Source organism: Bradyrhizobium jicamae (assembly GCF_001440395.1).
GTDB lineage: Bacteria > Pseudomonadota > Alphaproteobacteria > Rhizobiales > Xanthobacteraceae > Bradyrhizobium > Bradyrhizobium jicamae.
Map to the genome: position 1 here is coordinate 129,424 of NZ_LLXZ01000205.1, position 56,025 is coordinate 185,448.

The following is a 56,025-nucleotide window of genomic DNA, read 5'->3' on the forward strand; positions in this document are numbered from 1 at the left end:
CCATGAAGGAGTACGGCGGGAAATAAGACCGCTTGTACGGCACCACGGCGCTGGCATAAGCCCGCTGCGAGTCGTGCACCTTCTTGAAGAACGGGTTCTTGGCGCCCTCCGCCGCCGCGATCTCGTCCCACTTCTTGATGAAGGCGAGCAGGATCTCGGTCGGCGTGCGCAGGATCTGCACGCCGTGCTTCTGCTGCATTTCAATCAGCGCATCGGCGTTCTGGCGTTGCCACTTGGTCCACCAGACGAGAAATGTCTCATTGGCCGCCGACTTGATGATTTCCTGATGCTGAGCGCTGAGCTCCTTCCACACATCGCCGTTGATCACGATTTCGCCGACCGTCACGTTCTCATGCAAGCCAGGCGAATAGTGATATTTCCAGACGTTGTGGAAGCCGAGCTGCAGGTCCTCGATGCCGCCGACCCATTCCGCGCAATCGATCACGCCGCGCTGCGCCGAGGGAATGATTTCGCCGCCCGGCATGTTGACCACTGTAAAGCCGAGCGCCTGCCATACCTCGCCGGCCATGCCGGTCTGGCGGCATTTCATGCCTTTCATGTCCTCGACGGTCTGGATCGGCTTCTTGAACCAGCCGAACGCCTGCGGCCCTGCCGGCAGGATGGGAAACACGACGACGTTGAGCTTGAGTTCCTTCTGATAGAACTCGTTGTAAAGCTCGTTGCCACCGCCGTGATAGAGCCAGCCCATCACGTCCATGAAGTCCATGCCGAACGTGCCGCCGGGACCGCCGGTGAAAAGGATCGCGGTCTTGTTCTTGCCGGTCCAGTAGCCGGCCCACGCATGCGCTCCGTCGAGCACCTTCTTGTGGGTCGCGTCCAGCACTTCGAACGCCGGCACCACCTGGCCGGCAGGCATCGCGTCGATCTTCAGGGCGCCGGCCGACAGCTTGTTCACCCGCTCGGCGAAATAGGTGAAGTTGTCATAGAGCGTGAGCGACGCCGGCCACGTGGCCTGCATCTTCAGCACCTTTGTCTGCGCCATGACTGCAGTAGTAGATCCGACAAACGCCGAAGCGAACAGGGCAACGGCGATCAACCCCAGAAACAAACGTTTCATGAGCCATCTCCTCCCTTGGACGACGTGAGCTCGGCGATCCTTTTCTTCGTTTCTTCTTGGTCGCCCAGTCTTCAAACCACGTCTGTCACCATTCTGCCACCATCGGTGCACGTTGTCATCTTGCATTCTGGCCGCAGCAAGCGCCGGCAGCCTGTTTGCTGCGTGCGCGCCGTTGTGCGGGATCGACGTCAGCACGTAGAAGATGTGGCGAAAAGCAAGGTCCGCACTCGGCGAAGAGATATTGCGCTACAGCCCCCGCACGAACGCTTCGAGCGCCGCGTTAGTCTCCCGTGGCGCTTCCTGCTGCACCCAATGTCCGATACCGGGGATGATGGTCGAGCCGCGAAAATCGGAGCAGGCGATGCCGGGCTCGGCGTAAAGGTCGACGCCCGGGACGAAGGCGCGCACGGGGTCGCGTTCGCCGGCGATGAAGACCGACGGCTGCGCAATGTTGCGTCCGCTCAATTCGGCCAGCTCGGCGAAGTCGATTGTTTGCGCGCGGTATCGGTTGAGCGGGCCGCGGAAACCGCCGGCCCTGAAGGCATCGACATAGACAGCCAGATCGGCCTCGTCCATCCAGCCCGGAAACGGCTTCGGATCGACAAGCCCATCGAGCAGCCTTGCCTCGGGAGACTTCGTCTCGAGCCACTTGTTGTGGGGCGCCGCCCCGGACAGCGCGAAATACATCTTGCGCAAGGCGGCAGCGATGTCGCTCTCCAATTCGGCCTCCGCAACGCCCTCTTGCTGGAAGTAGATCTGATAGAAGAAGCGCCCCTTGTAGAGAGTTCGCGCGAGTTCGATGAAGGGTACGGGTCCGCGCGGCCGGTACGGCACGCTGAGGCCGGCCACCGCCCTGATCTTGTCCGGGTGAAGCAGTGCGGCGTGCCACACGATGGGGGCGCCCCAATCGTGGCCGAACAGAACGGCCGGACCATCTCCTATGTGCTCGATCACGGCAACGACGTCGGATGCGAGATGACGCATCGTATAGGCCGTGACTTCTCCAGGCTTCGAGCTTCGCCCGTAGCCGCGCACGTCGAGCGCGGCTACCCGAAACCCCCGTGCCGCGAAATGCGCGATCTGGTGCCGCCAGGAGTACCAGAGTTCCGGGAAGCCGTGGACGCAGACGATCAGCGGGCCCGAGCCGGCGACCGCCACATTGAGTTCGATCGCTCCGTTTCGGACGGTCACAAAATCCACCGCAGCCTCCCCGCCTTATCAATTACACCAGCGACATCACGCGCGCCACGAGCGCCGGCTCGCGTAGCGCGGCCTGCGGCTGCAGCAGTTGCGAGACTTCCGTCGTCAGCCGGTGCACCTCGGGATCCTCAGCGGCGAGCCTAGTCAGAGCCATACCGTATTGCAGGCGCTGCGCAAGGTCGGCGGGCCGAACGCCGCGCGTGGCGGGATAGACGAAATCGGAGATGGCAACGCCCCACGGCGTCGCGATGGTGCCTTGAATGGCAGCGAAGAAGTCACGCGCCAGGCGCTCCATGGGGACATCCTCCGCCAGCAACCGGTCAAGGATCACAGCTTCCTGCGCGGCCACGCTCATGCCCTGACCGAACACCGGATTGAAGCGGCAGACGGCATCGCCGATCGCCAGCAGCCCAGCCGGGAAAGACTCCAGGCGCTCGAAATGTCGCCGTGTACTGCAAGGCAACTGGTAGCGGACGATATCCGTCAGCGGACGCGCGTCCTTGACCGCGTCGTAAATCGTCGACGTGCGCAAGCTCCTGACGAAATCCATAAATCCCGCGCGGTCGTCCGGAGGCGCATCGCCATGATTGCCTCCGACAGAAAGCAGCCATCGCCGGTTCTCGATCGGAAACAGGAATGCCCCGCGGCTGCTCGCGGGTGCGGACGGCAGGACGATATTGCCGAGCCAGCCGGCGTTGTGATCGGGCCTCTCGACGATGGTGCTCGCATATGCCTGATCGATGCCGATCTCGGTTTCTTCGGGCCCCTGCAACGCAAGCTCTTCGAGCAGTTGCAGCGTCAGGCCGCAGCGGCCGGAGGCTTCAACCACCAGGTCGGCTTCAACAGTCACAGCAGGACCATCTCCGCTGTCATAACGGACCGCCTCGATCCGCGTCGCATCGCGCGAGGCGACAAGTCCGGTCACGCGGGAGCGCATGCAAATGCCGATGTTCGGGGCCTGCAGGACGCGTCGTCGCGTAACGGCTTCGAGCAGCGGGCGCGACATGCTGAAAATATCGAAGCCGAGATCGCGAATGGGGAATGGATCGAAGCCGGGGCGCTCGAACCGGAGGTCCTTCCCGGCTCGGATCCTCACCGCGCCAGCTTCCGCCAGATCGTGCTCAAACCCCGGAAACAGCGCCTGCAGCGCCTTCAGCCCACCCGCGAGCAGCATGTGGGCGTGCTGGCATTGCGGCGTCCCCCTCCGCGGCGCGGCCTCCGCAGGAAGCGTATCCCGCTCGATGACCGTGACCTTTCCGAAATGCCCTGAGATCGCCTGAGCGGCCGTAAGCCCGGCCATGCCGGCGCCAATCACCACGGCATGAGTTCTTGCAGGATCTGGCACGATTTCCTCCCGGAGCGGAGTGCAATGGGACCCAAGATGGATCAACGAACGCGTGCGCCCGGCGCAGCCGGGCAATCCGAGCCTATCCGATCTTTTTTGCGGCGATGGTGAAACGCATCACAAGTCGGGTGGGAACCCACCGCCAAAATGTCATTTCCACGTTGCAAACTGCGCCTAGGTTACAGTGGCTCCTGCTTGTCCGGGCTCAACTTTCGTTACAGACGGCTTTCCAAGCGCCGCGCCCTTCACCAGCGCGTAGATCGCGGGGATCACGATCAGCGTCAGCAGCGTCGACGAAATCATGCCGCCGATCATCGGCACGGCGATGCGCTGCATGATTTCCGAACCGGTGCCGGTGCTCCACATGATCGGCAACAGACCGGCCATGATCGCGACCACCGTCATCATCTTCGGGCGCACGCGCTCCACCGCGCCCTCCATGATGGCGTCGTAGAGATCGGCGCGCGTCAGTGCGCCGCCTTCGGCCGTCCTGCGTGCCCGACGCTCGTCGAGCGCCTGGTTGAGATAGATCAGCATCACCACGCCGGTCTCGGCGGCGACGCCCGCCAGCGCGATGAAGCCGACCACGACCGCCACCGAGAGGTTGAAGCCGAGCCACCACATCAGCCAGAGGCCGCCGACCAGCGCGAACGGCAACGACAGCATGACGATCAGCGTTTCCGTCAGCGAACGGAAGTTGAGATAGAGCAGCAGAAAGATGATCGCAAGCGTCACCGGCACCACGATCTTGAGCCGCGCCGTCGCCCGCTCCAGATACTCATACTGCCCGCTCCACATGACGTAGGCGCCCGGCGGAAACTGGATGCTGGCCTTCACCGCGGCCTGCGCGTCGGCGACATAGCCGCCGATGTCGCGATCCCTGATATCGACATAGACGTAAGTCGCGAGCTGACCATTCTCGGTCCGGATCGTGGTCGGCCCGCGCGCCGGCGATACCTTGGCGACCTCGCCGAGCGGGACCGCCCCGCCGGCCGGCATCGGCACCAGCACGTCGCGCGCGATCGCGGTCGGATCGCTGCGCAGGTCTCTGGGGTAGCGCATGTTGACGGAGAAGCGTTGGCGGCCCTCCACCGTGGTCGTCACCGTCTGGCCGCCGAGTGCGGTGGCGATGACGTCCTGCACGTCCTGCACCATGATGCCATAACGCGCCAGCGCCGCCCGGTCCGGCACGATGTCGAGATAGTAGCCGCCGATGCCGCGCTCGGCATAGGCCGAGGATGTACCCGGCACGGTGCGCAGCACCTGCTCGACCTGTTTGGCCAGCCGGTCGATCTCGACCAGGTCGGTACCGATCACCTTGACGCCGATCGGGGTCCGGATGCCCGTCGAGAGCATGTCGATGCGCGCCTTGATCGGCTGGGTCCAGGCGTTGGAGACGCCGGGAAACTGCAGCGCCTTGTCCATCTCCGCCGTCAGGCTCTCCAGCGTCAGCCCGACCCGCCATTCGGATTTCGGCTTCAGATTGATGATCGTTTCGAACATCTCGGTCGGCGCCGGATCGGTCGCGGTCGCGGCGCGGCCGGCCTTGCCGTACACCGACGCCACCTCGGGAAAGCTGCGGATGATCCTGTCCTGCACCTGCAGCAATTCGCTGGCCTTGGTCACGGAAAGCCCGGGCAGTGTGGTCGGCATATAGAGCAGCGTGCCCTCGTTCAGGTTCGGCATGAATTCGGTGCCGAGCTGCCGCGCCGGCCATACCGTTGCAGCCAGAATGCCGATCGCGATCAGGATCACGAGGATCTTCGCGCGCATCACGCCCTTGATGACCGGGCGATAGATCCAGATCAGGAAGCGGTTGATCGGATTCCTGTGCTCCGGAATGATCCTTCCGCGCACGAACAGCACCATCAGCGCCGGCACCAGCGTCACCGACAACAGCGCCGCCGCCGCCATCGCAAAGGTCTTGGTGAAAGCCAGCGGACTGAACAACCGGCCCTCCTGCGACTCCAGCGTGAAGATCGGCATGAACGAGACGGTGATGATCAGCAGGCTGAAGAACAGCGCCGGCCCGACCTGGGATGCCGCCTCGATCAGGATGGTCAGACGGGATTGCCCGGGCTCCGCCCGCTCGAGGTGCTTGTGCGCGTTCTCGATCATGACAATCGCCGCATCGACCATCGCGCCGATCGCGATCGCAATACCGCCAAGACTCATGATGTTGGAGCCGATGCCGAGCAGCTTCATCGCGCCGAACGCCATCAGCACGCCGACCGGCAACATCAGGATCGCAACCAGCGCGCTGCGGACGTGCAGCAGGAACACGATGCACACCAATGCAACGATGATGCACTCCTCCAGCAACGTGTTCTTGAGCGTGGCGATGGCGGCGTTGATCAGATTGGAGCGGTCGTAGACCGGCACGATCTCGACCGATTTCGGCAGGCTGGAAGCAATCTCCGCAAAGCGCTTCTTGACGTTCTGGATCACATCCAGCGCATTGACGCCGAAGCGCTGCAGCACGATGCCGCTTGCCGCCTCGCCCTCGCCGTTGAGTTCACCGATGCCGCGGCGCTCGTCCGGGCCGAGCTCGACGCGGGCGATATCCCTGAGCAGCACCGGCGTGCCGTTGCTGGCCTTCAGCACGATGTTGCCGAGATCGTTGATGCCTTTCAGATAGCCCTTGCCGCGGATCACATATTCGAATTCGGAGAGTTCGACGGTGCGGCCGCCGACATCGGCATTGCTGGCGCGGATCGCATCCCGCATCTTCGGCATGGTGATGCCGAGATCGCGCATCCGCTGCGGATCGAGCACGACGTTATATTGCCGCACAAAGCCGCCGACGCTGGCGACCTCGGCAACGCCTTCCGCCTTCGCCAGCGCGAATTTCAGGTTCCAGTCCTGAATGGCGCGGGTATCGGAGAGATTGAGCTCGTTCGACATCACGGCATATTGGTAGACCCAGCCGACACCGGTGGCGTCTGGACCGATGGTCGGCGTCACGCCGGCCGGCAGCCTTGAAGCCGCGCCGTTGAGGAATTCCAGCACGCGCGAACGCGCCCAGTAGATGTCGGTGCCGTCCTCGAAGATGACATAGACGAACGACACGCCGAAGAACGAGAACCCGCGCACCACCTTGGAACGCGGCACCGTGAGCATCGCCGTGGTCAAGGGATAGGTGACCTGGTCCTCGATCACCTGCGGCGCCTGCCCCGGATATTCGGTGTAGACGATCACCTGGGTGTCCGAGAGATCCGGAATCGCGTCGAGAGGCAGATGCGCGAGCGCGTAGAGGCCGGCGGCAGCGGCAAAGCCGGTGCCGAACAATACCAGCACAAGGTTGCGCGCCGACCATGCGATGAGGCGGGCGATCATGGCTGGCTCCCCTCGGCAAAGCCTTTCAATGCCGCTTTCAGATTGCTTTCGGCATCGATCAGGAAGTTGGCTGACGTCACCACCGGATCGTTGTCGGCAAGCCCCTCGCGTATCTCGACATAGCCTTCGCCGCGATGGCCAAGCTTGACCTCGCGCGGCTCAAATCGCCCTTCTCCCTTGTCGACCAGCACCGCCTGCCGGCTGCCGGTATCCATGACCGAGCTTTCCGGAACGGCGAGCACGGCCGTCCCACTGCCGGTCTCGATCTCGGCATCGACATACATATCGTGGATCAGCAGGAGATCCGGATTGGACAGTTCGACCCGCACCCGCGCGGTCCGCGTCTCCCTGGTGATCGCCGGATAGATCACGTTGATCTTGCCTGCGAACTCGCGCCCGGGGAAACCTCTCGCGCGCACGATCGCGCGCTGGCCCACCGCCATCGCCCCCAGATCGCGTTCGGCGACGTCGATCATGGCCCACATCACCGAATGGTCGGCGATCCTGAACAGGGTCTCGCCCGGTTGGGCACGCATGCCCTCGACGACGTTGCGTTCGAGAACGATGCCGTCGCGCGGCGAGGTCCATTCGATCCCGATCGGAACGTTGCGGCCTTTCTCGATGGCGACGATCGCCGCTTCCGGAACGTCGAGATTCATCAGCCGCTGGCGCGATCCCCTGCCATAGGATCCCTCGGCGCCGCCGGTGACTTTTGAGTTCAGTGTCGAGATGTATTCCGCCGCGGCCGACGAAACCGCCGGGCTATAGATTTCCATCAGGGGCTGGCCCTTGACGACATGCGCCCCCGTAGTGACATCGGCGACCTTCTGAACATAGCTTTCGGCGCGCATCGCGATCACGGAGACGCGGCGCTCGTCGAGCTGGATGGTGCCGGGCGCGCGCACCGTCGTGCGGATCACGCGCCGCGCGGCCAGCTCCGACTTGACGCCGGTGCGCTGGATCTTGCCCGGCGAGACCTTGACCGATCCGTCGTCGTTGTCCTCGCCCTCGTAGACGGGGATGTAGTCCATCCCCATCGAGTCCTTCTTCGGCGTCGGCGAGACATCCGGCAGGCCCATCGGGTTGCGGTAGTATTTGATCTTGCGGCCGGCGGGCGGCGCTGCGCTCTCCTCGGGATCGTCAAAACTGATGTCCGCGCCGCGCGGAACGGCGCGGTAGTCGCGGCCATCGGGCGTCTTCTTCGGCGTCAGCGAATAGAACGGCTTGCCGTCCGGATCCTGATAGTAGATCGGCGCGCCCGCCGGGGCGCTCGCCTGAGCGATGACATGCGCATGCTCGCCGCCCGGCAAGAGATAGGGACGCGCGAAGACGCCGGCGATCACGGCCGCCGTCACGGCAGCAGCAATCGCAACCTGAAAGGACCGCTTCATTTGTCGGCCTGAATCACGAGCTTGTTGTCGACGGTGCCGGTTTCGCCCTGCACCTTGGCGCCGAGCGACAATTGCCATCGGCCTTCCATGGTGAAATCGGCCTTGAAGCGGTAGGTGCCCGGCTCCGATCCCGGCAACGGCGTCAGCTCGCTCACCATCTCCTGCATGGCATCCGGCGCCATATCGAGACGCGTCGCAAAGATCACCGCGTCAGGCACGGTCTTTCCGGTCCGCGTGTCTTCCAGTCTGACCGCGATCGTCTGGCCGGGGCCGACCTTGACGGTCGGCTCGACCAGTTTGAATTCGTAATCCTTGATGTCGGCGAACGCGACGGTGGCGGCGCAGCTCAGGGCAGCGCCGGTCAGCGCAACCCGCAGGCCACGCGAAAACGGAATAGCTTTCATCCTGGTATCCTCGATCTCATGGTCAGCCGCGCCAGGGCGGCATGGGCGCGCACGCCGCGAGGCGCCGCGCGCGAATCGGCGTTACGCCGAAAGGACCAGGGACCGGGGAGGTTTTGGCGGAGGCGAATATCCAACGCCGTCCACTTCGGGATCGCTGCCGGGGAGCAGCGTGCGAAGCGTCACGGGTCGGATTTCGGTGACAGCGGCCGGCAGCGGCGCCTGCAACGTCGTCGACACGCACAGCGCCATCAACGGGCACTGGTCGCAATCGGCCGGCGCCGATTTATCCGGGCAGCACGGCATATCGTCGGACATGGCGGCGTCATCGGCCATCGACGTCATCGCCATCGATGCCATGGCAGTCGTATTCGCCCGCGCCGTGAGCGGGGCGATGACGAGGCCGACGATCACGAGGACCGCCAGCAGCCGGCAAAGGAGGATCGAACGTTTCACGAAACCAGTTTCGCACACCAAGGCCCATGATGGGAAGTGAAGTTCCATCACGAAGTCGCGGGTTTCCTTAACATAAGCAGACGGAGCAAGGTCGCATTTGCGATCAGTCAACCATCCGCGGACCCGAATTCGGGCCTGTCAGAACATTTTTGACTGCCGCGACTTGAAGGGATGACCGCCCCCGGTAGCGGTCCCGCCCCCAGCCAAGGAGCTTAAGCCATGCATGCCCGCGAAATGATCGGCACTCACCCGGCCGTCCAGGGCCAGGTCAGCGACGCCTTGATCCGCTGCATCGAGGAATGCTACTCCTGCGCCCAGATCTGCACTTCCTGTGCCGACGCCTGCCTGTCCGAGAAAATGGTGCAGGAGCTGACCCAGTGCATCCGGCTGGATCTCGATTGCGCCGACATCTGCAACATCACCGGCCGCATCATGACCCGCCGGACCGGCTCCGACGACGAAGTGATGCGCCGCATGCTCAGCGTCTGCGCCGCGGCCTGCCGGCTGTGCGCGGAGGAGTGCCAAAAGCACGCTGCCATGCATGAGCATTGCCGCATCTGCGCCGAAAGCTGCCGCCGCTGCATGGAGGCCTGCCAGGAAGTCGCCCGGGGCATGGCGCACTAAAACGGGCAGATCAGCCCTCGCGCCGGAATATGCTGAACTGGAAGGCCTGCCGCGCGCCCCAAGGCGTCGCATGCTCGTGCCGCTGCGTATCGATCAGTTGGAACGCGGCGCCGAGCGTCTGGCCAAGGCTCGCGTTGTCGTAGCGCGCGACCGGCAGGCCGCTGCATTTCTCCGGGCCGTCGGGCGCGAAGGTCGCGATGATGGCGTGACCGCCGATCCTGAGGCCACCCCTGAGGCTGGCGATGTAGGCTTCGCGATCGCTGGCGTCGGTGAGAAAGTGAAACGCCGCCCGGTCGTGCCAGATATCGTAGGCCCTCGCCGGCTTCCAGGTCGTCACATCAGCGACGATCCACCTGACCTTCTCCGCGCTGGCGCCGAGATGACTCTCAAGCCGGCTGCGCGCGACCGTCAAAGCCGCGGCGGACAGATCGAGCACCGTGACATCCTCAAAGCCCTGCTCGACGAGACTGTCGACCAGCCGCGACGCGCCGCCGCCGATGTCGATGATGGCGGACTCGTCAGTTGCGCCCGCCTGCACGATCAGGTCGAGCGAAGGTGCCGCGCTTTGCTGAAACCAGCTGACCTCGTTTTCGCCCTTCGTCGTGTAGACGTTGTCCCAATGGGCTTGGCGGCTGGTCGCTTCCATCGAAACTCTCCCGATCGGAGGTTCAATATATGAGCGTCCCGGTCCTCAACAACAGATCATCAGATTAAGGGATGCATAACCAGCGGGATATGCCCCACTAACCACGATGGGAACCTGCCAAAATCGCACTTTCGCAGCAGAAGAAGAAGCTCAGGCGCGTAACCGCATTTCCAGGCTTGACCGATCCATAGCTTGGCGGTTATGGATAACCGATAACCCGGAAGTTATCGATCTCCGATGCCCAACACCCACGACGTGCTCTTTCGAACTCTCGCTGATCCGACCCGCCGGGCGATCTTCGAGCGCCTGTGCCGCGAAGGCGAGCAGACCGTCGGGGCGCTGACGGCCCGCGCCGGCATCTCTCAGCCGGCGGTCTCAAAACATCTCGGCGTGCTGAAACAGGCCGGGCTGGTGCGCGACCGCCATGAAGGCCGGCAAACGCATTACAGCGCGCAACTCGGCGCCCTCGCCCCGCTGATCGACTGGACCAGCGAGATGGCGGGGTTCTGGCAACGAAGATTCGACGATCTCGAAGACCTGCTCAAACGGATGGACCAATGACCAACAGTGCTGCGACCGAAACGCGTTCCGTCGTCGTCGAACGCGAGATGCCTCATCCGCCGGAAAAGCTCTGGCGCGCGCTCACGCAACCGCATCTGATCGAGGAGTGGCTGATGAAGAACGACTTCAAGCCTGCCGTCGGCCACCGCTTCAATCTGCGCGGCGAATGGGGCGGCGTGCTCGACTGCGAGGTTCTCGCCATCGAGCCGAACAAGGCGCTGTCCTACACCTGGAATTTCAACCATGACGATGCGGCCTTCGCTTTGCAGAGCGTCGTGACCTTCACGCTGACGCCAACGCGCACCGGTACCCTCCTGCGCATGGAGCAGACCGGCTTCCGGCCGGACCAGAAGCAGGCCTATGGCGGCGCGCATGCCGGATGGAAGCAGTTCTTCGAAAAACTGGAAGAACTCGTAGCGCGGGCGGACTGAAACCGCGGCATCGCGCTCCGTCTCTTCTTCAAAAGGAGGTCTCATTGAACTGGAACAATCGGATCCGGCAGATCCACCGTTGGCTATCCATTGCCTTCACGGTAGCCGTCATCGTCAACATCGTCGCCATGATGCAGGGGCAACCAGCCGTCTGGGTCGGCCTGCTGGCGCTGCTCCCGCTCATCCTGCTGCTGCTTTCTGGGCTATACATGTTCGCATTGCCCTACGCCGCCAAATGGCGCAGCGGCTGAAGCTGCGCCGGACAGGAATGAACGCCATGGCACAAACGACGTCGAAGGCCGCAAAAAAGACCACCGCAAAGAAAACCGCGGCAAAGCAGCCCGCTGCAAAGCCTGTGCTGCTCTCGGGCGGCAATCCTCAGATCGCCAAGGGGTACGGCGACGCGCCGGTGCAGGCCTACATCGCGGCGATACCCGGCTGGAAACGCGATCTCGGGCGCCAACTCGACGCGCTGATCGTGCGCACCGTCCCCGGCGTGCACAAGGCGGTGAAATGGAATTCGCCGTTTTACGGTACCGAGGAACAGGGTCCCTGGTTCCTCAGCTTTCATTGCTTCACCAAATACATCAAGGTGACGTTCTTCCGCGGCACCTCGCTGTGCCCTGTCCCCTCAGGCGAATCCAAGCACAATGAAGTGCGCTATCTCGACATCCATGAGGGCGAGCTTGATGAGGTCCAATTCTGCGCCTGGGTGAAGCAGGCGAGCCAATTGCCCGGCGAACGGTTGTGAGCGGAATGACAACAGCCATGAAGAAAGCAACAAGCATGAAGAAGAGCGGCGCGAACGAGGCAAAAGGCGGCAGCTCTCCCGCTCAACACATCGATGCGCGTATCAAGGAGCTCAGCGACTGGCGCGGCGAGACGCTCGCGCGTGTCCGAAGCATCATCAAGCAGGCCGTCCCCGACGTGGTCGAGGAATGGAAGTGGCGCGGCGTGCCGGTGTGGGAGCACGAGGGCATCATTTGCACCGGCGAAACCTACAAGGCGGTCGTGAAGATGACCTTCGCCAAGGGCGCCGCGCTGGATGATCCTTCAGGCCTCTTCAATTCCAGCCTGGAAGGCAACGTCCGACGCGCCATCGATATCCACGAGGGCGACAAGATCAATGAAAAGGCGCTGAAGGCGCTCATTCGCGAGGCCGCGGCGCTGAATGCATCAGCGCGAGCGGCCACACGCGCGCGGAAGAAATCGAACAGCGCCTGAGGCGGCGGCTACCTGATTTCAGGACGATGACTGCGCGCGCAATTGCTCAAAGCTCACGATGCGGCCGGCGATCGCACTGGCCGCCACCGTGGACGGGCTTGCCAGCCACACCTGGCCTGGCCCGGAGCGTCCCGGAAAATTGCGGTTGATCGCGCTCACCGTCACCTGATCGGCGCGCTCGGAGACTCCAGGGCCGGCATTCACGCAGGCGCCGCAGCCCGGCTCGATCAGTTCGACGCCGGCGCGCTCGAACACGTCGATCATGCCGTGCTGCAGGCAATAGTCGCGAACATCCTGACTGCCGAACTGTAGGAAGAAGCGTGTTCCCGCGGCAACGCGCATGCCATGCCTTGCAGCCCATTCGAGCACAGCATGGTAATGCAGGATATCCTCGCGCTTGCCGCCGGTGCACGAGCCGCCATAGGCGATATCGATCCCCACTGTCTCAGCCAGCTCCGATATGGCGACGCCATGTCCGGGATCGGCGGGCCGCGCCAGCATCGGCTCGAGCCTCTCGCATTCGACCTCGATGATGTGCGCGAGCGCGGCGCCTTCGTCGCTGCGCATCCACGGCTCAAGCTGCAGGTCGATGCCGCGCCGCTCCCTGACAAACCGGCACGTCTCTTCGTCGGGAATCACAATCCCGCTGAAGCCGCCGATCTCCGCGACCATGTTGGTCAGGGTCGCGCGTTCGTCCGTGGAAAGACCCGATAGCGCTTCGCCGCAATACTCGATCACCTGGCCGATCGCGCTGCCCTCGCGAACGTAAGGCAAGCGCAGCAGATGCAGGACGATATCTTTTGCCTCGACGCCCGCCGGTATCCGGCCATTGAGCCGCACCCGGCAGGTCCGAGGCACTTCAACGCGCACCTCTCCCGTCACCCAGGCATTCGCCATCTCGGTCGTACCGATGCCGAACGCCAAAGCGCCCAAGGCCCCACAATGGGGCGTATGGGAGTCGGTGCCGACGACCAACTGGCCCGGCTTCACATAACGCTCGGCCATGATCGAGTGGCTGATGCCTTCCGAACCATCGCGGTCCGCAAGGTAACCGTGCAGGCGCAGCCCGTGCCTCTCGCAGAATTGCTGCTGGACCTTGGCCAATGCCTGCGCCGCCTCAAGCAACCCCCGCGCACGCCGTTCCGCCGACATGCTCCGATGAATGAACGGCAAGTGATCGCCGAAGCAGACAATGCTCGCGCGATCGTGCAACGTAATCTGATCGCCCATTTCCCGGCTCAGGAAGCTGGCGCACATCGGCGTCACGTATTCATGGGCGTAGCGCCAGTCGGCCGTCGCAAAGATCGCCTGACCGGGAAAGACCGCATCGCAGTTGCCGGTGGAAGCGCGCGCAACGATTTTTTCGGCATAGGTCATCGGCCGCGATGCGATGGTATGCGCCGTCGGCGACCATCCGTCTCTTCGCGCCCGTGTCAGCTTGAACAGCCCTCCCCGGCGAATGAGCTCCGCAGTGAGTTCATCCTCGCCCTGCGTAAACTCGCTGACGGGAATGCTCTCGCCGCGGCGGATGCGTTCGACCAGCCCGAAGTCGGTCGAGGTGTAGATGCCGAGGTTGCGGCAGTTCTGCCGATAGATGCGCTCAAAACTTTCCGCGATCACCAGCCGGATGCCGGCGCACCACTCGGCATAAGGGCTGGCCTCGCGCGAGGAGCCCTTGCCATAGCGGCGTCCGGCCACCGTCACGCCGAACCCGCCAGCCTTGACGCTGCCGACTGACACCGGCAGGCGCCGACCGCATTTCAGGCCGTGATAGGGATAGTCCCCGAGCTTTTCGTCATAGTAGTAACAGATGGCGGCCGGCGTGATTTCGTCGGTCGACACGTCGCTGCGCAACGGCAACGCGTCGGCCAGCGAAATGTCCGCTCCTCCCAATTGACGCTCAACCATATCGGCGTCATCAGAAAGAAACAGGATGCGGCCATCAAATCTGACCTGCTCGTTCGATGCGGTCGCCATGACGCCCCCTTCTCACTCGGCGGTAATGCCGAGAGCGCGGACGAGTTCACCGCGCGCCTGATAGTCGACCGCGATCTGGCGCTTGAAATCATCGGGCGTGCCGCCGACCGCGACCATGCCCTGCTTGTCCAGCCAGGCGCGCATCGTGTCGGTGCCAAGGATCTGGTTCACTTCCTTGTTCAACGCCGCGATCACGGACGCCGGCGCCTTCTTCGGCAGCATGAAGCCGATATAGCTGATGATCTTGAACCCCGGGAACGTCTCGCTGATGGCGGGCACGTTGGGCAGCAGCGGATAGCGCTTCTCCGAGGTGACGCCGAGCACCTTGAGCTTCCCCGCCGTCGCCAGCGGCTCTACCGCCGTCGGCGCGCCGAACAATAGCGGGATCTGTCCGCCCAGCAGGTCGTTCACCGAGGCCGCGGTTCCCTTGTAGGGAATGTGGGTCATGGTGAAGCCGCCGTACTTCTGGAGCATCTCGCCGGCGAGACGGTGCGGCGTCGAGCTGCCCGAACTGCCGAAACTCAGGTTCTGCGTCTTCTGCTTGCCGAGCGCGACCAGTTCGGCGACCGAATTCGCCGGCACATTGTTGGCGGCGGCCAGCAGCAGCGGCGACCATGAGACATTGACGACCGGCTCCATCGCCGTCGACAGGTCGAAATGGTTGCTGGTGGCGAGGTGCGGATCGATGGTGACCATCGCATCCGTCACCATCAGGACGGTGTATCCGTCAGGCTCGGACCGTGCCGCCGCCTGCGCCGCGATCATGCCGTTGGCGCCCGTCTTGTTCTCGATGACGACGGAGACCTTGAGGTTCTCGCCGAGTTGCTTGCCGATGATCCGCGCGAGCGCATCAGCCTGCCCGCCCGCGGAATAGCCGACCAGGATGGTGATCGACCGCGACGGGTACGGCTGTGCGCCAGCATTCGACGTCACGCCAGCCAGCACCATCGCGATGATGGCGACGCCGAGAACCAGCACCTTCCCTCGAAACAGCCTGTCGAAGATCATGTTCCGCTTCCTCCCTGACTATTTTTCTTTTGCGCAGACGGTTGAGACCGCTCTTTCTACTCGCTTGCTATGCGGGCACGCTCACCACCGCCGCCAGCACGCCGGCCGAACGCAAGTCCGCAATTTCACGCTCCGAATATCCGGCCGCTTGCAGGATTTCGTCGGCGTGCTCGCCGACCCGCGGCGGCTGCCGCGCAAGGCCCGGCCGTTCGCGCGCCTCGCCGAACTCCACCGGCAGCGCCGGGATTCCGACCAGCGGTCCGCCGCCGAATGCCGACACGGCGGTCGCAAGCAAGCCGCCATTGGCAAGCAGATGCGGATCGAGCGACAATTCGTCGGGCCGCCCCACCCGCGAATAGGCCACCCGCGCCGTCTCGCATTTTTCGAGGATTTCGTTCAGCGGCAGTTTGGTGATCCGCCGCTCCAGCTCCGGCCGCATCCACTCGCGCGCTTCGCAGCGATTGGCGTTGCCGATAAGCCTCGGATCGTCGCGCCATTCGTCGAAGCCGAACGCATCGCAAAAGCGCTGCCAGTGGCCATCAGAGGTGCAGCCGATGAAGACCTGACCGCCGTCGGAAGCGGTGAAAACGTCATACACACCCCAGGCATTTTTCCGCGCCGGCATCGGCGGCATCGGCCCGCCCGTGACCGCGCTGCCGACGACGACCGCACCAAGCATGAAGGTCGCGCTTTCGAAAAGCGAACTCGCAACCTTCTGTCCCACGCCGGTGACGTCGCGCTCGCGCAGCGCGGATAACGCTGCGACCACGCCGAACACGCCGCCGAGAATGTCGATCACGGGCGCGCCGGCGCGTAGCGGCCGGCCCGGCGGGCCGGTCATATAGGCGAGCCCGGACTGCATCTGCACGACTTCGTCGAGCGCGCCGCGGTTCTCGTACGGGCCCTTCAGAAAACCCTTCATCGAGAGATAGACGAGGCGCGGATTGATCTGGCGCAGATCCTCCCAACTGCATTTGAGCCGTTCGATGGTGCCCGGACCGAAATTTTCCAGCACGACATCGGCATCCCTGACCAACCGGTGCACGACCGCCTGCCCCTCTGATCGTTTCAGGTCGATCGCGATCGAACGCTTGTTGCGGTTGTAGGTCGCGAAGAAGCCGGCGGCAAAACCCGGCAGCCGCCGCGTCGGATCGCCGTCGGCCGGTTCGATCTTGACGACGTCGGCGCCGAGATCGGCAAACAGCACGCCGGCGCACGGCCCCATGATGGTGTGGCCGAAATCGAGTACTTTCATCCCGGCAAGCGGTTTGGAGGACGTCGTCATGCAGCCCGTCTCCTGAATGCGGCGAGCGTTCCCGATCGCAACGCGGCGCTCGGCAGCCGGTGTCCGACGATCCGCTCGGCAAGCCGTCCGGCCTCGATCAGCGCTTCGATGTCGAGGCCGGTCGAGATGCCCATCTCCTCGCAGAGCAATACGAGCTCTTCGGTGGCGATGTTGCCCGGCGCGCCCGGCTGCCCGGCAAACGGACAGCCGCCGAGTCCGGCCACGGCGGCGTCGAACGCGGTGACGCCGAGCCGCAGGCCTTCGTAAGCGCAGGCGATGCCCTGCCCGCGGGTGTCATGGAGGTGCAGCGCGATCCGCAAATCGTCCCAGCGCTCGCGAACGGCGCCGACGGCGGCTGCGACCCGCCGGGGCGTCGCCCAGCCCATGGAATCCGCGAGCGAAACGTCGCGCACTTCCACGCCGGCTTCGCGCGCAATCGCAAGCCCGTCCGCCACCGTCTCGACGACCTTCGCTGGCGAGACGTCGCCCGCAAAATTGCAGCCGAACGCGGCCATGACGATGATCTTGGCAATCGGTACGCCGGCTTGTCGGTGCACGCGAACATAGTCGCGCATGGCATCGAGTTGCCCGAGCCGTTCGCGATTCAGGTTCCTGATCGCGAACGGCTCGGATGCACTCAGTGAGATGAATCCGGCGAGCGTGAGTTTGTTCTCAAACGCGAGCGCCCGCTTCAGTCCGCCCTCGTTGAACCACAACGCGGAGTATTCGACGCCTTCGCGCGCAGTGAACCCTTCCATCACGGCTTCCGCATCGGCCCAACCCGGAACGTGCTTCGGATTGACGAAGGACCCGACCTGGATCCGGCGCAGGCCGCAGGCGGAGAGCGCGTCGATCAGCGCGATCTTGTCGGCGGTGGCGATCGGGCCCGGCTCGATCTGAAAGCCTTCGCGAGGCCCCTCCTCGGTGATGACGACGCTATCGGGCAGGTCCATGCGCCGGCGCTCCCTGGGATAATCCTTGGTGATTGCACGCCAGCTTGCCGCGCGCCCAGACATCTGGCAAATATAATATGAAGATCATTACGTTCTGATAATTAGATATCAGGAGCGAATTCGATGGCGCTTGGATTGCGGCAGCTTCGCTACTTCATCGCCATCGCCGATGCCGGCGTATTGTCGCGCGCGGCAGAGGCACTCAATGTCGCACAGTCGGCGCTGAGCCATCACGTTGCCGCGCTCGAAACCGAACTCGGCGTCAAGCTGCTGGAGCGACGGCCGCGTGGCATCGCGCTGACCGCGGCCGGCCGGCGGCTTTACGAGCACGCCAGCGCCGTGCTGTCGGCGCTCGGCAAGGCCGAAGAGGATGTGCGGACCTATAACGAGGCCGCAGCCGGTCCGGTCTGCATCGGCCTCAGCCACACCGCGATCTCCATGGTCGCGCTCGATGTCATGAAGGCGGTGCGAACGAAATCCCCGGGCGTGCACCTGACCGTGGTCGAGGCGCTGTCGCCGGCGCTGATCGAGCGCGTCTTCTCGGGCACCGTCGATCTCGCGCTCGCCTATAATCCGCCAAAGGATGCGCGGCTGGACGTCGAACTGCTCGGGGAAGAAGACCTCTATCTCGTCGGGCATCCGAGCCTGATCGGGCGGTCATCGGTTCCGGTCGCCTTCTCCGCCATTCCGCAGCGAAGCGTGCTCGGACTGGCGCCGATGCCGGCTTCACGCGCCATCATCCAGACCCAGGTTTTGCGCAATCAGATCATCCCGAGCGACACGCTTGAGGTCGATTCACTGTCGGCGCTGCGAATGGCGCTGGAGGCCGGATTGGGCTGCGCCATCCTCGCCCGCGCCAGCGTGCTCGCGGATCTCGCGGCGGGAAAATATCACGCGCGCCGAATTGTCGACCCGACGCTGACGCGCGCGCTCGCACTCGTGTCGCTCGCGGACCGACCACGAACAAAAGCTCTCCTCGAGGTGCGCAAGACCATGATCGAGGTGGTCCGTTCGGCCGTCAGCACAGGGCGATGGCCGGCGAAAGGAAACGGCCGGCAGACCAAGCGCGCAGCGATCTAGGTTCAGCATCCCTGCAGGAGGAGCCCTGCGCGGACTTGGCCGACATTGTCGGCAGTTTGATCTTGCTCCCGGCGGAATCTATCCGGGCGGCATTCGCTCGAATTTCTGCAACGAGGAATCCAGTGTGTCCCAGGCATGGCCGCGGATGCCGTAGGTGACCATCTGCGGATGGAATTGGCCGGGGTCGTCAAGGCTGGTGGCGTGAACCGCTATCAGCTCCGGCATGGCGACGAATGTCAGGTAGACCGGCGTTCCACAGGTCGGGCAGAAGGCGTGGAGCTTTTCGTTACCACTGTCGCCCGCTACCCGCCAGTTCTTCGCTTCGCCGACAATTGCCACGTCGGCCCGCCGGGGAAAGACCAGGTAGGATCCATGTCCCGTGCCGCTTCGTTGCTGGCAATCGCGGCATTGGCAGTGGCTTTCCGCAATGGGTTCGCTGCTCGTCTCATAACGGATCGCGCCGCACGCACATCCGCCGGCATAAAGCTTGGTCACTGTCATTCTCCCGTTCCTGTTTGATGCGGCAAGAAAATCAGGCCGATTTCGGCTTGGCGAAAACATCGAGGCCTTGGCCGGTTTCCAGCAAGGATTTCATGCTGGCGAGGACGACCGGCCAACCCTTCCTGATGCCGTTCGCCATCCCGCTGCCGGCTTCGAGTTCGTCATGGGTGACGGTCAGCCGAACCATCTCCTCGTATTCTTCGATCTCGAACGTCACCCGGCTGTAGGCAGAAGGATCGGAAGCCTGCGATGCATTCGCCCAGGTGATGACGAGACGGGCCGGCGGCGAGACCTCGACGACCTTGCCGACGAGTTCGACCGTCCTCGCATCATTGGCGCGGACGTGCTCCCATTTCGATCCGGGATTCCAGTCAGAGACGTTCTCGTGGCCCCAGTAGCGCCTTGCGATGTCCGGTTTCGTGATTGCCTCGAACACCTTCTGCGGCGTCGAGCGAATATAGGTCACGTAGACAAAGCTGGTCGTCTCTTTGCTCATCGTCACTCTCCTTCGAGCTCTTTCTTCAGATCGTGCAGCAGGCTGAGCCGCTGTCGTTCGAATTTCCGGACCCATCGTTCGTAGACCTCGTGCAGCGGCACAGGGTTGATGAAATGCAGCTTTTCCCGGCCACGCCTGACCGTGCTCACCAGATTGGCCGCCTCGAGGATTTCGAGGTGCTGCGTGGCGGATTGCCGGGCCATGTCGAGGTTTTCGCAAAGCTGGCCGAGCGTCTGTCCGTTCTTCTCGCAGAGAAGGTCAAGCAGCTTTCTGCGTGTCGGGTCGCCCAGCGCCTTGAAAACCTTGTCAGCCTGCATCGGTCTCACTCGTATCGAGGACACATATGCAGGTAAATACCTGCATGTCAACGACAGCGCCGTCAACTCATTCGTCACCTTGCTGTGATGAGGGACAGACGATTGGCGGGCTAACTAACGCGCTCGCCCGTCAGCGAAAGCGATGGTCGATAAAAGGAGACGCGCGGCGTGACCTAAGGCCTCGCCATTGATCAGGCTGCGGTACGCAGAGCCGTCCGCTTGAACGGCGCTAGCCTCGCGGCGGCTGCAAGCCCCGCGAGTTCAGCCACTCGGTCATGTGCGAGGCCGTTTCGTCCTGACGGGCTCTCCGCAACAGGCCGTCCCGAACGGGGCCAGGCGGCAGCAGTCCTGCTTCCGCGCGGAGCTGCTTGGCTTCTTCGGCCAGGCGCTCTTCGAGAGTGGTCGTATGCTTGATGCGACGCCGCTTCTGCATGATCTGCTCGCTTCCGTTTGGAGGACAGCGGGCGCCCCGAAATGCGCTCTCATCACCGATAGTCCTCAGGGATCGCGCGGCGATAACAAACGGTATTGCAGCCGGATCCGTGCGGTCTGTCCGGTGGATGACTTTGCCTTACACCTTTAATTGCGCGTAATGGCGCACCTTCGAGGAACGGATAACGATTGGCTCAAATGCAGCAAATATAGCCATTGGCGCAAAACAGAATCCGCGGCGTGTCAGTCCGCCACGGCCGCTCGTGCGGAGTCCGGCGAATGCGCCACCTGGATCGCCTGCCAGATGCGGGAGGGCGTCGCCGGCATGTCCAGGTGCCGCACGCCGAGCGGCGCCAGCGCGTTCATCACGGCGTTCATGATCGTGGCAGGCGCCGCAATGGCGCCGGCCTGGCCGCTTCCCTTGACGCCGAGCCGGTTGGCGCGGCTTGGAAAGTCGGGCGAGAGTTCGCCCTCGAACGCGGGCAGATCGCCGGCGCGCGGCAGCGCATAATCCATCAGCGAGCCCGACAGGATCTGCCCCGTCTCCGCATCGAACAGCGCCTGCTCGAACAACGCTTGGCCGATGCCCTGCACCACGCCGCCATGGACCTGCCCCAGCGTCTGCCGCGGATCGAGCAGACGGCCGTAATCATCAAAGATGACATAACGGTCGAGCCTGACCTCGCCGGTCGCCGGATCGATCTCGACTTCGGCGATGTGGCAGCCGTTGGGAAAGGTGTAGCGGTCGCATAGATGCGTCGCCTTGTGCGCCAGCCCGGGCGCGATGTCGTCGCCGGCCGACTGAAAGGAGGCGCGCGCCACCTCGTCGAGGCTGATCTCCTGCCCGGTCGTAGCCACCCGCAGCACGCCTGCCTCATACTGAATCGCATCCACGCCGGCCTGCAGCAGGCGGGCGGCCAGCCGCCGCGCATTGTCGATCAGGCCTTCCGCCGCCATCACCAGCGCGGTGCCGCCCTGGTGCATCGAGCGCGCCCCGCCATGGCCGCCGCCAGAATCGAGATCGTCGGTGTCGCCCTGCCGGAATCTGAAACGATCCAGCGGCAGGCCGAGCGCATCAGCCGCGATCTGGGCGTAGGTGGTCTCATGCCCCTGCCCGCTGGAATGCGTGCCGACCTTCAAATCGATCAGCCCATCCTGACCAAAACCCACCTCCGCCACCTCATTGGGCTGGCCACGCGCGGTTTCAAGAAAGCAGGCAAGCCCAAGCCCGCGCAGCCGCCCCTGCTTGCGCGAACTTCTCTCGCGCGCCTTGAAGCCGTCCACGGCAGTGGCCGCGTGATCGATCGCATGGGCAAAGCTGCCCTGCTCGACGGTGAGTCCCATCGCGCTCGCATAAGGGAAACGGCGCATGATGTTCTTGCGCCGCAGCTTCAGCGCATCCATCCCGAGTTGGCGGGCTGCGATATCGATGCAGCGCTCGATCAGATAATTCGCCTCCGGCTTGCCGGCGCCGCGATAGGCGTCAACCGGCGTCGTGTTGGTGAACACGCCCCTGGTCTCGAACGCGATCAGCGGAATGTCGTAGACGCCGCCCATCGCGCTTGCCATCGCCATGGTCGGCACGGCCGGCGCCACCGTCGAGACATAGGCGCCGAGATTGGCGAACACTTTGGTCTCGAGCGCCAGCAAGCGACCGTCGCGATCGAGCCCAAGGCGGACGCGGATCAGGCTGTCGCGGCCATGCGCGGAGCCGGTGAAATCCTCGCTGCGGTCGCCGATCCACCTGACGGGGCGGCGAAGCCGGCGCGCCGCCCACAGCACTAGCACCCATTCGGGATAGAGCACGTTCTTCATGCCGAAGCCGCCGCCGACGTCGGGAATGCTGACGCGGAGCATTTCTCGATCGATGCGAAAGACACCGGCGGCCAGCAGATCGCGGATCGCATGCGCGCCGGCGGCCGAGGCGGTCAGATGCAGCCGGCCGCTCGCGGCATCGAACTCCCCGATCGCGCCGCGCGTCTCCATCGGCGCGGCGACGACGCGGTTGTTGACCAGTTCGCATTCGACGACATGGGCGGCGTCGCGGAGCGCCGCTGCCACCGGGCCGATGTCGCCACGGTTGAACTGAAACGCGATGTTGCTTGTCGCTGCCGGCCAGATCGACGGCGCGCCCGGCGAGATGGCATCTGCGATCGCGACGACCGGCGGCAGCGGATCATAATCGACGACGACGGCCTCGGCGGCATCGCGCGCGGCCTCCGCGCTGGCCGCGACCACGAACGCGACCGGCTCGCCGACATAGCGAACCACGCCGTGCGCCAGCGCGTGATAGGGCGGCACCACCAGCGGCGTCGTCATCGGGATCGCGGTCACCGCGCACGGCATCGGGCCGAGCCCGTCGGCAGCCAGTTCGGCCCCCGTCAGCACGGCGGCAACGCCCGGCATCTTCCGCGCCGCCTCGGCGCTGATCGCGGCGATGCGTGCATGGGCGTGCGGCGAACGAACGACGACGCCATGCAGCGCATTTGCCGCCACGAGATCGGCGACATAGCGCCCGCGCCCCTGCACGAAGCGCGCGTCTTCAAGGCGATCGATGCTGCGCCCCAATAACGGTTCGGTCATATGAACTGTATGGAGCCGGGCGGCGGCAAAGGCAATCGGCAGCCCGCTGCCGGCACGCCGGGCATATATGAGCGGGCGGGTGCACTGAGCGCCCGCCCCCTCTAATGGGTTGCGTTACGCCGCGGCAGAATGCTCGGCCGCGCCCTGCAGCTTGCGCTTTCGCCAGATCGATCCCACCAGCAGCACCACGGCGATGCCGAGGAGTCCGAGGATCACCTCGCCGCCATGTCCGCCATTGGCGAACTGCGGCCCGATGCCTATCGATTTCAGCACGCCGTCGAGTCCGACGCCGACCGGGCCGTTGAAGAACGCGTGCAGCGACGGCTGGACGACAGGGTCGGTCGCCATCACCTCGCCGGCGATCCAGCCAAGCAAGGCTGCGCCGGCCCATACCAGAGCGGGCAGGCGCGTGAGCAGCGCCATGATCAGCGCAGCACCTGCGACGATCAGGGGAACGCTGATGGCAAGTCCGATGACCAGCAGCGGAATGCTGCCATTGGCGGCCGCGGCGACTGCGATGACGTTGTCGAGGCTCATCACGATATCGGCGATCGCCACGATCTGCACGGCCGCCCACAAATGCGAAGCCGCGTCTACATCGCCCTCGCCTTCATGTTCAGGCACCAGCAGTTTCGCCGCGATGAAGAGCAGCGCCAGACCGCCGACCAGCTTGAGGAACGGCAGCCCCATCAGCGTCACGACGATGCCGGTGAAGATGATGCGCAAGAAGACGGCGACGCCGGCGCCGAGGATCATGCCCCAGAACTTCTGGCGCGGCGGCAGGCTGCGGCACGCCATCGCGATGACGAGCGCGTTGTCGCCCGACAGCAGGATGTTGATCCACATGATCTTGCCGAGCGCAACCCAGAAGGCCGGCGTCTGCATCTCGGCATTGAACTGGGTGAAGAATGCCGAGATAACAGCAGGATCGAAGATTTGCCACAGCCAGTTCACAGCGTTTCCCCCTCGGCCTTCAGCCGTTGCTCGCGGCTATGGCCGCTGTCCGATAAAATTAACCGACGATTTCGTTGCCGGAAAAGAACTGCGCGATTTCGATCGCGGCCGTCTCCGGCGCGTCCGAACCGTGCACCGAATTTTCGCCGATCGATTTCGCATGCACCTTGCGGATCGTGCCGTCCGCCGCCTTCGACGGATCGGTGGCGCCCATCACGTCGCGGTATTTGGCGATGGCGCCCTCGCCTTCCAGCACCTGCACCACGACCGGGCCCGAGGTCATGAACTCGACCAGTTCGCCGAAGAACGGACGCGCCTTGTGAACGGCGTAGAAGGTTTCCGCCTGGTCGCGGCTCATGCGAATCCGCTTCTGGGCCACGATCCGCAAGCCGGCCTTCTCGATCAGCGCGTTGACCGCGCCGGTCAGATTGCGCGCCGTCGCGTCCGGTTTGATGATCGAGAAAGTGCGTTCAATCGCCATTGCTTACGTCCTTACAAAACGCTGGTTGGGTGAGTTGCGGGGCTTATATCGGCGCCACCTCACGACGGCAAGCGACCGTTGACGCGCCCGCCACCCCTTTTGGGCGCCTTTTCGTGCGGCACTTCGCCCCGTTACGGCGGAAATTACCGCAATTTCATCGAGGTGAACCCTGTCTGAAGCGGCCGTGGCGCCTCCATTCAGCTTCGCGGCCGTAGACTTACCGACGATCGAACGCAGGGCATGCGAATCCGCCGGCCCCGGGCGTCCTGGGACCCGATCTCACTGATGGTGCCAAGTGGCGCCGAAACTTTGAGGAGACGATCATGTTACGCAAACTCTCGCTGGTTGCAGCGGCCGCGGCATCGCTGGGTGCGGCCGCGCTGGCGCCGACAGCGGCCTCGGCCGGCGGCTGGCACCATGGCGGCTGGCATCACCATCACGGTTGGGGTGGCCCCCGCGTCTTCATCGGTGGCCCGGCCTATTACGCCGGCGGTTATGGCGGCTGCTACGTGCGGCGCCTGGTTCCAACCCCCTGGGGCCCGCGCTGGCGGCTCGTGAACCGCTGCTACTGACCTGATTTGAGCTCCCCCAGACTGACGCCCCGGCCGCCGCGCCGGGGCTTTTTTTGTGCGGAACCGAAGTGTCGCCTGCCGCCTACTTGCACGCGAACGCATGGCGCCCTGCACGGAAACTAATTTCGCCGCTGCGACTTGATCCATCAAATACAACTCAAGCCTTGCGAGCACTGCGAGGTGGAACTCGTCAGAGGCCGCCCATGGATACCCGAATCAATAACGATTTCGAGCAAATCGATCACAAGACCTGCGTGTCGATCTGTGACGCCATCGGCGAACGGCTACAGCAAAACATGCGTACCGAAACCGAATTGCCGCCACGTTTGCGAGAACTCGTCGACGAATTGTATCGCCGCGAGAACGAGCTGCATTGAGCCGTGCTGAACGTCTGATCTGTCGATAGACTTTTCAGATGTGTCGATAGGCTTTGCCGATACTCCGATAGATTTTGCCAATACAATAATCGGGTTGCGTTTGGCGCCGGCTCCGGTGACAACCCGGCATGCTTTCCATGTCAGATATTTCGATCCGGATCGCCGGGCGTCTGTTGATCGACGACAGCACGGTGCAGATCGTGCCCGGCGCCCGCGTCGGCTTCGTCGGGCGCAACGGCGTCGGCAAATCGACGCTGTTTCACGCGATCCGCGGCGATCTCCCAACCGAGTCCGGCAGCATTACGCTACCGCCGCGCTGGCGCATCGGCAGTCTGGCACAGGAAGCACCGGATGGCCCCGAGAGCCTCATCAATGTCGTGCTGAAGGCCGACCTGGAGCGCGACGCGCTGTTGCGTGAAGCCGAAACCGCCGATGATCCGCACCGGATCGCCGAAATCCAGACCCGGCTGGTGGACATCGACGCGCACTCGGCGCCGGCGCGCGCCGCGGCGATCCTGAGCGGCCTCGGATTTTCCGCCGCGGACCAGGGCCGGCCGTGTTCGGAATTCTCCGGCGGCTGGCGCATGCGGGTGGCGCTCGCGGCAACACTGTTTTCGGCGCCCGATCTGTTGCTGCTGGACGAGCCGACCAACTATCTCGACCTCGAAGGCACGCTGTGGCTGGAAGACCATCTGGCGAACTATCCACGCACCGTCATCGTCATCAGCCATGACCGCGACCTGCTCGACACGTCGGTCGACCGGATCCTGCACCTCGATCGCGGCAAGCTGACGCTCTACAAGGGAACCTATTCCTCGTTCGAGGAACAGCGCGCCATGCGTGAAATGCTGGACGCCAAGCATGCCAAGCGCCAGGCCGACGAGCGCAAGCGGTTGCAGGCCTTCGTCGACCGCTTCAAGGCAAAGGCTTCCAAAGCGCGTCAGGCACAGTCCCGCGTGAAGATGCTGGAACGGATGAAGCCGGTCACGGCGCTGGTGACCCAGGACGTGCGCGAAATCACCTTCCCGACGCCGGAGAAAATGCTGTCGCCGCCGATCATCGCCGTCGATGACGTCTCGGTCGGTTACGATCCGAAGAAACCGGTACTCAATCGCGTGACGCTGCGCGTCGACACCGACGACCGCATCGCCCTGCTCGGCTCCAACGGCAATGGCAAGTCGACGCTGGTCAAGCTGCTGGCGAACAAGCTGCAGCCTTTCTCCGGTCGGGTCACACGCGCGGACAAACTCTCGGTCGGTTATTTCGCGCAGCATCAGGTCGACGAACTCAACCTCGATGCCTCGCCCTACGATCACGTCCGCAGGCTGATGGCGGACGCGCCCGAAACCAAGATCCGCGGCCGCACCGGCGCGATCGGGTTTTCCGGCAAGGCCGGCGACACCCTGGTCAAGAGCCTGTCGGGCGGCGAGAAGGCGCGGCTGCTGCTCGGGCTCGCCACCTTCTTCGCCCCGAACATGATCATCCTCGACGAGCCGACCAACCATCTCGACATCGACAGCCGCGCGGCGCTGGCGGAAGCGATCAACGACTTTCCCGGCGCCGTCATCATGGTCTCGCACGACCGCTATCTGATCGAGGCCTGCGCTGATCAATTGTGGGTCGTCGCCAATCAGACCGTGACGAGCTACGACGGTGACCTCGACGATTACAGACGACTGGTGTTGTCGATCGGCGAGCCGCGCAACGGTTCGCGCGAACGCCCCAAAGAGACCGCAAAGCCCGAGCGCGTCAGAAACGAGAGACGAACGCCGCTGAAGCAGCGCATCGCCGAAGCCGAGGCCGAAATCGAGCGCATCAACGGCATCATCGCCAAGATCGACATCGCGCTTGCCTTGCCGGATATCTTTACGCGCGATCCCAAGCAGGCCGCTCAACTAAGCAAGGCCCGCGCCGGCGCCGAAAGCGCGCTGCGGCGCGCCGAGGAAGATTGGCTGGAAGCCAGTTCAGAATTCGACGAAGCGGCAGGTTGAAACCAGTCGACGCCGGCGAGCTACGCCGCCGGCTTCCTCTTCGGCCTGGCGCCCTTGGCCGGTGCCGCCGACTCCGGTGCGCGCTCGATCGAGGTCAGGCGCCCTGCGGTAAAGGTGTAGAGGCCGGCGCGCTGACCGCGCGAATAGGTGACGACCGCGACGCGATCGCCGCGCGGGTTGTTGGAAAGGCTGACATTGTCGGGCGCACCGATGCCGCGCACGACGTCGCATTCGGTATGACCGAGCGCCACCGTTCCCGTTGTCGAGGGCGGCGGGCTGCCGGCGGCCAGCGCGGTGGCATCTGTGCCCGGCGCTGCCATGCCTGGACAGCCGCCATCGGCCGCGACGAGTTCATCGGGCATGACGGACTTGGTCGGCGTGAGCGGCGGCGTTTCGATCGACACGTTGCGAATGAACACGCGTCCTGAGCGCGAAAACCAGTCCGCATCCTTCGACAGCAGATCTGCTCCGCCCGCACAACCCGCCAGCGCAGGCCCGAGCAGCAACAACGTCAGCAGTGGTTTTCGATCGATCATTCCGCGTCGCACGCTAAACCCACGCTCCCGCTTTCAACTGTAACAGCTTGTCGGACCATCACTTTGCGGCACGACCATGGCTGCCTGCAAGGTCCGGCGCAGAAACCGCAGATTATCATTAATTCCTATGGATTCGCTATTGCCGCCGTTGCCAGCGGCCCCGTTCATCGGCCTGCCAATACGTCACCTCGAAACCCCTCGCCTTGCAATCGGCCCAGGCGCCGCGCGCCGCGGTCAGTGCATCGGCATCGTCGCCGTTGAACACCAGCACCACCCGTTCGTAGCTGTCGCAATCGGTCGGCAACGCCGCATTGTCGATCAGGAACCTGACATTGGCCTGGTTGGGATTGCCGTCCTCGATCGAGAGGATGATCGGCTGGTCCTGCGCATCGCCGGCACGCCATGTGGCGTGCGGCAGGAACGAATCGTCGCTGTAGGTCCACAAGTGAGCGTCGAGCGCCTCGGTGCGTTCGGGCGAAGTCGACTGCACGACCACGCGCCAGCCGCGCTCGAGCGATTTCTCCAACAGCGGCGGCAATACGCTTTCGAGCGACATGCCCTGCAAATGATAGAACAGGACTTCCGTCATGCGGCTGCGACCGAATTACTTCGTGGCTTCGTAATATTCCGCGACCAGCCGGTCCAGCAGGCGAACGCCGTAGCCGGATCCCCAGGAGTGGTTGATGTCGGTTTTCGGTGCGCCCATCGCGGTTCCCGCGACGTCGAGATGCGCCCACGGCGTGCCATCGACGAACCGCTGCAGGAATTGCGCCGCGGTGATCGAACCGCCGTGGCGGCCGCCGGTGTTCTTCATGTCGGCAAACTGCGAATCGATCTGCTTGTCGTATTCGGGACCGAGCGGCATGCGCCAGACGCGTTCGCCGGTTTCGGTTCCGATCTTGCTCAGCCTGTCGGCCAGCTCGTCGTTGTTGGAAAACATGCCGGCATATTCGGTTCCGAGCGCGACCATGATCGCGCCGGTGAGCGTGGCCAGATCGACCATGAATTTGGGCTTGAACTTCTTTGCCACGTACCAGAGCACGTCGGCCAGCACGAGCCGGCCTTCGGCGTCGGTGTTGATGATCTCGATGGTCTGCCCCGACATCGAGGTGACGATATCGCCGGGGCGCTGAGCGTTGCCGTCGGGCATGTTCTCGACCAGGCCAATGGCGCCGATCGCGTTGACCTTCGCCTTGCGCGCGGCCAGCGCATGCATCAACCCGACCACGCAGGCCGCGCCACCCATATCGCCCTTCATGTCTTCCATGCTGGCGGCGCCCTTGATGGAGATTCCGCCGGTATCGAAGCAAACGCCCTTGCCGACGAAAGCCACCGGCTGATCGCCTTTCTTGCCGCCGTTCCAGCGCATGACCACGGTGCGACCGGGCTGGGTCGAGCCCTGCGCGACGCCGAGCAAGGCGCCCATGCCGAGCTTCTTCATCTCCTTGACGTCGAGCACCTCGACATCGACGCCGAGCTTCTTGAGCTGGCTCGCACGGCGCGCGAATTCCACGGGATACAGTACGTTCGGCGGCTCGTTGACGAGTTCGCGCGCGATGATCACGCCGTCCACGACATGGGACGCGGGGCTGAACGCCTTCCGCGCAGCCGCGACATCCTCGACTGCAATCGAAACGTCGGCGCGCAGCTCGCCGTTCTCACCGTCCTTCTTCTTGGTCTTGTAACGATCGAACTTGTACGCGCGCAGCCGGAGGCCGGACGCGATCGCGGCGGCAGAATCGGCCTGCATCGCCCCCTCAGGCAGTTCGGCGATCACGGTGACCGCTTCGCTGGCGGCGTTGAGTTTGCCCGCCGTCACCCCGCCAAATTTGAGAAAATCCTTCTCCTTGATATCGGCCGCCTTGCCGACGCCGACGACGATCAGGCGGTCCGCCTTGATTCCCTCCGGCGCCGGGATATCGAGCGTCGAGCCGCTCTTGCCCTTGAACTGGTTGGCCGCCGCCGCCCGTTTGACGGTATCGGATGCCTTCCCCAGCGCCTTCCGCGTCGCCTCGCCGAACTTCAATGCGTCGTCGCAAAACACCACAAGAACGCCGCGGGGGGCTGTGGAAAAGGCGACAAAGCCGACCTTGACGGCGTCGGACATGGGTAATCCTCCAGAATTTAAGGGCTGTCTTGGGTCCGGAATCGGCCCGGATTTATGGAATTGTTCTCTCGGTAACGGTCCAAATCGCTCCGGACCTGATGTTTTCGCCACTATGGCCTGCAAGCTGCCGCGCTGCCAAGCACTGCCGTGACCCGAACGCCACATGATGGTATTTATTAACCATACCGAGGGGGTGCCACGGCCCGGCCATTTTGTTGACGGATCAAAGGGATGGTAGTGAGAATGAGACGGCTGAGTAAAGGCGGCTCGACCAAAGGGGAACCCTCGACAAAGGGGTTGGTCGGAAGCTGCCCTCTGGGCGCACAAGGTGGGATCGTGCGGTAACGATGGGGTCGATCGACAGGTACATTTTTCGCACGACGCTTGCGTCGTTTGCGCTGGTCCTGGTCAGCCTCACCGGCGTGATCTGGATTACGCAGGCGTTGCGCGGCATCGACCTGATGACGAGCCAGGGCCAGACCATCATCACCTTTCTCGGCATCACCAGCCTGGTGATTCCGGCGCTGGTTTTGATCATCGCACCGATCGCACTGATGATTGCGATCTCGCATACACTGAACAAGCTCGCCACCGATTCCGAAATCATCGTGATGAACGCCGCCGGTTTTTCGCCGTACCGGCTGTTCCGCCCGTTTTTCTTCGCCACGTGCGTGGTGGCGCTGCTGGTCACGTTCATCGGTGCCTATCTCGCTCCCGACGGCCTCCGCCGGATCAAGCAATGGGACGCCGAGATTACAGCCGACGTGCTGACCAACATCCTGCAGCCCGGACGTTTCGCCCAGCTCGACCAGAACCTGACGATTCGCATTCGGGAACGGCAGCCCGGCGGCGTGCTCGCCGGCATCTTCGTCGACGACCGCCGCGATCCCAAGGAGCGCGTCACCATCATTGCCGACCACGGCACGGTGCTGAAAAACGAAAACGGTTCCTATCTGGTGCTGGAGGACGGCAACCTCGAGCGTTTCGAGGCGGGCAAGCGCGATCCGGCGCTGGTGGCCTTTGGCCGCTACGCCTTCGACATGTCGAAATTCTCCAATCGCGGCCGCGACGTCGCGCTCGGAATTCGCGAACGCTATCTCTGGGAGCTGGTTTCGCCTTCGGAGGACGATCCGGTTTTCAAGCAACTCTCCGGGCAGTTTCGCGCCGAGCTGCATGACCGCATACTTGCCCCGGTCTATCCGTTCGCCTTCGCCGTCCTGACTTTTGCCTTCCTCGGCACCCCGCGCACGACGCGGCAGAGCCGCAATTTTTCGATCGGCGGGTCCATCCTGGCGGTGTTCGGCCTGCGCATGGCGGGATTTGCCTGCTCGGTCATGGCCGTGAAGACGCCGATCATGGCGCTGGTCCAGTACTCGATGCTGTTCGCGGCCATCGCCGTCGGGATGTGGATGATCGTGGGTGGCGTCGTGGTGGAGCCGCCGGCCGCGCTGATGGAGGCCATCAACAGGTCGAACGCACGTCTTGCGCGGCTCTTTGGACGGCCGGCCACCGCATGAGCATGATGACAAACACGCTCGGGCGATATTTTGCCGGCCGCTTCCTGGTCTCGGCGGTGGGCGTGTTTGCGAGCATTTTCGTGCTGCTGGTGCTGGTCGACTACATCGAGATGGTCCGCAAGACCTCCGGGCTCGCGTCGGCATCCGCGATCACGGTGGCGCAGACCTCGTTGTACCGCGTGCCGCAACTGCTCGAAAAGCTGATGCCGTTCTGCGTCCTGATCGGCGCCATGACCTGCTATCTGGCGCTGTCGCGACGGCTCGAGCTGGTGGTCGCCCGCGCCGCGGGCGTCTCCGCCTGGCAGTTCGTCTCGCCCGCGCTGGCAAGCTCGATCATCCTCGGCACCCTCGCAACCGTCGCCTACAATCCGATGTCGGCGAACCTGCGCGAATTGTCCAAGCGGATGGAGGCCGAACTGTTCGGCTCGGCGCCCGGCGGCGGCATCCAGGATGCATCCGGTTTCTGGTTGAACCAGATCAACAGCGACGGCCAGTCGATCATCAATGCGGCCCGCAGCGAGCAGCAGGGCGTCCGGCTGACCGGACTTACCGTGTTCCGATTCCGCTGGAGCCAAGGCAATGACGATCGACGACCAAATGACTCCAAGCTCCAGTTCGAGGAGCGAATCGAGGCGCGGGAAGCCACCCTTGAGGAAGGGCGCTGGGCCTTCAAATCGGTACGCAGATACTCCCTTGATAAACCTCCGGTTGATCAGGAGAACTTTTACCTCACCACCACGCTAACTCCGGCCCAGGTCCGCAACAGTTTCTCCACCCCCGAAACCGTGTCCTTTTGGCAACTGCCCGGCTATATCCGCTCTTCCGAAAGCTCGGGCTTCGCGACCGCTGGCTACCGTCTGCAGTACCATAAGCTCATCGCACAGCCATTTTTGCTGGCTGCAATGGTGATGTTGGCCGCTTCTGTGAGCCTCCGCTTCTTCCGGATGGGCGGCGTGCAGAAGATGGTTTTAAGTGGCGTGGGCGCAGGCTTTCTGCTCTATGTTCTATCGAAAGTTACTGAGGATTTGAGCAAGGCTGAGTTGATGCATCCCATCGCTGCGGCGTGGTTGCCCGTATGTGTGGGTGGCCTCACCGGTTTCTTAGCCTTGCTGTACCAGGAGGACGGGTAGTGGCCGTTGTCGCCGCCCGCCAGTTGAGGTCGCCTGCGTTCAGGCGGAGCACAACCGTGCGCCGCTATCGAGCCCGTTTGGCCGCCGTTGGCGTACCTATGTTTGCCCTGCTCGCCGGATTGGCGTTTGCGGGTTCGCTTGAGCTTGCCCTGACGGTGCCGGCTCACGCGCAAAGCTTCACCTACAATCCACGCCCGCCCAAGCCGCCGCCGCGGCCGGTGAACAATGACGGCCGGATGCTCGTGCAAGCGGTCGAGGTGGACTACGACTACAACAACCAGCGCGTGTCGGCGGTCGGCAACGTGCAGATGTTCTACAACGGCACCAGCGTGGAGGCCGACAAGGTCATCTATGACCAGAAGACCAAGCGGCTGCATGCGGAAGGCAACATTCGCCTGACGGACGCGGAAGGCAAAGTCACCTACGCCAACATCATGGACCTGAGCGACGACTACCGTGATGGGTTCGTCGATTCGCTGCGCGTCGATACCGCAGACGCCACGCGGATGGCGGCGACGCGCGCCGACCGCTCGGCCGGCAATTACACCGTGTTCGAAAACGGCGTCTATACCGCCTGCGCGCCGTGTAAGGACAATCCGAAGAAGCCGCCGCTGTGGCAGGTCAAGGGTGCGCGCATCATCCACGACCAGACCGACAAGATGCTGTACTTCGAGAACGCGCAGCTCGAGTTCTTCGGCGTGCCGATGGCTTATCTGCCGTATTTCTCGACGCCCGATCCGACCGTGAAGCGCAAGACCGGCTTCCTGATGCCGGCCTACAGCAACAACTCAACCTACGGCTATGCGGTCGAAACTCCGTTCTACTGGGCGATCGCGCCGGATTACGACGCCACCTTCAATCCGCGCTTCACGACGCGGCAGGGCGTGCTGTTCCAGGGCGAATTCCGCCAGCGCCTGATCAACGGCTCGTATCAGATCCGCGCCTACGGTATCGACCAGCTCGACCAGAGTGCGTTCACCGGCCAGCCCGGCGACCGCCAGTTCCGCGGCGGCGTCGACACCAAGGGCCAGTTCGCGCTCAACGACAAATGGGTGTGGGGTTGGGACGGCGTCCTGCTGTCCGACTACTACTTCTTCTCGGACTACCGGCTGGCCCAGTACAAGGATCCGCTGGGCTCGTTCCTGAGCCTGCCGACGGAGGCGATCTCGCAGCTCTATCTGACCGGCGTTGGCAGCCGCAGCTTCTTCGATGCGCGCACGATCTATTACCTCTCCTACTCCGGCAGCCAGGACAAGGTGCCGGTGATCCATCCGGTGATCGACTACAACAACGTCATCAACCACCCGATCCTCGGTGGTGAGGTCAGCTACTTAACGAACTTCACCAGCCTGTCGCGCACCACCGCGGCCTTCGACCCGATCACGACGCTGGCCAACACCGCTGGCCTGTGCCTGAACGCATCGGCCGACCCGCTCGCCCGCACCCCCTCGCAATGCGTGCTGCGCGGCATGCCCGGCACCTATACGCGGCTCACCGCCCAGGCTCAGTGGCGCCGCTCGTACACCGATCCGATCGGCCAGATCTGGACGCCGTTTGCGATCATGCGCGCCGACGCCGTCAGCGCCTCGATCTCGAACCAGCCCGGCGTTTCGAACTTCCTTCCGGTCGGCGACACCGAGGCGGTCCGCCTGATGCCGGCGGTCGGCCTTGAGTATCGCTACCCCTTCATCAACGTTCAGCCGTGGGGCACGACCACGATCGAGCCGATCGCGCAGGTCATCGCACGTCCGAACGAGACCTACGCCGGCCGCCTGCCGAACGAAGACGCGCAGAGCATGGTGTTCGACGCCTCCAACCTGTTCTCGGTCGACAAATTCTCCGGCTACGACCGTATCGAAGGCGGCGGCCGCGCCAATGTCGGCGTTCAGTCGACCACGCAATTCGATCGCGGCGGCAGCGTCAATGTGCTGTTCGGACAATCCTACCAGTTGTTCGGCCTGAATTCGTATGCGGTGCGGGATGCGACTAACACCGGCCTCGATTCCGGCCTGCAGACCACCCGGTCCGACTACGTCGCCCGCGTCAATTATTCGCCGAACCGAACCTATACGTTCAGCGTGCGCTCGCGCATGGATGAGGCGACCTGGAACGTCAATCGCTTCGAAGCCGAAGGGCGCGCCTCGTTCGACCGCTGGTCGGTCAGCATGCTGTACGGCAACTATGCCGCCCAGCCGGAGCTCGGCTATCTGACCCGGCGCGAAGGCCTGCTCGGCACCGCGTCGATCAAGCTGGCGTCGAACTGGGTGGTGTCAGGCGGCGCGCGCTGGGATCTGGAAGCCAACAAGCTGAACCAGTACATCATCGGCGCCGGTTATGTGGACGATTGCTTCGTGCTGGCCGCCAACTATGTCACGTCCTATACCTACCAGGCCGGGACGACGCCGCCGGTGCTCAATCACGCCTTCATGCTGCAGATTGGCCTGCGGACCATTGCGAATTCGTCCACGACGTCCGGCAGCAACGGCATCCAGTAGCGTGAGGCCCTAACCCTTGCCGGACAGTACCCCACACAACGCGGTACGATTGGTTGATACGGCTGAATGATCACATGACGACCATGATGCTTTTCCATCGCCGGCTTCGGTCCCTGACCGCCGGTTGTGCCATCGCGCTCGCCATGCTGGCAGGGGGCATTTCGCCATTGCCCGCGCAGCAGGTGGCCTGCATGATCAACGGTGAGCCCATCACCAGCCTTGATATCGAGCAGCGCACCAAGCTCAACTTCCTGACCACGCGCAAGCAGATGCCGCGGCAGGAAGTGATCGACGAGCTGATCAGCGACAAGGTCAAGATCAAGGAAGCCAAGCGGTTCGGCGTCGACCCTTCCGGGAGCGACCTCGATCAGGCCTATGCGGGCATGAGCCAGCGGATGCGCCTGACGCCCGATCAGCTGACCAAATCGCTGGAGAGCCAGGGCGTCCGGCCGGAAACGCTCAAGGCCCGCCTCAAGGCCGAGATGGTCTGGGGCAGCCTGGTGCGCGGCCGCTTCAAGGAGAGCCTGCAAGTCGGCGAAAAGGACGTGAACGCTGCCGCCGAGCAAGGCGGCGAGTCCACCCAGGTGGACGCGTTCGAATACAAGCTGCAGCCGATCGTGCTGATCGTGCCGCGCGGCTCGGCGCAAGGCGCGATCGATCAGCGGCGCAAGGAAGCGGAATCGCTGCGCGAGCGCGTGCAGTCCTGCGAGCAGGCCAACTCCTACTTCAAGTCGATGCAGAACGCCGCGATCCGCGACATCATCACCAAGACCTCGGCCGACATTCCGGGCCCCTTGCGCGAGCTCCTGGACAAGACGCCGGTCGGCCGCCTGACCCCGCCCGAAATTACCAAGCAGGGCGTGGAAATGGTGGCGCTGTGCGAACGGAAGCCGACCAAGGTCGACACGCCGAAGAAGCGGGAGATCCGGGAAAAGATGTACGCCCAGAAATACGAGGCGAAGTCGAAATCCTATCTGAACGACCTGCGCAAGGCCGCAATGATCGAATGTCGTTGATTCATGGCAAAGCCTCTCGCGCTGACATCCGGCGAGCCCGCGGGCATCGGCCCCGACATCGCCCTTGAAGCGTGGCGGCGGCGCGGCGAGCTCGACCTGCCGCCGTTCTATCTACTCGGCGACCGCGCCTTCTTCGCGGAGCGTGCGAAGATCCTGGGACTAACCGTCGAACTCGCCGATGCCTCCCCCGAGGAAGCGGGCGCGACATTTGCGAGCGCCCTCCCCGTGGTCGCGACCGGCGAAACCGCAACCGCGCAGCCCGGACAACCCGACGACAGCAGCGCGAACGCGGCGCTCGCCTCCATTCGCCAGGCTGTCGACCATGTCCGGCAAGGTCGCGCCGGCGCCGTCGTCACCAACCCGATCGCCAAGAGCGTGCTGTACCGCGCCGGCTTCCGCCATCCCGGCCACACCGAGTTTCTCGCCGAGCTGGCCGCCGATGGCGGGAAGCTGCCGCAGCCGGTGATGATGCTGTGGTCGCCGGCGCTCGCCGTCGTTCCCGTCACCATCCATCTTTCGCTGCGCGAGGCGCTGGCCCAGCTTTCGACAGAGCTGATCGTGGCGACTGCCCGGATTGCGGTCGCGGATCTGAAAGCCCATTTCGGCCTTGGCTCTCCACGCTTGGCGCTATCGGGCCTCAACCCGCACGCCGGCGAAGACGGCTCGCTCGGCCGCGAGGACATCGACGTTGTCGCTCCCGCCGTCGACATCCTGCGCCAGGAAGGCATCGACGCGCGCGGGCCCCTGCCCGCGGACACCATGTTCCACGCCGCGGCGCGCAAGAGCTACGACTGCGCCATCTGCATGTATCACGACCAGGCGCTGATCCCGATCAAGACAATTGCGTTCGAGGACGCCGTCAACGTCACGCTGGGACTGCCGTTCATCCGGACATCACCGGACCACGGCACCGCTTTCGACATCGCCGGCACCGGCAAGGCCAATCCGTCCAGTCTCGCCGCAGCGCTGCGGCTCGCCGCGCGCATGGCGGCGACCAAGCCTCAATGAGCGCGATCGACGATCTGCCGCCGCTGCGCGAGGTCATCCGCGAACATTCCCTCTCGGCCCGCAAATCGCTCGGGCAGAATTTTCTGCTCGACCTCAACCTCACCGCGCGGATCGCGCGCGCCGCTGGTCCCCTCGAAGGCGCTGTTGTCATCGAGGTCGGCCCCGGCCCGGGCGGGCTGACGCGTGCGCTGCTCGCGCTCGGCGCCAAACGCGTCATCGCGGTCGAACGCGACGAGCGCGCGCTGGCGCCGCTCGACTACATCGCCAAACGCTATCCCGGCCGGCTCGAGATCGTGCACGCCGACGCGCAAGCCTTCGATCCGCGCCCGATGCTCGGTGGCGAACGCGCAAAGATCGTCGCCAACCTGCCCTACAACATCGCGACTGCACTTTTGGTGGACTGGCTCTCGATCGAGCCATGGCCGCCCTGGTACGACATGATGGTCTTGATGTTTCAGCGCGAGGTCGCCGAGCGCATCGTCGCCAAAGAGAACGACGAAGCCTATGGCCGGCTCGCCGTGCTCGCCAACTGGCGCAGCGAGACCAAGATCCTGTTCGACATTTCGCCCGCCGCCTTCGTGCCGCAGCCGAAGGTGACCTCCTCGGTGGTGCGCTTGGTGCCGCGCGCGGCGCCAGAACCCTGCGACCGCCGCATGCTCGAACAGGTGGCGGCGGCAGCCTTCGGCCAGCGCCGGAAAATGCTGCGGCAGAGCCTCAAATCGCTGTCGGTCGACCCGGCCAGGCTCGCCGCGGCCGCGCAGATCGATCCGACGCGGCGCGCCGAAACCATTCCGGTTTCCGGCTTTGTTGCCATGGCCCGTGAATTGGCCGATATACGAAACACAAAATAAAACGCCGTATAAGGAGTGAACGCCATGGCGCGAATGGTCCGTCAATCCCTCGTCAAGTTCGATGCGCCGTTGTGCGAAACCATCATCGACACGCCGAAACCACAGGGGCGCGAAGTCCTCGTCCGCATCGAGCGCTGCGGGCTCTGCCATTCCGATCTGCACATCCAGGACGGCTATGCTGATTTGGGCGGCGGCAAGCGGCTCGACACCACGCGCGGCATGACGCTGCCGTTCACGCTCGGCCACGAGATCGCCGGCGTCGTCGATGAGGTCGGCCCCGATGCGCCGAAGGAGCTGATCGGCAAGAAGCAGGCGGTCTTCCCCTGGATCGGCTGCGGCCAGTGCCGCGACTGCGCCGCGGGCGATGAAAATCTCTGCGTCAAGCAGCGCTTTCTCGGCGTCTCCATCGACGGCGGCTTTGCCACACACGTGCTGGTGCCCGACGCAAAGTACCTGCTCGACTACGATCCGCTGCCGGTCAACCAGGCGGCGACGCTGATGTGCTCGGGCGTCACGGCCTATGGCGCGCTGAAGCGGCTGGTCGACCGCCCACGCCAGCGCAATCTCCTCCTGATCGGCCTCGGCGGCGTCGGCATGATGGGGCTGTCGTTCGCGCAAGCGATGTTCAAGCAGAACATCACCGTCGCCGATCTCTCACCGGCCGCACGCGAGACCGCGCTCAAGAACGGCGCGGCAGTCGCCTACGATCCTGCCGAGCCCGAAATCATCAGGCGCATCCTGAAGGAAACCGAGGGCGGCTTTGACGGCGTCGTCGATTTCGCCGGCAACGAGAAATCGATGGCGTTTGCGGTCGCGACCGTCGCGCGCGGCGGCAAGGTCGTGGTGTCCGGCCTGATGGGCGGAAATTTCAGCCTGCCGATGGTGCAATGGGTCTACAAGCGCATGACCATCGAAGGCTTCATGGTCGGCACGCTGGCTGAGGCCAAGGAACTGATGGCGCTCGCCCGCGCCGGCAAGATCAAGCCGACGCCGATGAAGGAAGAGCCGATGGCCGACGTCCAGAAGTGGATCGACGAACTGCGCGCCGGCAAGGTGGTCGGGCGCATCGTGCTGAAGAACTGAGGCGGCGCGCAGCCACCAACTCTCGTCATGGCCGAGCATAGCCGTCCGAAGGACGGCGTCGCTTTCGCTTGCCTATGTCCCGGCCATCCACGTCTTTCTTGCTGATGACGTAAGCCCGCAAGCGCAACTTCAGCCGCGCCGCGCCGCAGTGATCGCGGCGACGTCGATCCTCCTCATCTCCATCATCGCATCGAATGCGCGCTTGGCCTCGGCGCCGCCGACCGCCAGCGCCTCGGTCAGCACGCGCGGCGTGATTTGCCAGGAAACGCCCCATTTGTCCTTGCACCAGCCGCACGCGCTTTCCTGCCCGCCATTGCCGACGATGGCGTTCCAGTAGCGGTCGGTCTCCTCCTGATCGTCGGTGGCGATCTGGAACGAGAAGGCTTCGTTATGTCTGAACATGGGACCGCCATTGAGGCCGAGGCAAGGGACGCCGGCGACCGTGAAATCGACCGTCAGCACATCCCCCGCCTTGCCGGACGGATAGTCGCTCGGTGCGCGATGCACGGCGTGCACGGCGCTGTCAGGGAAGGTCTCGGCGTAGAAGCGGGCCGCAGCCTCGGCGTCCTTGTCGTACCAGAGACAGATCGTGTTCTTTGCCGTGTTCTTGGCCATCGCAAGTCCTTTCGGTTGCACTCCACAATAACGCTCATCCCTCTTCCGTTAGGATAGGCAGCCGTGTCGATGTGAGCTAAGGTTGTCGTTGATTTGATCGACCAAGCAAGCGAGGATTTTGTGCGCAGGAAGCTTTTTTGCATGGCTCTATCAGCCGTGCTGACAGGAAGTCTGGCCAGTCCCGGTATCTCCCAAACGACCAATACGCCGAAGAATCGGATTCCGCCTCACTTTGCCAAGGAGTGCGCCGCCAACATTGCGAAGGAATATCCATCTATCAAGATCGTAGGACCGTTTTCCGAGGGCTCTTTTGCGAGCCCCCTTTCACAGTGGGTTGCCAAAGGAAGGGTCGTTGTGATCGCTGCCCCTACGATATCCACGGGACTGTTCGGAACCAGCAAGAGAGCTGCCGGCTGCATCTATGACATTCGGGACAGCGCGCTTGTGTTCAGGAAAGTGGCCGGCCCGACGGAGTTTCCGGAGCGATACACGAGGGCGCCGGGGGACCCGCCGTAAGGCCGTCTCAGCAAGTAGCCCGCATGAGCGCAAGCGATATGCGGGACCGCTGGACGAAAGTGCCCCGGATGTCGCTTCGCTCATCCGGGCTACGCTCGCTGGATCAACGCCCGTCCGATCGGCTTCGGCTCCTCGCTGCGCAACACCAGCGACGTCGTCACCGCGCCGTGCCGAGCAACCGTATCGACGATCGTTTCAAGCTCCTGCGGCGACGGCACGAACACCTTGAGGATGAAGCAATCCTCGCCGGTCAGCCGCAGCACCTCCATGACATGAGGCATTTTCGCAAACTGCTTCAGGCAGGACTGGATATGCTCGTGCGTCGTGCGCAGGCGGATGACGGCCATCATCCGCAAGCCGAGCGCGGCCGGATTGATCTTCGCGGCATAGCCGGTGATGATCCCGCGCTCCTCCAGCCGCTTGACCCTTTCAGAAGTCGCGGGCTGCGACAGCCCGATTTTGCGGCCAAGCTCTGAAATCGCGATGCGCCCGTCCTCCTGCATCGCTTCGATGATCGCGATATCGGTCGGGTCCAGTGCGGGGGCAAAACTTTCTCGGGACATGAAGACCTTGAATCCATCGGCAGGAGGACGTCTTTTCCGATGATTGCCCATTCCAGGCGATAGCGGAAGCCGGCAGTTTCGCGCCGTTGCAACAACGACGGAGCTGACATGACCGACTTCATCATCCTGCCGGGAATTGGCGGATCGGGCGAGAAGCACTGGCAAACCCGATGGGAAACGAGCGACCCGCGCTGCCGCCGCTTCCAGCCCGCCGATTGGGACCGGCCCGATCTCAAGGACTGGATCGGTGCGCTGGATCGCGCCGTAGGTGCGGCGGCAAAGCCGCCGCTGCTCGTCGCTCACAGCCTGGCGTGTCTTCTGGTTGCGCACTGGCAGCAGGTTTCGACGGCAACGGTTGCGGGCGCATTCCTCGTTGCCGTTCCGAATCCGCAAGCGCCAACCTTTCCCGTCGAGGCCGCCGCTTTCGCCAATCCGCCAGCAACCAAACTCCGCTTCCCCTCGCTCGTCATCGCGAGCGCAAACGATCCCTACGGCACGATCGACTATGCGCGAGGAAGAGCGAGCCGATGGGGCAGCGGCATCGTGGAAGTGGGAGAGCTTGGCCACATCAACGAGACAAGCGGGCTTGAGGACTGGCCGCAGGGGAAAGCATTGTTCGCGGCATTTGCGGCGGGAGTCGCGGATTGAATGTGGGCCGCTTTTTCAGTCAAACTCCTTAAGGACACGTCCCGGGCGTCGGTGTGTGCTTGAGCGCCCGGCCGGCGGCGACGGCGGTCAACTTGCCGTCCCGAATGGACGGCGCGCCATTGATCAGCAGTGTGTGCACGCCGACGCTCAATTCGCGCGGGCGCACATAGTCCGCCTTCGGCGCGTAGCGCGCGGGATCGAACACCACGACATCCGCGAAATAGCCGGGCCGCAGGTAGCCGCGCCGATCGAGCTTGAAGATGTCGGCCGAGAGGCCGGTCGATTGACGGATGAACGTCTTCAGGTCGATGACATGCCGCTCCTGCACATAGACGGCGTATTTCCGCGGAAAGGTCGCGTACTGGCGGGGATGACCATCGGTGCCGTCAGAACCGGTGACGACCCAGGGCTGCTTCATGACCAGGTCGACGTCGCTGTCGATCATGTTGAACGAGGCGATCGAATCGCGGGGATTGGCGCGGAGAATCCGGACGGCGGCGTCGACCGGCTCGATCTTCCATTCTTCAGCCATTTCCGACAGCCGCTTGCCGGTCCATGGCCGGTCCACGCTGGTCAGCAGGATCGAATCCGCGCCACCACGGCGGCGCAAATTCTCGATCATCTCAGCGCGAATTTTCGCCATCGCCGCCGGCTCGTCGAAGCGCTGGATCATGGCCGGATAGCCGCCATCGACCGCCCAGCGCGGCACCAGCGCGGCGTCGAGGCTGGTGCTGGACGCCAGCCATGGATATTGGTCGGCCGTCACCTTCTGGCCGGTTGATCGTGCTTCTTCGATCAGGCGGATCACTTCCGGCGTTTTGCCTTGCAGATCGATGCCGAGCGCCTTGAGGTGCGCAAAGTGCACGGGAATTTCGGCCTCACGGCCGATCTGCAGCACCTCCCTCACCGAGTTCATGAGACCAATGGAGTAAGAGCTCTCGTCGCGCTGGTGGGTGTCGTAGACGCCGCCACGCCGGGCGGCCTCTTTTGCCAGCGCAACCACCTCGTCTGTCTTCGCAAAACTCTGCGGTGCATAGAACAGCCCGGCGGAAAGGCCGATGGCGCCATCGCACATCCCCTTGGCGACAAGCTTCTTCATGCGCTCCAGCTCGGAAGGCGTGGGCGCACGGGCATCCTTGCCCAGCACCGCCTCACGAACGGCGCCGAAACCGACATAGCTGACGACGTTGGTACCAATCTTCTGCGCTTCGAGCTGTGCCTGATCGGCGGCCACCTCGGGCACCCCCCGCCCGTCGACGCCGATGAATGTGGTTGAAACACCCTGCATCTGCCACGGCGCGTTCAGGCGTTTGGCCGGATCGCTAGAGCGGAGATAGCTCTCCGGATGGGTGTGAACGTCGATGAACCCGGGCGCGACAATCATGCCCTGTGCGTCGATGCTCGCTTTCGCGGTCGGCGCGCCGGCATGGGGCCCGACATAGACGATCCTGTCTTCGGTTACCGCAATATCGCCTACGAACGGCGCCTCGTCTCCACCGATGTAGATCGTCCCGCCGCTGATGACGATATCGGCTGTCTCTGCGGCAGATGCTGCGTTATTTGCGATGAGGCCGAAGGACACTGCGGCCAGCAGGACGGGGATGCACTTCACTCTGAAATCTCCGGCGTGGGGACAGGCGTGTCGGAAAAGCGCCGCGGTTCGACAGGCGTCGACCTCGGCCCGCATCTCCAGCACGCTTTGAGAACTGGTCGTGGATGTCGCTTCGCAGATTAATTCGCATCATCTGCATCATCCAATGCAAAATTCGCATTGGATGCGAGGTCTGCATTACGGTGACAGTGCACTTAATACTCAACTGAGTGCACTGTCACCGTGCCGTAACTGCGATTCCATCGGAGCGAAAAAAGGCCCCAGCCATCATCGATGGCTTGCCGCAGCATCGCTGTCCGCTGGGCGCGGCGTTTCCGTCGCCTCTCAGCTTGCCTTTGTTCCACTGCCTCTTCGCAAAGAAAGATGGTTTGAACCTGTGGTTTGGATCACACGACCGCCATCGCCGCAGTGCGAGTGTTGCTGCTGCCAATGGCTGACCGATCTGGCGACGCCGAAACCTTGATCGGGCGTCAAGTCGGAGTCGCATGACCGGTGTCGTTGAAGACCGGAGGATCCAATGTCTCCCATCCTGTGCCGATTGCTGACGCTTGTTCTGTGCTGTCTGCTCAGCGGAGCTGCCTCTGCCGGCGAGTTGCGGCAAAAAGTGTTCACGGCCAAATCCTACGCAGGTTCGCGCGACCGCCACTATCAGGTCTTCGTGCCGTCCAGCTACACGGGACAGGATGCGGTGCCGCTGGTGATGATCCTGCACGGCTGCCGCCAGACCGAGGCCAACATGATCAACGAGACGCGCTTCAAGGATCTGGCGGAGCGCGACAACTTCATCGCGATTTACCCCTTCATCACCTCGTATGACGGCATGCGCGAGACGAATTGCTGGGGCTTCTTTCTCGACCAGCACATCCACAAGGGTGCCGGCGAGGTCGAGGACCTGCACCAGATCGCGCTCGAGATCGAGGCCGAATTGAAGATCGATCCTATCAGGCGCTATGTGACCGGCCTGTCCTCCGGCGCCGGAATGGCGGTGGCGCTCGCCGTCGCGCACAGCGACTATTTTGCCGCGGCCGGCTCGGTCGAAGGCTTGCCCTACGCGGAGACTTCCTCCGCGGTGGGTTTCGTCTGCGCCAATCCCGGGAGTTTCAAGCCGGTCTCCACCAATGTGGCCGCGATGAAAGCGGAGCAGCAGCAGCCCGAGGAGCAGCGTCCCGTTCCGATCATTGCCATTCATTCGCGCAACGACTGCGTCGTCAATAAACTGGCCTCCGAGAACATACGGGATTCCTGGATCCGCCGTTACGAACTGAGCCCCTCTCCGACTGCGACACTGGATTGTACGGCCGAAGGCGTGCCCTGCACCCAGACGAGGTATGGCAGCCCGCAGCGCTCCGTGGTCGAGACCGTCTTTTACGAAGGCAAGCGTGGCGATTTCATCGGCACCGGTACGCACTATTGGGTCGGCGACAACAGCGGACAATTCGCCGATCCGACCGGGCCGAGCGCCAGCGAGTTGCAGTGGGCTTTCTTCAAGGCGCATCCGTTCCGCGAGGCCCCGCCCCCGTCGATCTCGATCAGCGCGGCTCAGGCCACCGGAAATTCGATCAGCGTGAACGGGACGGCGTCCGCCGCCGCGGGCTCGGTTGCGAGCGTGACGGTGCGGCTCGATGGCCGCTTTCCTCAACCGGCGAAAGCTGCGTCCGGCACCAGCAACTGGACCGTGACGTTCGACAACCTGCCGATGGATGCCATCTACGTGCCGGTCGCGACCGCGAAAGACAACGACGGCGCCAGCACGAACATATCAGGCAACCCGATCACGCTCGGATCGCCCCCGCCGAATGCCCCACCCAGCGTCACGATCAGCAGCGCCTCGGTCAGCGGCGACTGCATCACGGTGACGGGCTCGGCATCCGATCCCGAGGGACAGCTCGCCAATGTCGGCGTCGAGCTGGGCACGCGACCGCGAAAACCCGCAGCCGTGAGCCAGGACAAGTTCAAATACGGGGAATGCGGCTTGCCGGGAGGCACCTACGCGACCCGCGCCCAGGCCACGGACCGCGCCGGCGCAACCAGCCCGGTCAGCTCGGGCCCCGACGTGACCGTGAGCAATCTGCAGGCCGTGACCGCCAACTGGCAGGCCCACATGGGTGCCGGCAGGCTACGGGTCTACTCGGCGCCGTGCGCGAGTATTGGCTTCGGCTCATGCGATCAGGGATTTTCCGAGATCTTCCTCGCCAACCAGTTCAATCCCTTCCCGATGCACAGGAAGGCGACCTCCAAGGACTGGTATGTGCGGCCGGAGAGCATACCGTGAGGAAATTACGGTGACAGTGCTGGACCCGGAATGATTTCCTCTGCAGGTGCGCAGAGCATCTGTATCCCATTTGCAAGAACTACGCTGCGCGCTCTCTCAGCCTGTCAATCCATTCGCCGTGCAGGCCATGAAGAGCATCCTCAATTGGCCATCCGGGTGAAGTCTCGATTAGGTGAAGCAGCGACCAGGCAAGCCCGAAACAATCATCTGGTCCAAACAGCCGCACCAAAGCTCTTGCCTCATCATCAGTAATCGGTGTTTGAACTTTGGCGAGCAACGCCTCCACCTCCTGCAACCCCGGCGCAGCGGCAACACTTGAGCTAGGCAATGGGCCGATTTGAACAAGGCGCTCAACGGCTGGCTGCATCATCGTTCTACTTTCCCGTCAGCTCCGGCAAGGCTTGGCGATAGTAGTGCGTAGCCCGCATGAGCGCACGCGATATGCGGGACCGCACGACGAAAGGCCCCGGATATCGCTTCGCTCATCCGGGCTACGCTTGCTTTGGCTCCTGCGATCAGGGATTTTGCGAAATCTTCCTCGCCAACCAGTTCAATCCCTTCCCGCTGCACAGGAAAGCGACCTCCAAAGACTGGTATGTGCGGCCGGAGAGCATTCCCTGAGATTACGGAGATTGCGGTGACAGTGCACTTAACCTGTCAGTGATGTCCACAGAGCCGCTACGTCTCAATTCAGTGCACTGTCGGTGTAATCCAACATGCATAATGCGTAACTTCCGTGCCGTGCGAACCCTATTCGGGCAGCCCGGCCTTGATCAACGCCTCCAGGAGTTCGGCTCTAAGTTTGGGCGAGAAATGCGGGGCGGCGAAGGTTGAGCGCCTGAACTCCGGAATCTGAAGGAGGACCTCCGCCATCAGCTTTCGAGCATCTTCCAATCGTCCCGCGCCTACGTAGCACAGAATGGCCTGAACCCTTCCCACAACATGCGCCGGAGGGAGAGCCCGGACCGCCTTATCTATCCACTCACCCGCTTTGTCATGCCTGCCGGCACTATGATGAGCTAAAGCAAGTCCCAGCAGCGCATTATATTTGAATGGATCATGCGGGTTAAGGCGTAGCGATTGTTCAAGCTGCGCAATAGCTGCATCGGATTCGCCCTGCCAACTTCGAACAAGGCCTCGAGAGTGAAGCGCTCGTGCAAAATTTGGGTTTGATCGGATGGCGCGCTCCATCAATTCGATCCCCGCGTCTTGATCGAGCGCAAACCAGAACAGGAGAAAACCGACCGCGGTTAGTGAAAGAGCATCATCTGCTCCAAGTTCCTTTAGACGATCTGCAAGCTGCAGTACCCGGGCATTGTCTCCTGCGATGTCTTGAGGCCACTTGTTGGCGCGTCGCCAGGCGATGCAAATTGCAACTCCGCCGTATGCCGGCGCAAAGCTGGGATCCAGCGCGATTGCTTGTTCGAAGTGCCCCTCAGCTACATCGTTATTTTCTGGTGTGGTGGGGAAATGAATATGCTGCGAACCACGATAATATGCCGTTACGGCGTCTATTTTGCCGGTGCGCGTACGGCTCGCTCGTTCGATTTCGGCACGATCAACTTCCGGCGCAATGGCGCCTACCACCTGTTGTGCGATCTTGTCCTGCAGATCGAAAATGTCTCCGAGATCGCCGTCAAATCGCTCAGCCCATAGATGCGCCCCAGTTCCGGCATCGATCAATTGTGCGTTGATCCTTACCTGCTTGCCTGACCTTCGTACGCTGCCCTCCAGCACATAGCGAACGCCAAGCTCCCGTCCGATGCACTTGATGTCGACCGCTTTGCCCTTGTAAGCGAATGAAGAGTTGCGTGCGATAACAAAGAAAGCCCTGAAGCGTGACAGCGCGGTGATGATATCGTCAACCAAGCCGTCAGCGAAGTACTCCCGCTCTCGCTCAGCGGAGAGGTTTTCAAATGGCATTACGGCGATCGAGGGCTTATCGGACAGGCCACAAGCTTCTGTCGGAACGGGGAGTGAGCCGTTTGAGGTTACGGGACCATCCCCCTCAACCAGTTCGCGCACCAGTCCGACAAACCGAAATCCCTTCCTTGGTAGCGTCTTGATCAACCGCTGCTCGTCGCCGGTATCGCCAATCGCAATCCGTGCCGAGTTGAGGCGAGTCGTCAGCGCAGCATCTGAGACAGCCCGGCCGTTCCAAATGACGCCGATGAGGTCGTCCTTGCTGACGACGCGCTCCCTGTTACGGATCAGGTAGTCCAGCAGATCGAACGTCTGCGGCGCGACCGACACGAGATCCGCTCCGCGATGCAGCTCGCGCCGGTCAATGTCGAACGTGTACTCCTCGAAGAGATAGCGCACCCTTCCGATCCTTTCGGTGGCAGGCGCCTCGCGCAGTACTTCGGAAGAATAAGCTGCCGATAAGGAAAATGTAAGCCGAACGTCAAGCGAGCCGGCTGAAGCCGTGGGAGCTTCACCCGAGTGGAAGCGACACTCAGGGAGACGTCACGATGAGCACGACTTACGGCGCGCGAGAGTTGGGATCGACCGCCGCATCGATTCACCGTGTATCCGATTTCAGGAAATATTGGGCTGCGCTTCAGGAATGGAATGAACGCCGGAAGTTACGCGCTGCCCTGGACCATCTGAGCGACTGGGAGTTGATGGATATCGGGATAACGCGTGGCGAGATCGACTATGTTGCCTCCCATCGCTCTATCGACCCGCGGGGCATCCAACCCGCGGAATGGATCCGGTACCTGCCAACGGTGGACGGTCAGATCGGGCCCTTCCAGAGGCACCGATAGTCAGATGCAAGGCAGTCCGCACGAGCGAAGCGGTAAGCGGGACCGCCAAACGTAAGAGCCCCGGATATCGCTTCGCTCATCCGGGCTACGCTTGCTGCTCTTCCGGCTTGGTCCAGGTCGTCGAATGACGCTACAACCGCCCAGCGCAGGCAAATCAGAGCGAAGCAAATGGACCCAGAGATCATACTGCTGAACGTTCAGCGGTCCGGAGGGGAGAAGATTAGTGTTTGCTTGAAGCTGACAGAGCTGGATCGGGATATCTGTCGGCTCGCGGTCGCCTGGCCTGTTGGCGGTCCGGAACGCACATTCGACGCGCCGGACTTCTATGAGTGCCTTCGCGCGTTTCGACGTGTCGTCGAACCAGAAGGATTTCGCGTTCTTTGTCAGGGAGCACGACCGAATGTCTGCCCATCAGGGATGTCGAGTGCCGCTGGCGCCTGGAAGTGCTGGGCGCACAAGTTCGGAGAACCGGCAGCGAGCAGAGATCAACTTGTTGAAACATTCGACCCCGTAGAGGATATCAACGGCGTCGGCACGGTCGCCGAACAGGATGAGTGGATCGCGCGTCATTGGGAGGAGTTCAAAGTGCGCACTTCCGCCCGATAGGTTCAGGAATTGCGCGAACGGTGCACTGGATCGCTTTCGCTCGCACGACTTTCTCCGCCGCCCCAATCACTGATTTGCCCCTCCTGGCAAGAAACATATTCCACCCCCTCTCAAAATTTTTCGCTTAACGCGGCACCCAAATCAAACCTACAACTCCCGCTATCCCGTCCCGCTCAGAGGGGCGTTGGCCAGCGTCACGAACGTTGGGGCGGGTGGCGGTGGACGCGGCAGCGTTCGGGCGCGCGATGGGTTCGCAGGGCGGTTCTTCCGTGAGCGGACGTCGCGCGCAGCGACCGGCGCTTAAACGCCTCGGCGAAAACTTCTTCCGGCAGCATGCGGGCCGGTCGGAGCGCTTCGGTCCGGGGAAGCTGCGGACGGCAAAACCGCGCGGTCCTGGCACCCGTTGCTGGTGTCAAGCCGATGGAGATTGTCGGGCCCGACCGGGCCTCGTGCAATCGCCAATCCGTCGGCGACGGAGGCCAGAGGAATTCGGCTCCGGGGAGAACGCGGCATAAGCGTTAAAACCACCGCGCAGGGAAAGCCGGGTGTTCCGGCGCACCTGCGGTCTGCCGTGTGCATTGTTGTGCGCACGACTGCGGGTGTCATGGGCACCCGGCTTTCCCTGCGCCCTCTGATTTCTGGGGGTATCGTCGATGCAAAACTTCGGACGCGATACGTCGCGAGATCGCGATGTCGTATCCGGCGCCAGCCACACCTGTCGAAAACAGCACGACGCGCGGCGGCGCACCGGCATACCCCTTCCGGGCATCCTGTTTGCAACGCCGCGCTGCTTTTCGGAGAGCGCGCTGCCTGATAACCTGCCGGCGTTTCTTTATGAGGTTTTATTAGAGATGTGCGGGGCCATTGGGGGTAGCTGGAGGTATTGGGCGCTGGCGCTGTTGGCCGCCCTGCTCTTCGCGACGCCCGCCGCCGCCGAAAAGCGCGTCGCACTCGTCATCGGCAACTCCGCTTATCAAAACGTCACGCGGCTCGATAACCCGCGCAACGATGCGGCGCTGATGGCAGAGACGCTGTCCGGTCTCGGCTTCACGCTGATCGGCGGCCGCGCCCAGCTCGATCTCGACAAGCCGGCGATGGATATCGCCGTGCAGAACTTCGGCCGCCAGGTGCAAGGCGCCGACGTCGCGCTGTTCTATTATGCCGGCCACGGCGTGCAGGTGTCCGGCTCGAACTATCTTGTGCCCGTCAGCGCCAACCCTGTGCGCGAGGCCGATGTCGATTTCCAGATGGTCGACGTCAACCTCGTGCTGCGGCAGATGCAGGGTTCGGGCACGCGGCTCAACATGGTGATCCTCGATGCCTGCCGGAACAATCCGTTCGGCGCGCGCGGCTTGCGTGCTTCCGACGGCGGTCTCGCGCAGATGCGCGCGCCCGAGGGAACGCTGATCTCCTACGCGACGCAGCCCGGCAATGTCGCGCTCGACGGCACCGACGGCCACAGCCCCTACACCAGGGCGCTGGCATCGACGATCAAGCAGGCCGGGCTCGATATTTTTCAAACCTTCAACCAGGTCGGCCTTGCGGTGAAGCGCCAGACCGGCGGATCGCAGCAGCCCTGGGTGTCGTCCTCGCCGATCGACGGCAATTTCTATTTCGTGCCCCCTGCTCCGGCACCGCAACAGGTCGCCGTCGCGCCGCAGCCCCAGCCGCTGACCTCGACGCTGCGCCCGGATCCCGATCGCACGCCGATCAAGGATCCCATCCTGCTGCGCGAACTGAGCGATCGCCTGTTCGAGCTCAATTACGATCCGGAGCCGCTCGACAGCAAGAACGGCATGCGGGTCGCGATCTCCAAGTTTCAGGAGAAGGTGAAGATGACGCCGACCGGCGACGCCACCGAAGGCGTGCTGACGCGGCTGCGCAAGATGGAAGATTTGAAGCCGTGGGGCTCGATCGTGTTCGGCCCGGACAGCGACAAATGGGGCATGTCCTGGAATCATTCGTCGCGGCGGGCGGCGATCGACGACGCGCTGAAGAAATGCGGCACCAGCAAATGTCCGATCGAACTGAGTTTCTACGGCGCGCGCTGCGGCGCGTTTGCGATCTCGGGCAAGTCGTGGTCGCTGGTGCAGCGCGACACCGTGCAGCGCGCCAAGGACGCGGCGCTTGACGAGTGCGGAAAGACTGGCAAATCTTGCCGCATTATCGGCGCGGTCTGTGCGGATGGATCGGGCCGCTAAATTTTTGGTTCAAGTGATTGGAAACATCTGCTTATGCGTATTGCCGTCCACCGCTCGATCTGGATTGTCTTCTTGGCCATGTTGGCCTCGGTTGCATTCGGCGCCGGCCCTGCGCACGCGCAATCCGGCAGCGCCGGCGGCAGTATCGGCAACGACGAAAAATCGCTGTCCGGTTCGCGCGAACCGCCTCGCGCAGCTGAATCGGAAAGGCCCGCACGACGCAGCAAGCCCGAGGCAGATGAGCCGCGCCGCGCTTCGCAGGGCAGCGGTGGAGGTGTTGGCAGTTTCGACGGCGCGTGGGTCGTCAACAGCGTAGGCACCACCTGCTCCGGCAGCAGCCGCAACGCGGTCGTGGTGAGCAGCGGCAGAATCATCGGCCAGGGTGTGAGCGGACGGGTCAGCCCAAACGGCGCAGTCAACGCGATCAACAATTCCAGCGGCGTCACCGCCACCAGCGTCGGCCGACTTTCCGGCCGAAGCGGCTCCGGGACTTTCAGGCAATCCGATGGATGCAGCGGCCGATGGACAGCATCCAAGCAGTAGATTCATGAATCTGGCTGGTGCCCACCGATCCGATTGGAAGATGCAGTTATGAAAAGCAGATCTCCAGGTTTGATCAGGTCTTGCCTGTTCTCCGTCTTGCTGCTGACCGCATTCGGATCGGGCCATGCGTCGGCGCAATCCGGCAGCGCCGGCGGCAGCATCGGCAATGACGAAAAATCGCTGTCCGGCTCGCGCGAGGCGCCACGCACCGTCGAACCCTCAAAACCGGCGCGCCGCGCCAAACCCGAATCCGACGAGCCGCGCCGGGCGTCGCGAAGCGGTGGAGGCGGCGGCGGTGGTGGCGGAGGTAATTTCGACGGCTCCTGGGTTTCCGTTGCCGTGGGCTCGCCATGCGGCAGCGCAACCGAGCGATTCGTCATCTCCGGAGGCCGGATTTCGGGCGAATTGAGCTCCGGATCGGTCAGCGCCAATGGCGCGACGCGGAGCGGCGGATCGGTCCAGGGTTTGAGTTGGACCAGCACCGGACGTTTCTCGGGCCGGAGTGGCTCCGGCTCGTTCACGCGGTCGGACGGATGTACCGGACGTTGGACGGCTTCTAAACAGTAGAAGCCAGTTTTCCACCTATTTTTCATGGCTTTAGCCCGCCTCGATTGAGGCAGCGCGCAAGCCGCAATTAAACCCCAACCGCTCCGAAATTGCGGCTCATTGCGACCCAAGTCTGTGACCAGATTGGGCGCATCAAGCGTCGCGTTGCGTAAGCGTTGCCGGGGTTATCTATGTCGTATCGTTCCGTGAAATCCGTCCCGGCGTTCGTTGCCGGCATTGTGGCAGCAACCAACCTGGCCACCATGACGGATCTCCGGGCGCAATCGGCGGAACAGGCCGCGGAAGCCTCGACGCAAGTCGCGCAAGCCGCGACGGATAGCTGCCTGTCATCGCCGAAGGGCGCAACACCCGCGGGCAGCCACTGGTACTATCGCATCGATCGCACGACCAAGCGCCAGTGCTGGTACCTGCGCGAAGAGAGCGACAAGGCCGACGACAAGTTCGCCCGCGCCGCGCCGCCTGCGTCGGCACCTGCGCCGTCTTCGGCCGCAGCGGAAGGACCGCAGCCGGCTGCACGCAAATCAATCTCGGACGCGCGCGCGGAATGGGTCTCCCAGCCGCCCCGCGCCGAGCCCGTCAAGGCCGATCCGCGAACGACCGGCACGGTGCTCGCCGAGAACAGCCAGCGCGGTAGCATGCCGAACGTGCTGGCGCCGTCGCCGCTGTCGTCAATGCGCTGGAACGATGCGCCGACCGCCGCGACCGTTTCGACCACGCCGGCCTCGCTCCAGGTGGCCGCCGCCGCAACGCCCGCAACAACCCAGCCGCCGCCGGCTCCGGCCGCGGAAGTGCAGCAGCCCGTGGTGGATCAGGTCACGCCTGCCCCGGCAGAACCGATGACGGCGGCAAAGCCGACCGCGTCGCTGCAGATGCTGTTTCTCGTCATCGCCGCCGCGCTCGCGCTCGCCGGCCTCATCGTCAGTGCGATGGTGAGGATCGGCCGCATGCGGGCCCGCCGCGCCATGCGCAAGAAGCGGCGCAAGATGTGGGATTCCGCCCGCACAAGGCGCGCGCCCCAACCCTCGCCGCAGCCGATGTTCCAGGACGAAGACGCCCGGCCGCGCCGCCCCGCCGTCGCCGTGCACAATACGCACGTTCCGCAGGAACGAGCAGCGCGCGTTCCCCAGGAACGAGCAGCACGCGTTTCGCAGGAGCGAGCAGCACGCGTGCCCCGCGAACGGCCGCGCGCGCCCCAATCATACGCGCCACAGGAGCGCGTGCGCGCCCCTCAGGAACGGCGACCGGCGCCGCAGGATCGCGATCGCGAACAGCAGATGACGGAAATGCTGGCCCGCCTCGCCCGCAGCGCGCAGACCTGACCGGAACGGAAGAGCCGGCTATTTTTCGAGCTGCCGCTGCAGCTTGCGCACGAACTCGGTGAGACCGGTGCGGCGCTCACGCTTGAGCCGCTCGGCCTTGAGGATCGACTGTACCTCAGCGAACGCGTCATCGACGTTCTGGTTGACGACGATATAGTCGTACTCTGCCCAGTGGCTGAGTTCGTGGGTAGCGCGGCTCATGCGCCCGCGAATCACCTCGTCCGAATCCTGCGCCCGTGTGTGCAGCCGTTTCTCGAGATCCGCGGCGGACGGTGGAAGGATGAAGACGCGGACGACATCCACGCTGGCCTTCTGATGCAGCTGCTGGGTGCCTTGCCAGTCGATGTCGAACAAAACGTCCTGTCCCGCCGACAATGCCGCTTCGACCGGTGCGCGCGGCGTACCGTAGAGATTGTCGAATACAGTCGCCCATTCGAGCAGTTCGCCCTGGTCCACCATTTTCTCGAATTTCGGCTTGTCGACGAAGAAATAGTCGCGTCCCTCGACCTCGCCCGGCCGCATCGCGCGCGTCGTAGCCGAGACCGACATCTTCAGCCCCGGCTCGCGCTCAAGCAGCATCCGCGACAGCGTCGTCTTGCCCGCGCCAGACGGCGACGACAGCACGAACATCAGCCCACGCCGTTCAACCCCGTCGAAACCACCAGCCGTCATCGGTCACTCCAGATTCTGGACCTGCTCGCGAAATTGCTCGACGACGTTTTTCATCTCGAGCCCGGTCTGGGTCAATTCCAGATCGTTCGACTTGGAGCAGCAGGTATTGACCTCGCGGTTGAATTCCTGGGCCAGGAAGTCGAGCCGCCGCCCGACCGGTCCGCCCTTGCCGATCATCTCGCGCGCCTGCGCGACATGCGAGGCGATGCGGTCGAGCTCCTCGCGAATGTCGGCCTTGGTCGCGATCAGGATCGCTTCCTGATTGAGCCTGTCAGCGTCGAAGCGTTCGGAAGTTTCCAATAGCGCCGCCACCTGCTCGGCCAGACGCGCCCTGATCGCCTCCGGCTTGCGGCCCGGTGCGGCCTCGGCCTTCTTCGCCAGCCGCTCGATCTCGTCCATGCGCTGATTGAGGATTTGCCCGAGCGTCGCGCCTTCGCGGCGGCGCATCTCGACGAGGTTGCCGAGCGCCTGCTCGAAAGCCATGGCTGCCGCCTCCCTCGCCGCCTTGTCTTCCGCCTCGTCGCTTTCGGGTTCGACGACCTCGATCACGCCCTTGATGCCGAGCAGCCCGTCGATGCTCGGCGCCACCGCGTCGATCCGGGCAGCAAGCTCGCCTGCAACCTTCACGACCGACGCGAGCACGTCTTCATTGATGCGCACGGTCGAGATCGCATTGGCGCGCTTGACGCTGAGATTGGCGTAGACCGTGCCCCGCGACAGCACGTCGCCGGCGCGCTTCTTGGCCAGCGCTTCCAGTTCGTCCCAGCCGGGCGGCAGGCGCAATCGCAGATCAAAGCCCTTGGCGTTGACCGACTTCAATTCCCATTCGAACGTATAGGGACCGCTGGCGCCGTGGCTTCGGGCAAAACCGGTCATGCTCGATAGCGCCATCGCGTAACATTCTCCTGGAATTTCGAGACTCGAAAGGGACGGCGCGACCTTAAGCCGATTTCCGCCAAAGTGGAATTGCGTTCCGGCGGGAGCCGGAACACCTGCACAACCCGCCGGGCGTCAGCGCTGAGCCACCGGCGTGGTGGTCGACTGCGCGGCACCCTGGCGGCCCGGTGCTGGTGTCGGTGCCGCCGCAGGCGCCGGGGGTGTTGCCGGACGCGGGGGCTTTTTCTGCCCTCCCGGCCGCGGCGTGGTTGCGGTCGGGTTGGTATCGGCCGGTGCGCCGGCCGCCGTCGGCGGCGGTGCATCCTCAGATGGCTCGACGGTGTCGTTCTGGATCGCCTTCTCCAGCGCCCGGAGCTTGGCGACGTTTTTCTGGTGCGCGTCGTAGGTTTCGGTGAAGGTGTGCCCGCCCGTTCCGTCCGCCACGAAGAACAGGTCGCGCGTGCGCGCCGGGTTGGCGGCGGCTTCAAGCGAGGCCCGGCCCGGATTGGCGATCGGTCCGGGCGGCAGGCCTTCGATGACGTAGGTGTTGTAGGGCGACGGCTGCGTAATCTCGCTGCGCCTGATCGGCCGGCCCAGCGTTCCCTTGCCGCCGACCAGGCCGTAGATGATGGTCGGATCGGACTGCAGCTTGATCCGCTGACGCAGGCGATTGGTGAATACCGCCGCCACGCGGCTGCGCTCGTCGGCGCGGCCGGTTTCCTTCTCGATGATCGATGCCAGCGTGATGAGTTGCTCCGGCGACCTGACCAGAACGTCCGGATTGCGGCGCTCCCAGATTTCCGC

The 56,025-nt window shown here is 63.6% G+C and carries 56 protein-coding genes (1 of these 56 only partly in view); 25 read left to right on the forward strand and 31 right to left on the reverse strand.

The annotated features are described in order from the left end of the window. The 7 genes from CQ12_RS35915 to CQ12_RS35945 form a co-directional block, all read right to left on the reverse strand. A partial coding sequence (locus CQ12_RS35915; RefSeq protein ID WP_198164345.1) for a TRAP transporter substrate-binding protein occupies positions 1-1,078 on the reverse strand: 1,078 nt, incomplete at its 3' end. Positions 1,079-1,324: 246 nt separating this feature from the next. Next, positions 1,325-2,278 carry an alpha/beta fold hydrolase gene (locus CQ12_RS35920; protein ID WP_057839984.1) on the reverse strand — a complete coding sequence of 318 codons (954 nt, stop codon included), beginning with the start codon at positions 2,276-2,278 and terminating at the stop codon, positions 1,325-1,327. A gap of 22 nt (positions 2,279-2,300) precedes the next feature. Beyond that, the gene (locus CQ12_RS35925) at positions 2,301-3,623 is read right to left on the reverse strand and encodes an FAD-dependent oxidoreductase (RefSeq protein WP_157088684.1); all 1,323 of its coding nucleotides are present in this window, start codon (positions 3,621-3,623) and stop codon (positions 2,301-2,303) included. Positions 3,624-3,797: 174 nt separating this feature from the next. Continuing rightward, positions 3,798-6,959, reverse strand: coding sequence for an efflux RND transporter permease subunit (locus tag CQ12_RS35930; protein ID WP_057839986.1), 3,162 nt, complete (start codon positions 6,957-6,959; stop codon positions 3,798-3,800). Further along, positions 6,956-8,350 (reverse strand): efflux RND transporter periplasmic adaptor subunit, encoded by a 1,395-nt coding sequence (locus CQ12_RS35935; RefSeq protein WP_057839987.1) that lies wholly within the window; start codon positions 8,348-8,350, stop codon positions 6,956-6,958. Before CQ12_RS35935 ends, CQ12_RS35930 begins: the two co-directional genes overlap by 4 nt. Then, positions 8,347-8,754, reverse strand: coding sequence for a FixH family protein (locus CQ12_RS35940; RefSeq protein ID WP_057839988.1), 408 nt, complete (start codon positions 8,752-8,754; stop codon positions 8,347-8,349). Before CQ12_RS35940 ends, CQ12_RS35935 begins: the two co-directional genes overlap by 4 nt. An 81-nt stretch (positions 8,755-8,835) precedes the next feature. Continuing rightward, positions 8,836-9,318, reverse strand: a complete 483-nt coding sequence (locus tag CQ12_RS35945; protein WP_245310305.1) for a hypothetical protein — start codon at positions 9,316-9,318, stop codon at positions 8,836-8,838. A 108-nt stretch (positions 9,319-9,426) separates the two neighbouring features. Here CQ12_RS35945 and CQ12_RS35950 point away from each other — a divergent pair, with 108 nt between their 5' ends. Continuing rightward, on the forward strand, positions 9,427-9,831 hold the full coding sequence (locus CQ12_RS35950) for a four-helix bundle copper-binding protein (protein WP_057839990.1): 405 nt from the start codon (positions 9,427-9,429) through the stop codon (positions 9,829-9,831). Between the two features lie 10 nt (positions 9,832-9,841). Here the strand turns inward: CQ12_RS35950 and CQ12_RS35955 are convergent, their stop codons facing one another. Beyond that, positions 9,842-10,477, reverse strand: coding sequence for a class I SAM-dependent methyltransferase (locus CQ12_RS35955; RefSeq protein WP_057839991.1), 636 nt, complete (start codon positions 10,475-10,477; stop codon positions 9,842-9,844). Between the two features lie 237 nt (positions 10,478-10,714). Between CQ12_RS35955 and CQ12_RS35960 the strand changes: the two genes are divergently transcribed. The 5 genes from CQ12_RS35960 to CQ12_RS35980 are packed head-to-tail and all read left to right on the forward strand — an operon-like array spanning position 10,715 to position 12,693. Then, a complete protein-coding gene (locus CQ12_RS35960; RefSeq protein ID WP_057839992.1) occupies positions 10,715-11,038 on the forward strand; it encodes an ArsR/SmtB family transcription factor in 324 nt (107 codons plus the stop codon). Continuing rightward, entirely contained in the window at positions 11,035-11,469 is a 435-nt protein-coding gene (locus CQ12_RS35965; protein WP_057839993.1) for an SRPBCC family protein, read from the forward strand. Before CQ12_RS35960 ends, CQ12_RS35965 begins: the two co-directional genes overlap by 4 nt. A gap of 44 nt (positions 11,470-11,513) precedes the next feature. Beyond that, positions 11,514-11,720: a hypothetical protein gene (locus tag CQ12_RS35970; RefSeq protein WP_057839994.1), complete on the forward strand. Its 207-nt coding sequence runs from the start codon at positions 11,514-11,516 to the stop codon at positions 11,718-11,720. A 26-nt stretch (positions 11,721-11,746) separates the two neighbouring features. Beyond that, positions 11,747-12,220, forward strand: coding sequence for a DUF1801 domain-containing protein (locus CQ12_RS35975; RefSeq protein ID WP_057840059.1), 474 nt, complete (start codon positions 11,747-11,749; stop codon positions 12,218-12,220). Between the two features lie 17 nt (positions 12,221-12,237). Beyond that, the gene (locus tag CQ12_RS35980) at positions 12,238-12,693 is read left to right on the forward strand and encodes a DUF1801 domain-containing protein (protein WP_057839995.1); all 456 of its coding nucleotides are present in this window, start codon (positions 12,238-12,240) and stop codon (positions 12,691-12,693) included. A gap of 18 nt (positions 12,694-12,711) precedes the next feature. Here CQ12_RS35980 and CQ12_RS35985 read toward each other — a convergent pair whose 3' ends face one another. The 4 genes from CQ12_RS35985 to CQ12_RS36000 all read right to left on the reverse strand — a co-directional run bounded on the left by CQ12_RS35985 (position 12,712) and on the right by CQ12_RS36000 (position 17,916). Continuing rightward, positions 12,712-14,670 (reverse strand): aconitase family protein, encoded by a 1,959-nt coding sequence (locus CQ12_RS35985; protein ID WP_057839996.1) that lies wholly within the window; start codon positions 14,668-14,670, stop codon positions 12,712-12,714. A 12-nt stretch (positions 14,671-14,682) separates the two neighbouring features. Next, on the reverse strand, positions 14,683-15,678 hold the full coding sequence (locus CQ12_RS35990) for a Bug family tripartite tricarboxylate transporter substrate binding protein (protein ID WP_057839997.1): 996 nt from the start codon (positions 15,676-15,678) through the stop codon (positions 14,683-14,685). Between the two features lie 67 nt (positions 15,679-15,745). Further along, positions 15,746-16,963 (reverse strand): CaiB/BaiF CoA transferase family protein, encoded by a 1,218-nt coding sequence (locus tag CQ12_RS35995; RefSeq protein ID WP_057839998.1) that lies wholly within the window; start codon positions 16,961-16,963, stop codon positions 15,746-15,748. Further along, the gene (locus CQ12_RS36000; protein ID WP_057840060.1) at positions 16,960-17,916 is read right to left on the reverse strand and encodes a hydroxymethylglutaryl-CoA lyase; all 957 of its coding nucleotides are present in this window, start codon (positions 17,914-17,916) and stop codon (positions 16,960-16,962) included. Before CQ12_RS36000 ends, CQ12_RS35995 begins: the two co-directional genes overlap by 4 nt. A gap of 123 nt (positions 17,917-18,039) precedes the next feature. Here CQ12_RS36000 and CQ12_RS36005 point away from each other — a divergent pair, with 123 nt between their 5' ends. Further along, positions 18,040-18,996: a LysR family transcriptional regulator gene (locus CQ12_RS36005; RefSeq protein WP_057839999.1), complete on the forward strand. Its 957-nt coding sequence runs from the start codon at positions 18,040-18,042 to the stop codon at positions 18,994-18,996. A gap of 78 nt (positions 18,997-19,074) precedes the next feature. Here CQ12_RS36005 and CQ12_RS36010 read toward each other — a convergent pair whose 3' ends face one another. The 7 genes from CQ12_RS36010 to ndk all read right to left on the reverse strand — a co-directional run bounded on the left by CQ12_RS36010 (position 19,075) and on the right by ndk (position 24,760). Further along, entirely contained in the window at positions 19,075-19,491 is a 417-nt protein-coding gene (locus CQ12_RS36010) for a GFA family protein (protein ID WP_057840061.1), read from the reverse strand. Between the two features lie 37 nt (positions 19,492-19,528). Then, positions 19,529-19,993 carry an SRPBCC family protein gene (locus CQ12_RS36015; RefSeq protein ID WP_057840000.1) on the reverse strand — a complete coding sequence of 155 codons (465 nt, stop codon included), beginning with the start codon at positions 19,991-19,993 and terminating at the stop codon, positions 19,529-19,531. Between the two features lie 2 nt (positions 19,994-19,995). Next, positions 19,996-20,310, reverse strand: coding sequence for an ArsR/SmtB family transcription factor (locus CQ12_RS36020; RefSeq protein WP_028346460.1), 315 nt, complete (start codon positions 20,308-20,310; stop codon positions 19,996-19,998). Positions 20,311-20,539: 229 nt separating this feature from the next. After that, complete coding sequence (locus tag CQ12_RS36025; protein WP_057840001.1) at positions 20,540-20,743, reverse strand: hypothetical protein; 204 nt, start codon at positions 20,741-20,743, stop codon at positions 20,540-20,542. A gap of 242 nt (positions 20,744-20,985) precedes the next feature. Next, entirely contained in the window at positions 20,986-23,325 is a 2,340-nt protein-coding gene (locus CQ12_RS36030; protein ID WP_057840002.1) for a xanthine dehydrogenase family protein molybdopterin-binding subunit, read from the reverse strand. Positions 23,326-23,439: 114 nt separating this feature from the next. Next, entirely contained in the window at positions 23,440-24,279 is an 840-nt protein-coding gene (locus CQ12_RS36035; protein ID WP_057840003.1) for a TerC family protein, read from the reverse strand. A gap of 58 nt (positions 24,280-24,337) precedes the next feature. Then, a complete protein-coding gene (gene ndk, locus CQ12_RS36040; protein ID WP_057840004.1) occupies positions 24,338-24,760 on the reverse strand; it encodes a nucleoside-diphosphate kinase in 423 nt (140 codons plus the stop codon). 323 nt (positions 24,761-25,083) lie between these two features. Between ndk and CQ12_RS36045 the strand changes: the two genes are divergently transcribed. From CQ12_RS36045 to CQ12_RS36050, 3 genes are all read left to right on the forward strand, one after another. Continuing rightward, entirely contained in the window at positions 25,084-25,332 is a 249-nt protein-coding gene (locus CQ12_RS36045; protein ID WP_057840005.1) for a hypothetical protein, read from the forward strand. A gap of 203 nt (positions 25,333-25,535) precedes the next feature. Then, entirely contained in the window at positions 25,536-25,709 is a 174-nt protein-coding gene (locus CQ12_RS45415; protein WP_198164346.1) for a hypothetical protein, read from the forward strand. A 128-nt stretch (positions 25,710-25,837) separates the two neighbouring features. Continuing rightward, positions 25,838-27,700 carry an ABC-F family ATP-binding cassette domain-containing protein gene (locus CQ12_RS36050; protein ID WP_057840006.1) on the forward strand — a complete coding sequence of 621 codons (1,863 nt, stop codon included), beginning with the start codon at positions 25,838-25,840 and terminating at the stop codon, positions 27,698-27,700. A gap of 20 nt (positions 27,701-27,720) precedes the next feature. Here the strand turns inward: CQ12_RS36050 and CQ12_RS36055 are convergent, their stop codons facing one another. The 3 genes from CQ12_RS36055 to CQ12_RS36065 form a co-directional block, all read right to left on the reverse strand. Beyond that, a complete protein-coding gene (locus tag CQ12_RS36055; protein ID WP_057840007.1) occupies positions 27,721-28,236 on the reverse strand; it encodes a hypothetical protein in 516 nt (171 codons plus the stop codon). Between the two features lie 136 nt (positions 28,237-28,372). Beyond that, positions 28,373-28,825, reverse strand: a complete 453-nt coding sequence (locus tag CQ12_RS36060) for a DNA polymerase III subunit chi (RefSeq protein ID WP_057840008.1) — start codon at positions 28,823-28,825, stop codon at positions 28,373-28,375. A 15-nt stretch (positions 28,826-28,840) separates the two neighbouring features. Continuing rightward, a complete protein-coding gene (locus CQ12_RS36065; RefSeq protein ID WP_057840009.1) occupies positions 28,841-30,343 on the reverse strand; it encodes a leucyl aminopeptidase in 1,503 nt (500 codons plus the stop codon). Positions 30,344-30,690: 347 nt separating this feature from the next. On the opposite strand from CQ12_RS36065, the gene lptF reads away from it, so the two are divergent. From lptF to CQ12_RS36100, 7 genes are all read left to right on the forward strand, one after another. After that, positions 30,691-31,860, forward strand: a complete 1,170-nt coding sequence (gene lptF, locus CQ12_RS36070) for an LPS export ABC transporter permease LptF (RefSeq protein WP_057840010.1) — start codon at positions 30,691-30,693, stop codon at positions 31,858-31,860. Continuing rightward, on the forward strand, positions 31,857-32,990 hold the full coding sequence (gene lptG, locus CQ12_RS36075) for an LPS export ABC transporter permease LptG (protein ID WP_057840011.1): 1,134 nt from the start codon (positions 31,857-31,859) through the stop codon (positions 32,988-32,990). Before lptF ends, lptG begins: the two co-directional genes overlap by 4 nt. 98 nt (positions 32,991-33,088) lie before the next feature. Further along, positions 33,089-35,485, forward strand: a complete 2,397-nt coding sequence (locus CQ12_RS36080) for an LPS-assembly protein LptD (RefSeq protein ID WP_198164347.1) — start codon at positions 33,089-33,091, stop codon at positions 35,483-35,485. A 74-nt stretch (positions 35,486-35,559) separates the two neighbouring features. Further along, the gene (locus CQ12_RS36085; RefSeq protein WP_083519623.1) at positions 35,560-36,501 is read left to right on the forward strand and encodes a peptidylprolyl isomerase family protein; all 942 of its coding nucleotides are present in this window, start codon (positions 35,560-35,562) and stop codon (positions 36,499-36,501) included. 3 nt (positions 36,502-36,504) lie between these two features. Then, positions 36,505-37,509: a 4-hydroxythreonine-4-phosphate dehydrogenase PdxA gene (gene pdxA / locus CQ12_RS36090; RefSeq protein WP_057840012.1), complete on the forward strand. Its 1,005-nt coding sequence runs from the start codon at positions 36,505-36,507 to the stop codon at positions 37,507-37,509. Continuing rightward, on the forward strand, positions 37,506-38,360 hold the full coding sequence (gene rsmA, locus CQ12_RS36095; protein ID WP_057840013.1) for a 16S rRNA (adenine(1518)-N(6)/adenine(1519)-N(6))-dimethyltransferase RsmA: 855 nt from the start codon (positions 37,506-37,508) through the stop codon (positions 38,358-38,360). Before pdxA ends, rsmA begins: the two co-directional genes overlap by 4 nt. A gap of 24 nt (positions 38,361-38,384) precedes the next feature. Continuing rightward, entirely contained in the window at positions 38,385-39,443 is a 1,059-nt protein-coding gene (locus CQ12_RS36100; protein ID WP_057840014.1) for an alcohol dehydrogenase, read from the forward strand. Positions 39,444-39,572: 129 nt separating this feature from the next. On the opposite strand, the gene CQ12_RS36105 is transcribed toward CQ12_RS36100, so the two are convergent. Together CQ12_RS36105 and CQ12_RS36115 are read right to left on the reverse strand one after the other, a co-directional pair. Further along, positions 39,573-40,058: a VOC family protein gene (locus tag CQ12_RS36105; RefSeq protein WP_057840015.1), complete on the reverse strand. Its 486-nt coding sequence runs from the start codon at positions 40,056-40,058 to the stop codon at positions 39,573-39,575. 605 nt (positions 40,059-40,663) lie between these two features. Continuing rightward, a complete protein-coding gene (locus CQ12_RS36115) occupies positions 40,664-41,137 on the reverse strand; it encodes an Lrp/AsnC family transcriptional regulator (protein ID WP_057840064.1) in 474 nt (157 codons plus the stop codon). 108 nt (positions 41,138-41,245) lie between these two features. On the opposite strand from CQ12_RS36115, the gene CQ12_RS36120 reads away from it, so the two are divergent. Beyond that, positions 41,246-41,785 (forward strand): RBBP9/YdeN family alpha/beta hydrolase, encoded by a 540-nt coding sequence (locus CQ12_RS36120; protein ID WP_057840017.1) that lies wholly within the window; start codon positions 41,246-41,248, stop codon positions 41,783-41,785. Positions 41,786-41,813: 28 nt separating this feature from the next. Here CQ12_RS36120 and CQ12_RS36125 read toward each other — a convergent pair whose 3' ends face one another. Further along, positions 41,814-43,397 (reverse strand): N-acyl-D-amino-acid deacylase family protein, encoded by a 1,584-nt coding sequence (locus tag CQ12_RS36125; RefSeq protein ID WP_198164348.1) that lies wholly within the window; start codon positions 43,395-43,397, stop codon positions 41,814-41,816. 517 nt (positions 43,398-43,914) lie between these two features. Here CQ12_RS36125 and CQ12_RS36130 point away from each other — a divergent pair. Next, the gene (locus CQ12_RS36130; protein ID WP_083519624.1) at positions 43,915-45,669 is read left to right on the forward strand and encodes an extracellular catalytic domain type 1 short-chain-length polyhydroxyalkanoate depolymerase; all 1,755 of its coding nucleotides are present in this window, start codon (positions 43,915-43,917) and stop codon (positions 45,667-45,669) included. Between the two features lie 79 nt (positions 45,670-45,748). Here CQ12_RS36130 and CQ12_RS36135 read toward each other — a convergent pair whose 3' ends face one another. Continuing rightward, positions 45,749-46,039, reverse strand: coding sequence for a hypothetical protein (locus CQ12_RS36135; protein ID WP_057840019.1), 291 nt, complete (start codon positions 46,037-46,039; stop codon positions 45,749-45,751). A gap of 56 nt (positions 46,040-46,095) precedes the next feature. Here CQ12_RS36135 and CQ12_RS36140 point away from each other — a divergent pair, with 56 nt between their 5' ends. Next, the gene (locus CQ12_RS36140; protein ID WP_057840020.1) at positions 46,096-46,290 is read left to right on the forward strand and encodes a hypothetical protein; all 195 of its coding nucleotides are present in this window, start codon (positions 46,096-46,098) and stop codon (positions 46,288-46,290) included. Positions 46,291-46,419: 129 nt separating this feature from the next. Here the strand turns inward: CQ12_RS36140 and CQ12_RS36145 are convergent, their stop codons facing one another. Next, positions 46,420-47,991: a winged helix-turn-helix domain-containing tetratricopeptide repeat protein gene (locus CQ12_RS36145; RefSeq protein ID WP_057840021.1), complete on the reverse strand. Its 1,572-nt coding sequence runs from the start codon at positions 47,989-47,991 to the stop codon at positions 46,420-46,422. A 149-nt stretch (positions 47,992-48,140) separates the two neighbouring features. On the opposite strand from CQ12_RS36145, the gene CQ12_RS36150 reads away from it, so the two are divergent. From CQ12_RS36150 to CQ12_RS36165, 4 genes are all read left to right on the forward strand, one after another. Beyond that, positions 48,141-48,437 (forward strand): DUF1127 domain-containing protein, encoded by a 297-nt coding sequence (locus CQ12_RS36150; RefSeq protein ID WP_057840022.1) that lies wholly within the window; start codon positions 48,141-48,143, stop codon positions 48,435-48,437. Between the two features lie 168 nt (positions 48,438-48,605). Continuing rightward, positions 48,606-49,043: a hypothetical protein gene (locus CQ12_RS36155; protein WP_057840023.1), complete on the forward strand. Its 438-nt coding sequence runs from the start codon at positions 48,606-48,608 to the stop codon at positions 49,041-49,043. Between the two features lie 851 nt (positions 49,044-49,894). After that, the gene (locus CQ12_RS36160; RefSeq protein WP_057840066.1) at positions 49,895-51,244 is read left to right on the forward strand and encodes a caspase family protein; all 1,350 of its coding nucleotides are present in this window, start codon (positions 49,895-49,897) and stop codon (positions 51,242-51,244) included. Positions 51,245-51,277: 33 nt separating this feature from the next. Beyond that, positions 51,278-51,787, forward strand: coding sequence for a hypothetical protein (locus tag CQ12_RS36165; RefSeq protein ID WP_057840024.1), 510 nt, complete (start codon positions 51,278-51,280; stop codon positions 51,785-51,787). Between the two features lie 2 nt (positions 51,788-51,789). Here CQ12_RS36165 and CQ12_RS44545 read toward each other — a convergent pair whose 3' ends face one another. Further along, positions 51,790-52,218, reverse strand: a complete 429-nt coding sequence (locus CQ12_RS44545; RefSeq protein ID WP_157088687.1) for a hypothetical protein — start codon at positions 52,216-52,218, stop codon at positions 51,790-51,792. A 306-nt stretch (positions 52,219-52,524) separates the two neighbouring features. On the opposite strand from CQ12_RS44545, the gene CQ12_RS36175 reads away from it, so the two are divergent. Then, positions 52,525-53,673 carry a hypothetical protein gene (locus CQ12_RS36175; protein WP_057840026.1) on the forward strand — a complete coding sequence of 383 codons (1,149 nt, stop codon included), beginning with the start codon at positions 52,525-52,527 and terminating at the stop codon, positions 53,671-53,673. Between the two features lie 18 nt (positions 53,674-53,691). On the opposite strand, the gene gmk is transcribed toward CQ12_RS36175, so the two are convergent. From gmk to mltG, 3 genes are all read right to left on the reverse strand, one after another. After that, positions 53,692-54,345: a guanylate kinase gene (gene gmk, locus CQ12_RS36180; RefSeq protein WP_057840027.1), complete on the reverse strand. Its 654-nt coding sequence runs from the start codon at positions 54,343-54,345 to the stop codon at positions 53,692-53,694. A gap of 3 nt (positions 54,346-54,348) precedes the next feature. Then, positions 54,349-55,236 carry a YicC/YloC family endoribonuclease gene (locus tag CQ12_RS36185; protein WP_057840028.1) on the reverse strand — a complete coding sequence of 296 codons (888 nt, stop codon included), beginning with the start codon at positions 55,234-55,236 and terminating at the stop codon, positions 54,349-54,351. 120 nt (positions 55,237-55,356) lie between these two features. Continuing rightward, a protein-coding gene (gene mltG, locus CQ12_RS36190; protein ID WP_057840029.1) for an endolytic transglycosylase MltG crosses the window boundary here: on the reverse strand, positions 55,357-56,025 show its 3' portion. It continues 627 nt past the right edge of the window; only the last 669 of its 1,296 coding nucleotides appear in the window; its start codon lies off the right edge, out of view; its stop codon occupies positions 55,357-55,359.

What these genes read in the sequence shown, in the direction of transcription:
- CQ12_RS35930 (WP_057839986.1), bottom strand. Translation starts at nt 6,959, where the DNA reads ATGATCGCCCGCCTCATCGCATGGTCGGCGCGCAACCTTGTGCTGGTA.
- CQ12_RS35935 (WP_057839987.1), bottom strand. Translation starts at nt 8,350, where the DNA reads ATGAAGCGGTCCTTTCAGGTTGCGATTGCTGCTGCCGTGACGGCGGCC.
- CQ12_RS35940 (WP_057839988.1), bottom strand. Translation starts at nt 8,754, where the DNA reads ATGAAAGCTATTCCGTTTTCGCGTGGCCTGCGGGTTGCGCTGACCGGC.
- CQ12_RS35950 (WP_057839990.1), top strand. Translation starts at nt 9,427, where the DNA reads ATGCATGCCCGCGAAATGATCGGCACTCACCCGGCCGTCCAGGGCCAG.
- CQ12_RS35955 (WP_057839991.1), bottom strand. Translation starts at nt 10,477, where the DNA reads ATGGAAGCGACCAGCCGCCAAGCCCATTGGGACAACGTCTACACGACG.
- CQ12_RS35960 (WP_057839992.1), top strand. Translation starts at nt 10,715, where the DNA reads ATGCCCAACACCCACGACGTGCTCTTTCGAACTCTCGCTGATCCGACC.
- CQ12_RS35965 (WP_057839993.1), top strand. Translation starts at nt 11,035, where the DNA reads ATGACCAACAGTGCTGCGACCGAAACGCGTTCCGTCGTCGTCGAACGC.
- CQ12_RS35975 (WP_057840059.1), top strand. Translation starts at nt 11,747, where the DNA reads ATGGCACAAACGACGTCGAAGGCCGCAAAAAAGACCACCGCAAAGAAA.
- CQ12_RS35980 (WP_057839995.1), top strand. Translation starts at nt 12,238, where the DNA reads ATGAAGAAAGCAACAAGCATGAAGAAGAGCGGCGCGAACGAGGCAAAA.
- CQ12_RS35985 (WP_057839996.1), bottom strand. Translation starts at nt 14,670, where the DNA reads ATGGCGACCGCATCGAACGAGCAGGTCAGATTTGATGGCCGCATCCTG.
- CQ12_RS35990 (WP_057839997.1), bottom strand. Translation starts at nt 15,678, where the DNA reads ATGATCTTCGACAGGCTGTTTCGAGGGAAGGTGCTGGTTCTCGGCGTC.
- CQ12_RS35995 (WP_057839998.1), bottom strand. Translation starts at nt 16,963, where the DNA reads ATGACGACGTCCTCCAAACCGCTTGCCGGGATGAAAGTACTCGATTTC.
- CQ12_RS36000 (WP_057840060.1), bottom strand. Translation starts at nt 17,916, where the DNA reads ATGGACCTGCCCGATAGCGTCGTCATCACCGAGGAGGGGCCTCGCGAA.
- CQ12_RS36005 (WP_057839999.1), top strand. Translation starts at nt 18,040, where the DNA reads ATGGCGCTTGGATTGCGGCAGCTTCGCTACTTCATCGCCATCGCCGAT.
- CQ12_RS36015 (WP_057840000.1), bottom strand. Translation starts at nt 19,993, where the DNA reads ATGAGCAAAGAGACGACCAGCTTTGTCTACGTGACCTATATTCGCTCG.
- CQ12_RS36020 (WP_028346460.1), bottom strand. Translation starts at nt 20,310, where the DNA reads ATGCAGGCTGACAAGGTTTTCAAGGCGCTGGGCGACCCGACACGCAGA.
- CQ12_RS36025 (WP_057840001.1), bottom strand. Translation starts at nt 20,743, where the DNA reads ATGCAGAAGCGGCGTCGCATCAAGCATACGACCACTCTCGAAGAGCGC.
- CQ12_RS36030 (WP_057840002.1), bottom strand. Translation starts at nt 23,325, where the DNA reads ATGACCGAACCGTTATTGGGGCGCAGCATCGATCGCCTTGAAGACGCG.
- ndk (WP_057840004.1), bottom strand. Translation starts at nt 24,760, where the DNA reads ATGGCGATTGAACGCACTTTCTCGATCATCAAACCGGACGCGACGGCG.
- CQ12_RS36045 (WP_057840005.1), top strand. Translation starts at nt 25,084, where the DNA reads ATGTTACGCAAACTCTCGCTGGTTGCAGCGGCCGCGGCATCGCTGGGT.
- CQ12_RS45415 (WP_198164346.1), top strand. Translation starts at nt 25,536, where the DNA reads ATGGATACCCGAATCAATAACGATTTCGAGCAAATCGATCACAAGACC.
- CQ12_RS36050 (WP_057840006.1), top strand. Translation starts at nt 25,838, where the DNA reads ATGCTTTCCATGTCAGATATTTCGATCCGGATCGCCGGGCGTCTGTTG.
- CQ12_RS36055 (WP_057840007.1), bottom strand. Translation starts at nt 28,236, where the DNA reads ATGATCGATCGAAAACCACTGCTGACGTTGTTGCTGCTCGGGCCTGCG.
- CQ12_RS36060 (WP_057840008.1), bottom strand. Translation starts at nt 28,825, where the DNA reads ATGACGGAAGTCCTGTTCTATCATTTGCAGGGCATGTCGCTCGAAAGC.
- CQ12_RS36065 (WP_057840009.1), bottom strand. Translation starts at nt 30,343, where the DNA reads ATGTCCGACGCCGTCAAGGTCGGCTTTGTCGCCTTTTCCACAGCCCCC.
- lptF (WP_057840010.1), top strand. Translation starts at nt 30,691, where the DNA reads ATGGGGTCGATCGACAGGTACATTTTTCGCACGACGCTTGCGTCGTTT.
- lptG (WP_057840011.1), top strand. Translation starts at nt 31,857, where the DNA reads ATGAGCATGATGACAAACACGCTCGGGCGATATTTTGCCGGCCGCTTC.
- CQ12_RS36080 (WP_198164347.1), top strand. Translation starts at nt 33,089, where the DNA reads ATGTTTGCCCTGCTCGCCGGATTGGCGTTTGCGGGTTCGCTTGAGCTT.
- CQ12_RS36085 (WP_083519623.1), top strand. Translation starts at nt 35,560, where the DNA reads ATGACGACCATGATGCTTTTCCATCGCCGGCTTCGGTCCCTGACCGCC.
- pdxA (WP_057840012.1), top strand. Translation starts at nt 36,505, where the DNA reads ATGGCAAAGCCTCTCGCGCTGACATCCGGCGAGCCCGCGGGCATCGGC.
- rsmA (WP_057840013.1), top strand. Translation starts at nt 37,506, where the DNA reads ATGAGCGCGATCGACGATCTGCCGCCGCTGCGCGAGGTCATCCGCGAA.
- CQ12_RS36100 (WP_057840014.1), top strand. Translation starts at nt 38,385, where the DNA reads ATGGCGCGAATGGTCCGTCAATCCCTCGTCAAGTTCGATGCGCCGTTG.
- CQ12_RS36105 (WP_057840015.1), bottom strand. Translation starts at nt 40,058, where the DNA reads ATGGCCAAGAACACGGCAAAGAACACGATCTGTCTCTGGTACGACAAG.
- CQ12_RS36115 (WP_057840064.1), bottom strand. Translation starts at nt 41,137, where the DNA reads ATGTCCCGAGAAAGTTTTGCCCCCGCACTGGACCCGACCGATATCGCG.
- CQ12_RS36120 (WP_057840017.1), top strand. Translation starts at nt 41,246, where the DNA reads ATGACCGACTTCATCATCCTGCCGGGAATTGGCGGATCGGGCGAGAAG.
- CQ12_RS36130 (WP_083519624.1), top strand. Translation starts at nt 43,915, where the DNA reads ATGTCTCCCATCCTGTGCCGATTGCTGACGCTTGTTCTGTGCTGTCTG.
- CQ12_RS36135 (WP_057840019.1), bottom strand. Translation starts at nt 46,039, where the DNA reads ATGATGCAGCCAGCCGTTGAGCGCCTTGTTCAAATCGGCCCATTGCCT.
- CQ12_RS36140 (WP_057840020.1), top strand. Translation starts at nt 46,096, where the DNA reads ATGAGCGCACGCGATATGCGGGACCGCACGACGAAAGGCCCCGGATAT.
- CQ12_RS36150 (WP_057840022.1), top strand. Translation starts at nt 48,141, where the DNA reads ATGAGCACGACTTACGGCGCGCGAGAGTTGGGATCGACCGCCGCATCG.
- CQ12_RS36155 (WP_057840023.1), top strand. Translation starts at nt 48,606, where the DNA reads ATGGACCCAGAGATCATACTGCTGAACGTTCAGCGGTCCGGAGGGGAG.
- CQ12_RS36160 (WP_057840066.1), top strand. Translation starts at nt 49,895, where the DNA reads ATGTGCGGGGCCATTGGGGGTAGCTGGAGGTATTGGGCGCTGGCGCTG.
- CQ12_RS36165 (WP_057840024.1), top strand. Translation starts at nt 51,278, where the DNA reads ATGCGTATTGCCGTCCACCGCTCGATCTGGATTGTCTTCTTGGCCATG.
- CQ12_RS36175 (WP_057840026.1), top strand. Translation starts at nt 52,525, where the DNA reads ATGTCGTATCGTTCCGTGAAATCCGTCCCGGCGTTCGTTGCCGGCATT.
- gmk (WP_057840027.1), bottom strand. Translation starts at nt 54,345, where the DNA reads ATGACGGCTGGTGGTTTCGACGGGGTTGAACGGCGTGGGCTGATGTTC.
- CQ12_RS36185 (WP_057840028.1), bottom strand. Translation starts at nt 55,236, where the DNA reads ATGGCGCTATCGAGCATGACCGGTTTTGCCCGAAGCCACGGCGCCAGC.